Source organism: Seramator thermalis (assembly GCF_004138125.1).
Lineage (GTDB): Bacteria > Bacteroidota > Bacteroidia > Bacteroidales > Dysgonomonadaceae > Seramator > Seramator thermalis.
Genome location: NZ_RXHS01000019.1, coordinates 1 through 42,884, shown reverse-complemented (window position 1 = coordinate 42,884; position 42,884 = coordinate 1). Strand labels below are relative to the sequence as shown.

The following is a 42,884-nucleotide window of genomic DNA, read 5'->3' as shown; positions in this document are numbered from 1 at the left end:
ATATTCAGCTATAAAAATACAAAATATTTTGCAATTACACAAATCGTTTATCCTGTTTTTTCCCTGTTTTTTATGATATTTCCCAACTAAAAAAAGAGACTGTCCTTACTTTTGAGACAGCCCCTTTTTATTTTTAAACCGGAAAACTTATTTTTATTGCAATCCGAGTTTTGTTTTTACAAGTGGAGTTGCATTTTCGGAAGTGTTGTGGATATACACGATCTGTGAAGCCTGAGTCGCTATATCGAAGATGTAAGCATACCCTTTTTCGTCGCCGACAGCTTTGATTGCGTCGGCAATTTTTTTGTTTACTGGAGCAACCAGTTTTTGGTATAATTCCTGTTGTTCCTTGTCACTGTTTTGCAAAAATTGTTGATAACGTTCCTGGATTTGAATCAGTTGTTTTTGCTGGTCCTGTTTCACCGCATCGCTTACAGTAGTGTTGTTAGCAGCCTTGCTAAATTCATCCAGTTTTGTGTTGTACTCTGTTTGGAGAGCTTCAGCATTTTTCTTCACTTGTTCCTGTTTGTCATTCAACTGTTTTTCGATGTCCGGAACTTCGGGCATTGCCATAAAAATTTCCTGTGAATTGATGTAGGCAATTTTACCGCTTTGAGCAAAAATTGCCATAGGGACTAGTGCAGCAATAAAGATAATAAGTTTTTTAAGCATAATGAATTTGTGTTCGTTGTTAAATATTTTGTATTGTCTTTTTAATTGCAAGCAAAGATAAACTATTTATTTTTAATATCCTAACTTAGCTAATACTTGGTCGCTGATATCAATGTCGGGTGATGCAAAAATAATAGGGTTCGCAGAAGCTCTGTCAATGACAATTTTATATCCCGACGAAATCGATATTTCTTTTACGGCGTTATAAATGTTATCTTGAATAGGTTTCATGAATGCTTCGCGTTGTTTAAACAATTCGCCCTCCGGTCCGAAATATTTCGTACGAAGTGTTTGCAATTCTTTCTCCTTAGCTACAATTTCATTTTCTCGTGCGGTTTTTTCAGAAGGGCTTAACTTAGCCAAATCGGCCTGATATTTCTTATACATTGACTCCACTTCGTCGGACAAGGCGTCGATTTCGCTTTGCCATTTTGCAGAAGTTGTTTCCAATTGTTTGTTGGCATTTTCGTATGACGGAATTTTTTTTAGAATATATTCCATGTCGATCAGTGCATACTTTTGTGCAAAAGTATTTTGTAAGCCAAGTACGCAAAAAATTCCTACAAATAAAAGTATCTTTTTCATTGCTGTTGCGGTTGATGTTATTATATCATTCGTTAATTATGACATTGGCAATTGAGTTTTGTTTATTAGCCCATTGTATAAATATTGTTAAACAACTCTCAGATCTCAGATCAGAATTCTTGTCCGATAATGAAATGGAACTGACTTCCACCATAGGATCGCGAGCCGTTTATAGGATCAAATCCATATGCCCAGTCGATGCCCATCAAGCCAATCATGGGCAGAAAAATGCGTGCACCTACACCGGCCGATCTTTTCAAATCGAACGGATTGAATTCGTTCAGCGTTTTCCATCCATTTCCTGCTTCAACAAAAGCTACGCCGTAGATAGTAGAATTGGGTTCGAGGATGAACGGATAGCGAAATTCCATGCCAAATCGAGTGTAAGCTCGACCTTCCATAACGATTGAATTGTTTTCGTATCCTCTCAGGGCAATATTCTCCGTCGCAAAAGAGCTTGAGTATCCGGACATACCGTCACCTCCAACGTCAAAGGTTTCGAAAGGCGTTATTTTATGCTTGTTATAATGCCCCACGAGTCCCAATTCTACACGCGTGGCAATGACGGGTGTTCGTTTTACCGTAAGCGATGTGAGAGGCGTGAATGTGCGTATTTTGAGTTTCCACTTATGATATTCATTCCACGTATATTTCGAAGGATCTTCATATCCCATTGCATCTGTTTTCATGTTAGCATAATCTTTCCCGTCCCATAACGAAAATGGGGGCGTCAGGTTTGCCGAAAGTGTAAATTGCGAACCGGTACGTGTATAAATTGGATTATCAATCGAATTTCGGGATAAGGTCAGATTGAGTGAAATACTGTTGCTCACGCCGGTCAGGAAAGGAAACGAGTTATATCCGTACCAGTTTTTGAGGCTATATCGCTGATAAGCCAGTTCTCCCTGAAGCATGAAGTAATCATCCGGCCATTCAAGTCTTTTCCCGTAGCCTGCCGAAACACCGAAAATGCTGAATACTTTATCAGGGTCGGCTGCATATTGAGCCATATCTTCATACCCATAGCCTCCGTATCCGTATCCATAACCTCCATACCCGTAGGGATTATACATGCCATAATTGGCCATGCTGCTGGAATAATAGTTGGAATTCATGCCGGTGTAGCGTGAATAGTAGACCCCGACAGAGAAGTTGTTTGGACGTTTTCCTCCAAACCATGGTTCGATGAATGAAAATTGGTATGATTGATAATATTGACCGTTAGTTTGTGCACTCAGGATGAGCGTTTGTCCATCGCCCTGTGGGATGAATCCTTTGTATGAACCCGGATTGAGAAGGTTTCTTACGGAAAAGTTGTTCAGTTTTAAACTTAGTTTGCCAACCAATCCGGTAACACCCCATCCGGCAGAAAATTCGATTTGATCGTTTCCTTTCGAAGTAAGAGGATAGCCAATATCCACAGTGCCGTCGTCGAAATTGGGATTGATGTCCGGTTGAAGATTTTCGGGATCGAAATGTCCGGTTTGAGCCAGCTCGCGGATTGATCTGATTACGTCTTCCTGACTGTACACCGCTCCGGGTTTTGTCCTTAATTCTCTACGAATTACGTCTTCGTAAAGGCGATCGTTTCCGGAAATAATCACACGTTTAATAGTGGCTTTCGGCCCTTCTACAACACGAAGTTCAAGATCTACAGAATCGGTTTCGATATTTACTTCTACCGGTTCGATGTTCGAGAAAAGATATCCGTTGTTTTTGTAGAGATTTACCACAGCATCATCGTCACGAATCAAGCGTTCTTGAAGTTTCTTTTGATTGTAGATATCCCCTTCGGACATATTAAGCATTCGACTCAAGTCATACGAGTTGTAGATGGTATTTCCAACCCAGTTGATCGAACGCACGTGGTAAAGTGGACCTTCTTCAACCTTGATATCGATGTTGACGGTTTTTTCGTCATGTTTATATACCGAATCCCAAACTATTTCGGCGTCTCGGTAGCCAAGTTCGTGATATTTTTCGATGAGGTTTTTCTTGTCGTTTTTATACTCTTCTTCGACGAATTTTTTCGTTTTGAACAGATTTTTGAGTTTCCCTTTTTCGTTGGTTTTTTTCATCGCCCCTTTCAGTTTATTGTCCGAGACGGCTGTATTTCCAATTATGTTTATCCTGTGAACGCCGATTTTTTCCTTTTTATCGACGATAATTTCGAGGATGACTTGATTTTTTCCTGATCCATCGGGTTTTTGGTTGATGGTGACAACTGCGTCTTTAAATCCTTTTTCGTCAAAATATTGTTTGATGATGAGTTTTGCTCTGTCGATTTGATTGGGGGTAATCTGATTCCCTTTCACCATCCCTATCTTTTTATCGATATCTTCACGTTCACCTTTTTTCATTCCCGAATACTGTATGTCTGAAATTCGTGGCCGATCCGTGAGTCTTATCTCGAGCCAAACACTATCTCCTTCAATTTTATCGGCCAAAATTTTAATATCAGAAAATAAACCTTGTTTCCAGAATCTTTCAAGGGCATTTGTTATTTCCGGACCCGGAATATTTATTTTGCTTCCTTTTGAGAGCCCCGAAAACCCTATCAGTACGAAACTTTGATCCTGATACATGGTGTTTTCGATGCCGGTTACCTTGATGTCGGCAATAGTATATTGCTTAGGTGTGGCCGTGTAATTGATAACGGGCTTAGCCTCGTCCGATCCGGGCTTGAATTGGTTTGTCTGATCATCAACACCGATATTTACACTGTCTTTGATTTGTTTATCGGTGTTTTGCCGTAAAGTGTCTTGAGCAAACGTAACTGCCTGAAAAGAGATAATAAAAAATATGATAGTTGTGTAAAGCGTTTTCTTCAACATTGCCTTAATGATTACGTTGAACGTAAAAATGATCTTGAATTATGATTTTTTTTCTGATTCTATTTGTTCGCTTGTCTTTCCGAATCGTCGTTCTCTTCTTTGATAATCAACTATAGCTTCGTAGAAGTTTTCTTCGCGAAAATCGGGCCAAAAAGTATCGGTAAAGTAAAACTCGGTGTAAGCTGCCTGCCAAAGCAAGAAGTTGCTCATACGTAATTCTCCTCCCGTTCGAATCATTAGGTCCGGGTCAGGAATATCTTTGGTGGTGAGATATTGTGAAAATAAAGTTTCATTGATATCGTCTTCCGATATTTTTCCGTTTCGAACGTCTCTTATCAATTGTTTTGTTGCATGCACGATTTCCCATTTCGAAGAATAGCTGAGCGCTAGTACAAGCATTAATTTGTTTCCTTTCGAAGTAACTTCTTCACACTCCTCGAGCGCAAGACGGGTTTTTTCGGGCAGACGGTTTGTGTCGCCAATACTCTTTACTCTGACATTGTTTTTTATCAAATTATCTTCTTCCTGTCGAATAGCAAATACCATCAGATCCATCAGAGCGTTTATTTCTTCATCGGGACGGCACCAATTTTCTGTGGAAAAAGCGTAAATCGTAACGAATTTTACATTTGCATTCGATGCCGCTTCCACCACACTTTTTACCGAATTGATACCCTCTCGATGTCCATCTGCCCTTTCGAGACCATGAACTTTAGCCCATCTGCCATTGCCGTCCATGATAATGGCAACGTGCTCGGGCGACTTAGATTTGTCTATCTTGTCTAAAAACGACATTTGTTTTGATTCCTCTATTGTTGTTAATTTACATTCCGTGACAAGGATCTTTTTTCAACCCGAATTCCCATGTAAGGGAAACAAGTGTAAGAGAATACCAGTCCTGATTTTTCATAATACTGCTCTCAATTTTGTAAGGTGCGTCAAGATCGAAATTCTGTTTTTGTTCTGTAACGTCCAAATTGTCTGCAAACAGTTTTCTCATCGAGAATTCGATTCCCACATTGATACCCGTTCGAATTTTATACTTAAATCCTAATCCTAATGGGACATTCGCATTAAAAAACATGCGATCGCCCGATGCAAATGTTGCTCCTACTCCAAGCAACAAATAAGGAGTGTAAGGTTTTGTCCTCAAATAGCCATATTTGTCGCTGTAAGGAAAAAAGTTAAATTCAATTTGTGAGCCCAGTTCTACAAAAGTCCTATCGAATGAGGCGTTCATATTTGAAGGAAAGACATTTTGTGCATCTGCCGTGTTCCCGGATAGAAATCCTGCTATCAAATTGCCCTTAATTGCCCAATGAAAGTTGACATTATATCGATAAATACCTCCTATCGTTGCACCGGGATTCAAAAATAATTTTGTTTTGTTCGCATCGCCCATGTATGATGACATTCCCCCGATGATTCCCAATTCGTGAGCATATTCTTGAGAGAATAAATTTTTGGGCAGCAGGATCGCGTGCATACATACTAAAACAGAGAACACCATTTTTCGATTCATTTTATGAATTGTTTTTTGTGTTCTTAATTAAACGCGAAAATTCGTCGAAAATTATTTTTTCGCTGCAGTAATAAAAAATCCGTCAATTCACGGCCAATCTGTTGAGTCGCCCTCGCCAGACTTCGGTAAACTGAGTATTTGTATTGGATATTCCGCCGAATATCCAAATGCTATTATTCGTATCCACTACAATTGAAGCTTCTTGACGATAAGAGAAATTGTCGGGAAGTGCCTGATTGCTTTCGGCCACATGCCAAGTGTTTCCGATATCCTCTGAAATCATTAGCTTGACTTCTTCATCGTTTCCTGTTGTAAGTAAATATATCTTGTCGTCATATTCAAACAGTGTGCTACCTTGGGTTTGAAATGCAGGTTGAACCCACGTCGATGAAATTTTGTTGTCGTCTTCCTGCAGGATCCATATTTTGTCGTTTAATGATCCACTTGCAGTTTTTCCTCCCGAAACGATGTAAGATTTCGATGAATGTACATTCGACTTTGAAAAAGATAAACAGGAAAATTCTGTCGTTGGGAAATTGGCAAAATCGATGTTTGAATTTTTAATGCTGAATATCGTGAAATCATCGTATCTGGTTTTGGCAAATTTCAATTCCCCGTTCATATCAAGGATTGTCAAAACCGAATCGGGAGTATTCGGCGAGACTGCATAGAGGGCTTTTACCGTGCGAGGTGATATAATTTTCTCCCACGAAATTCCGTTGTTTGAGCTATATATATTATTTTCGGTATCGAGGGCATAGGCCGTGTATATGTCTCCGTTCGTAAGATTCGGAGAATATCCGCATAGGATGGAGGAGACGATCGTGTTGTTCGGCAACGATGAGATAGATAAAGTTTGCCACGCAACAGATCCCGGTGAGGTGGTTTGAGCCAATTGAATGCCTGCCGAAGTTTTGTAAAAAGTAAGGAAAGTATCGTCCATTAAAATGGTTTTTTGTTCGACGAAAGGCGACTCGATATAACTTCCCTGTAATTTCGTCCAGGTCAGAATATCCGGATCCTGCTGATGAATATTTAATTTGAAATCATACCGTTTAATAGTGGTCTGATCCTGAGCGATTACCTCAATTGTTTTCAATCGATCAATAGCAACAGAATCGGTCGAATTCCAAAAATAAATACTGTCCGGATCGCTGAGATATAATTTTATGGCAGAGGCGTAAGCTGTAGTAATGGATAACTGTGCATTTTTAGGTTTGAATCCGAATTCAAGCGAGTCGCGATTAAAAATCTGAGAGTTAAGTTGATCGATCGCAAATTTTGCGTTTGCCAATGTGCCGGTAGAATCATAAGCAGCCGAAGCCGAAAATGAGTAAATTTGAGCATCGTGCAATGCGTCTAACGAAACTTGCTCCGAATTTAAGCAGGAAGAAAAGAGAGCTATTCCGAAAAATAAAATGCCCCAGAAGATATATTTATAACTCATTTGTTTTAAAAGCGATAATCTCTTAAATATTTAAGTAATGCAAAAGTATGAAGTTTTTTCGCTTCCACCACACTTAAAACGATATTTAAAGAAATTTTCGAGTTATTTTGTTCTTTAAGTGCAGTTGAATCGAACTCAAGTATTTATTGATTTCTATTTCATCACCACAAATTTTTGGCGAAAGAACCCCATTTCCTAATTTCTTTGAGGATATTTCCACAAATGCTTCATCCCACAAATGGCTGTTAATAAACGAATTGAGCAGTCGTTCGCCACCTTCAATCAAAACAGAGCAAATACCCTCGGCGTATAGTGCGTTCATTATCTGCTCGTTTACATCGTTTGTGAAATCGATGTAAATGGGTTTCACATTTTCTTTTTTCACGGGATAATCAGCGCTTTCGGTGAAGACAATGGTTGGCGATTCATCGTCGAAGATGAACGATGACGTCGGTATTTTTCGTTTTCGGTCAATCACAATGCGAGTCGGATTATTTCCAAACCAATGACGCGCAGTCAATCGTGGGTTGTCCATAATCACCGTATTGGTCCCCACCATAATTCCTTGAACGCGAGTGCGAAATTTGTGTACAATGGTGTGTGTAAGCTCATTTGAAATTTTAGCGGGAGCATTTTCGAGCAGAGATGCGCGTTGGTGATCGATGAATCCGTCTTTTGATTGGGCCCATTTCAAGATGATATAAGGTCGATTACATAGTTGATTTGTGAAAAAAACGCGATTTTGCTCTTTTGCTTCTTTTTCCATCATGCCGACCGTTACGTCGATTCCGGCTTGTTTCATTTTCAAAATGCCGTTGCCCGAAACAAGTGGATTTGGATCGGGAGTGGCAATCACCACACGAGGAATTTTTTTTTGAATGATCAGATCGGCGCAAGGCGGCGTTTTCCCATAATGAGAACATGGTTCGAGTGAAACATACATGGTCGATTCGGTCAAAAGAGATTCATCTTTCACCGATAGGATAGCGTTGACTTCGGCATGCGGGGCCCCATAGTGCCGATGATAACCTTCTCCAATAATTCGATCGTTGTGCACGATGACTGCTCCTACCATAGGATTGGGAGATGTGAATCCTTCGCCTTTTTGTGCCAATTGAAGACATCGATTCATATATGTCGCGGGTACATTCATTTTTTCTTATCTTTGTTTGTTCAACTTTTTTGTCATGCAAGATCCGTCAATCTACATATTCAGCCAATTATCGGGAATTTATCCGAAAAGCGAAATCAATTACCTGATACGAATTATTTTGCATGAAGTTTGCGGACTTTCAACCACAGATATTGCATTGCGCAAATTTAACGATTTATCGGATACCCAACTCGCCAACATTATAGAAATTACGTCGCGATTGCGTAATCACGAGCCGATTCAGTATATTTTAGGCAAAGCGGAATTTTATGATATTCTGTTGCATGTAAACCCATCGGTACTCATCCCCAGACCTGAAACTGAAGAGCTGATCGATTGGATTTTGTCCGAAAAAAAATCTTTTCGCCATATTCTTGACATTGGAACAGGCAGCGGATGTATTGCCATTGCTTTGGCCAAAAATATTTCCAAGTCCGAAATCGATGCGTGGGATATATCGCCCGAGGCGTTGGAAATGGCGAATGCAAATGCGAAAAATAACAATGTCCGAATAAATTTCAGTAAAGTTGATGTTTTGCACGACGAAATTGAATATAAAACGTATGATTTAATCGTCAGCAATCCACCTTATGTTGCAGAAAGCGAAAAACAGGCAATGGATTCAAATGTGCTCGATTTTGAGCCTCATTTGGCACTTTTTGTTCCCGATAGCGATCCTTTGCTTTTTTATCGAAAGATTGCCGATATAGCCATAAAGCTACTCATTTCCGGCGGAGAACTTTTTTTCGAAATAAATCGTGCAAAGGGAAGCGATATCGTTTCGCTGTTCACGCAAAAAGGTTTTGCAGATGTGCAATTGCGAAAAGATTTGTCGGGAAACGAGCGAATGATTAAAGCCGTAAAAAGATGATTGCGCCTAAAATACAATTGTCTGAAGAAAAAATATTTGTCAAAATGGCAACCCTATGTGCCAAGCGTGAAAGTTGCGAATCGGAGATCCGGAAGAAACTTGATCGATATGATTTGCAAGAAGATGCGGTGAAGCGTATGATAACAAGATTGGAAAAAGAAAATTACCTCAACGAAAGGCGTTATTGTCGCAGCTTCATTCATGACAAGCATCAGTTCAACAAATGGGGACGCACTAAAATAGAATTTGCTTTGCGGCAAAAACAAATTCCTTCGGAAGTAATAGCTTCAGCTTTTTCCGAATTTCCTGGTTCGTGGTTTGGCGAACCGCTTTTGGAATTGTTGCAGCGAAAATCGAAAACGATGAAAGCAAAAAACGATTTCGAAAAACGTACCAAGTTGATCCGATATGCTTTAGGGAAAGGCTACACTATGGACGAAACGCTGCGTTGTCTGGATCGTTTGTTTGAAAAAAATCAACTTTGAAAGATGAAGTTAGCATCGATATTTGAAGAATTTCTCGGACTTTTTTTCCCTGAGAGCTGTGTCGTTTGCGGTGAACCATTGTTGCAGGCTGAGGAAAATATCTGTTTGTCGTGTTTGCTCAAATTGCCGCGAACCAATAATTTTTTGGAGACGGACAATGCTGCCGAAAAGTTGCTTGCAGGCCGTTTCCCTTTCGAACGCATCGCAACTTTCTGTTATTTCACAAAGGGTGGTATTTTGCAACCCATCATTCACCAGGTCAAATACAACGGAAAGGCTCATCTCGGCGAAACTTTAGGATTGTTGTTCGGACGTGATTTGGTCGGGAGCGATTTTCTGTCTCCCATTCAACTTATTATTCCTGTGCCGCTCCATCCAAAAAAACAAAAACAGCGTGGCTACAATCAGGCCGAAATGATAGCGCGCGGAATTTCGAAAGGCACAAACATCCCGGTTTCGACAAACAATCTGGTGCGAATAGTTCATAATCCTACACAAACTAAAAGGAATAAAATGCAGCGTTGGGAGAATGTGAAAGATATTTTTACTGTAAATCACCCCGAAGAGTTTGAAAATAAGCATATCTTGCTGGTGGATGACATCATTACTACCGGATCGACGATCGAAGCTTGTGCTCATGCGCTTTTGGCATCGCGTGGCATAAAAATAAGTATTGCCACCATTGGCGAGGCCATTTGATGAGAAAAATTCATCACACTACAATTTCGGTTAACTTGCAAAATATTTGACCAAAATAATTACTTTTGTGAATAAATTTTCGTTTAAATAGATAAAGAAATAAATGAACACAATTCATCAGTTGACAGCCGAAAAACTGTTAAAGATAAAGGCCGTAAAGCTTCAGCCTTCCAATCCGTTTACTTGGGCTTCGGGTTGGAAATCGCCCATTTATTGCGACAATCGCAAATTGATGTCATATCCATCGATTCGTAATTTCATCAAAATACAGTTCGCACGCATTATTCTCGAAAAATATCCGCAAGTGGATGCCATAGCGGGTGTTGCTACCGGTGCTATCGCCCCGGGTGCTCTGGTTGCCGATTTGCTGGGACTTCCGTTCGTATATATTCGTTCTACGCCAAAAGATCACGGACTGGAAAATCTTATCGAAGGCGATTTAAAACCCAATCAGAAAGTAGTTGTAGTCGAAGACTTAGTTTCAACCGGTGGAAGCAGTCTAAAGGCGGTTGAAGCTATTCGCCGTGACGGATCGGATGTGTTGGGAATGGTCGCGATTTTTACGTATGGATTTCCAATTGCTCAAAAAAGCATGAAGGAAGCTCGGGTAGAGCTTACGACATTGTGCGATTATGACGCGATTCTCGACGAAGCGCTTCGGACAGACTATATCGATCAGGCTGAATTGAAAATTCTTCAAGACTGGCGAAAGGAACCCGAAAAATGGGGTAACGACAAAAAATCGAAATGATGGCAGAGTTTGTGAGTGATACCAAAACCATACCATACAGCGACAAAACTGTTTTCGCTGCATTATCCGACTTAAGTAAACTGGAACAAATTAAAGGCAAAATACCTGACGATAAAATCAAAGATTTCACGTTCGATAGCGACAGCTGTTCCTTTCGGATTGATCTGGTAGGGCAGGTAAGGTTTGCAGTCGTCGAACGTCAACCTAATAAGTTGGTAAAGTTTAAATCCGAAAACTTGCCTTTCGACGTTTTTTTGTGGTTGCAATTGGTTGCCAAGCAGGAAAATGATACGAAAATGCGTCTGACGGTTAAGGCTGATTTGAATCCGATTATGGAATCTATGGTTTCAAAGCCGTTGAAACAGGCAGTTGATCAAGTAGCAGACTTACTTTCGCGATTGCCTTACGATAAAATCTAAAAAACCGAATTTGCATTCGGTTTTTTAGATTAATGTTTTCTTATTCTGAAAGCCGTCTTTCGGAGTGATTTAATGTGAAGTGATTTTTTGAAGAACTGCGCCTCTCAATAGAGGAAGATGCCCACTCAAATAAAATATTTGAATCAAAAACAAGAGATCTTCAGGCATTTCATCGTAAGGGTCAAAGCTCGACATTATGCTTGAGAAACCTTCTAAATTTTTCTCATAAATAAAGTAGTAGAAACGGAGTAATGCGAGTTCAAAAAACTCCCTATATGAAATTGTTTGACGGAAAGGAAAAAGATTGGAAAACTCGAGCCATGTTTCATCCGGTACAATCATTTTATTTTGAAACTGTTCCATAAGAAATTCAGCCTTCAAAAGAGGGAAATCAGGATATTTATCGGAATATTCTTTAATCTTTTTTAATCGTTTGTCTCCGTTTTCTTCAAGCATAATTTCGTGATAGACTACTAAAGGGATTTTGCCCCATTTCTTGCGCATGTACTTCAATCTTTTTTCTTCGTCGGCATTTGTCAGATAATTCAAATCCTTGTCTGTAAATGGTTGGTCAGGAGTTAATCCGAGTGTTTCACGACTGATTAAATCGGTAACCTGAATTTTTTGCGATTCTTCTTGCCATTTTTTTACCCATTTATTCACTAAATCTTCGTCAATGAGGTCTTCTTCTAAAATATCGATGAGAGGGATCATTTTTGCGCTATCCGGTATAAAATTGTCATCGTTCGACAGTTCATCTTCATCTAAAAAATTAGTTAACTCTATAAAAAGTTTAGCATTTTCTTCAAACGAATTAGATAAATATTTGGAATAATTATCTTCAAAATCCTCATCGCCAAGTTCTTCATCGTCGATATCTTCATCATCAAAATCCTCATCGATTTCATCTAATTCCGGTGCCAGTAGATAATAGTAATTGTTCGGTCCGACTTCTTTATCGAGATGGTTCAAAATTTGCCTTGCCTTAGCATCCGAATCCAATTCTCCCTGCACATAATAAGTTTTGCCCTTTTTACCCCCGCAAGCAATATCGATAAGAGGAATTTTTTCATCGTCTTCTTCGAGCATGTATTGCGTGATTGACACAAAATCTTTATGAGGTATAAATCCTATTTCTTCCGCAAATTCTAAAGCAGCAAATATAATGTTATGTACAAGATTGTATTCAACCACTGACATAGGCATGTTTTCAGTATATTTTTTGATCATTTCGTCATATTCCCATTTCGAAATATTAAATCTGAAAAATGTGTCTTTTACGCCTAAACAAAGTAAATCAACCAAATAAAAACATACCGTGATGTTACCATTAATATGCTCTCGTGAGACAATGATATTGGCTATTCCGTTGTCGTTCCATCCGTCGTTGATCAAGCATTGGAATAACGGCAGGTTTCGAGCACGCTGACGGATATAGTTTTCGGGAGATAAAATTTTGGGAGAAGATGTTTTTTTTTGCCATTGAATTGCCAGTTTGGTTGATTTGTTGCAAAGGTACACGATAAATTTTAATCGACATAAAAATGGATAAAAAAAAATAATTTCAAATGGCGCAATTTTATAGTTTTCAATGAGTTAATCCGGTAGAGCATAGCTCAATTAATCAATTAATCAATTAATCAGTCACGTTCCTTTTTTTTCGCTGCTTTTTTTAATTTTGCGTAGTATTTTTGCTCGCAACCCGATACTCAATCATATAACCCAAAAGTCGAACAAACTATTGATTTGTTTGGAAATATAAAAATTCTTATCTTTAAGCGATTGAAATTTCAAAAAAATTCATGAGTCATTTTGGCTGTGTTGTCTAGTGTACGAAATACGAAACAAAAAATGGTTCCTCACGGAAAATACGAAATTGACTTTTTCCTGCAATGATCCAAAAAAAGAAAAACATGAAAAAATTAACCGTTCTAATTATCGTATTTACTATCGGATTTTTTTCTTCCCTTTCAGGGCAAAATAAATTCGAAATAAAAAGAAAAGAGATGGTGAACAAACAAATTCAGGCACGCGGAATTGCCGACAAAAACACCTTAAAGGCTCTGGAAGTCGTTCCCAGACATTTATTTGTTCCCGAAGAATATCTGGATCAGGCTTACGACGACGGCCCTCTACCTATCGGTTACGGACAAACCATTTCCCAGCCGTATATTGTGGCCTACATGACGGAATTACTAAATGTAGGACCCGATGATGTGGTATTGGAAATAGGAACAGGTTCAGGTTATCAGGCTGCCATTTTATCGCGGATCGTAAAAAAAGTATATACTGTTGAAATTGTTGAAGAGCTTGGCCTTGCCGCAAAAGAGCGGTTAAAAGCGCTGAATTACGATAACGTGGAAGTAAAAATAGGCGATGGTTACTATGGATGGGAAGAACATGCGCCCTACAGCGGCATCATTGTTACCTCAGCGTCGGAATATATTCCACCGCCATTGATTAAGCAATTGAAAGATAAAGGGCGTATGATTATTCCGGTGGGCTCTCCTTTCAGCGTTCAAAACCTTATGTTGGTTGAGAAATCAGGAGACAAAATCAGGACTAAAAGTCTGATTCCTGTAAGATTTGTACCTTTAACCCGACAAAGTGCACCCTAACCGCAGCAACCGATTAAGGAAAAATCGTTGAAAACAGGCAAATAAAAAATGGAATCGAACAGCCAACTATCCCTGATTCGCATCAATGTCGCAATCGGATTGATTTCAGCGGCCATCGTTGCTTTTCAATTGATATTGATGCAGATTTTGTCGTACGTTCAATGGTATCACTTTGCCTACATGATCATATCGATAGCCATGCTCGGGTTTGGTGCTGCTGGAACGTTGCTGACAATTTTCCGAAAAAAACTGGAACAAAATTATGAGGCGATTTTCCCTTTTTTATTAATTATTACTGCGATTCTTATCCCAGCTGTGGTTGGGATGGCTAATTCTAATGCTATTCGTTTCGATTCCTTACTCATCTTTCAGGATTCTCGCCACATTGGCCGATTAATCCTTACCTATTTTATCTTTTTTCTGCCTTTTCTGACAGGCGCATTGGCCATTGGACTAAGTTTTTCGAAGTTTGCCGACCGGATTGGGAAAATCTATTTTTCCAATCTCATTGGATCGGGTATCGGGGGAATCATTGCCTTAGTTTTCATGCAATGGGTAATTCCCGAACAACAACCTTTTTTCGTAGCTTTGCCGGCCTTTTTAGCCGGAATGGTCGCAATTCCAAAAAATGCAAAGCCATTTCTTCGGATTACTCTGCCTTTTTCGGCAATCATATTGTTGATTCTATTCTTTTATCCGCCCAAACTTATCCCGTCCGAATATAAAGATATCAGCAAAACCATGCTGTTGCCCGAGTCCACGGTCGATTACAAGAAGTCCTCTCCTCACGGACTTGTAGAGATCGTTTCATCGCCGGTACTGCGTTTTGCCCCCGGGGTAAGTCTTACTTATCAGGAGCCTTTCCCTGTACGAAAAACCGTTTTTAATAACGGAAACTGGGCTGGGAGTCTTCTACCGCACCCCTTAATGCAAAACCAAACCAGTATCCTTGACTATACCTCGCAAGCCTTGCCTTATCATATCGGAAAAATTAAAAACGCTTTGATCCTTGATGCCGGAACAGGGGAAAATGTGTTGCTGGCATCATCGCATCAGGTGACCCATATTACCGCTAACGAAGCCAATGCAGAAATCTTTCGATTGCTCCAAAACTCTTTCGAAGACTTTTCGCAAGTTCAGCTCCATCAAACCATGTCGCGAACTTTACTTATTTCCGACACGATGAGGTACGATTTGATAGAACTTCCGGTTATCGGTTCGTTTTTCGGCAATTCGGGTCTGAATGCTGTTGAGCCCCGATACGAATTAACCATAGAATCTTTACAAGAAATGTGGCACAAGCTTTCGGAAAAAGGAATGATCTCATTGAGCTGCTGGATGGATTATCCGGTGAGAAACGCTTATCGGCTTTTATCCACGATTAGTCTTCTTCTCGAAAAAAATGAAATCGAGAATCACCGGCAACATGTTGTTGGTATTCGAAGTTGGGGTGCGGTTACTTTTCTGGTAAAAAAATCGCCATTTAGCACGGAAGAGATAATTAACGTTCATCGGTTTTGCGAAAACAGGATGTTTGATCCGCTGATCTTGCCCGAAACTCAAGCGATCGATCGTGATAAATTTAACATGCTTCAGGATACGACTTTTTTTACCAACGTTGACCAACTGCTATCTCCCAATAAAAATACATTTATCCGACAATATCCTTATCGGATATACCCGACCACCGACGATCGGCCGTTTTTCTTTCAGTTTATCCGTTTTAAGCAAATTCCGGCGCTGATTTCTTCCATTCAAGAAAAAAATTTCCCTTTTTTGGATATCGGCTATGTCCTGGTAATTCTTACCTTTATTCAAATTATCATTCTCGCCGCTATTTTTATTCTTTTCCCCCTATCTTTCAGAAAATGGAAAGGTAAAAACAAGAAATGGGTTTTCGTGTATTTCAGCATATTGGGCTTGGCATACATGTTTCTGGAAATGGTTTTTATTCAACAATTTACATTCTATTTTGGCGAGCCTGCCTATGCAACGGCTGCAACGCTCACTATATTGCTATTTACTTCAGGATTAGGTAGTTATTATTCATCTGGTCTGCGAAATACCCCAAAAATACGTATGGCATTACCCATCATAGTTGCTGCAATACTCATTTTATATACGTTTGTCTTATCTCCTATTTTGTCGGCTACCATTGGAGCTGCTTTACCTCTTAAAATACTGATTGCAACGATTTTATTAGGCATCTTGGGTTTCTTCTTAGGAATGCCTTTCCCTATCGGTATTGACTATTTGTCAGAAAAAAGGGACGATGATATTCCTTGGGCGTGGGCTTTTAACGGTTACTTTTCGGTAATCAGTACCGTTTTAGCAACCATTATTTCAGTTGAAGCGGGTTACCTATGGTTAGTATGGATTGCAGCTTTCCTCTATGCTTCGGCAGGCATCTCCAATTTATGGCTCAAGGAATGATTTGATTTTGAAATTTTTAGGCTGTTGCCTCGCGGAAAGCAAGATCATCATTCAGTCGTTAAAAAATTTCCACATTTGATAAGACCGGACAGGCCTTCGAATCGCGAATGGTTACTTTTATTTTCTGTGTCTCGATCGGATCGATTTTCAAGATTTTTTTGTAACCGATGGTTGTTCCCTGTGCGATTTGTTGCCATTGATTATTTTTCCAAGCTTCCACGGCGAACGATTTGACGCGTTGCCCGAGTTTGATATATTCCTGCAAAACGATGTATGTAACTTGTTTCGGATCTTTCAAGTCGATTACGAAACTTGCCGTTTTCGTGTTGTCGTCGGTTGCCCAATAGGTGTTTTTGTCTCCGTCAATAAGATTTTTGGCGGCATAAGTTTTGGATTTTCCACGAACATTATCGGCTTCGATGGCAGCATTTTTCGCTAAGTTATCGGCAAATACCGAATCTCGAAGATGTTTGAATCCGACCAACGATTTTACGTCATTTTCATGAATCAATCCACGTCGATCGGGTGGTACATTCAGCAACAACACCGAACCTCTTCCCACCGAGGTCAGATAGATTTCGAAAAGACGTTCGGGAGATTTCACCAACGAATCTTCCTTTTGATGATAAAACCATCCCGGCCGGATTGAAACGTCGACTTCCGCAGGAATCCATCGTGTCCCGTTTTCAGATCCGGTGCTCAAGAGATTGCCAATATCGGCCTTGCCGGGGTAGAGTGTATCGGGAGTAATCGTATTCCAGTTGGTTTCACCCGCAAGACCCTGTTCGTTGCCAACCCATCGAATGTCAGGCCCGGCATCACTGAAAAAAAGCACTTGTGGTTGTATTTGTCGAACCATTTCGAGTGTTGTAGGCCAATCGTAATAAGTCTTGCGATCAATCTGCCTAACTTCTCTTTTACCCCCATAATAACCGTCGCCTCCGTTGGCACCGTCGAACCACATTTCGAAAATTGGACCATAGCCGGTGAACAATTCTTTGAGCTGATTGCGGTAGTAAGTGATATATTCGGGCTTACCATAATCTTTGTGATTGCGATCCCATGGCGAAAGGTAAACACCAAATTTTAGTCCGTATTTTTTAGTCGATTCGCTCACTTCTTTCACGATATCTCCTTTCCCGTTTTTGTATGGGCTGTTTTTGATCGAATGTTCCGTGTAAGCCGAAGGCCACAGACAAAATCCATCGTGATGTTTACAGGTAAGTATTACGCCTTTCATCCCTGCATTTTTGAGCGTCGAAATCCATTGATCGGTATTCAAGTCAGTGGGATTGAAAATACTCTCTTTTTCGTCGCCATAGCCCCATTCCAGGTCGGTAAAGGTATTTGTCGTGAAATGGATGAAAGCGTTCATCTCCATTTCGTGCCACGCCAGTTGTTCGTCCGTTGGAACCGGTAAAACGGGCGACGGAGGAGCGACTGATTTAGTGGAGTTGCAAGAAGTGTACAAAAATATAATCGGAATCAACAAATTTAATTTGAATTCGGGGAGTTTCATTTTGAGAACGTTGAATTTATAAAGTGATACTTCTTTTGAAAGCCCTATTTCCATACCATGCCACGACCACAAAGCAAATCAATGGGAGTATGAACGAGGCATTGACAGCAGGGAAAGATGTCCCGATCGTTCCCATATCAATGATTCGTGCTTGAAGCGGTGGCAAAACCGAACCTCCTAAAATAGCCATGATCAGGCCTGCTGCACCAAATTTGGCATCTTCGCCCATTCCTCTGAGTGCGATTCCGTAGATGGTTGGGAACATCAGCGACATGCAGGCCGATACTCCTACCAGGCAATATAGCCCTTTGATGTCCCGGAAAAATATGACGCCGAGAGTTAAAATTCCCGCCGCAACGGCAAATGCACGAATCATTTTTCCCGGGCTGAAGAATTTCATCAGATAAGTAGCAATGAAACGACTGGTGCAAAAAATGATCATTGCCGCGATATTGTATTTTTGCGACAGCACTTCTGCGGCTTGCTCTTCCATACCCTGTGTCATGAATACACGCGTACCATATTGGATGATAAATGTCCAGCACATAATTTGAGCTCCCACGTAAAAAAATTGTGCGATGACGCCTTCGCGATAATTTGGAACAGAAAAAATTCGTTTGAGTGCTGCACCTAATTTTAAATTTTTGTCTTTATCGGCATTTTTTGGCATACGTACGAGCAAGATGATAAGAAACATCATCAAAACTATTAATCCTATCACCAGATAAGGCTCAATGAGTATCGACAAATCCGATTGTTTGATTGCCTCGAACTCGATGTTCGAAAGGTTGGCTCGTTCCGCGGTACTCAGCGGGTTGAGCCTTGCCTGAATGAAATTCATGGCCACAAACATTCCCACGAGTGAGCCGACCGGGTTGAAGGATTGCGCCAAATTGAGCCTGCGCGTAGCATTTTCTTCCGGACCCATCGTGAGAATGTAGGGATTGGCACTGGTTTCCAAAAACGACAATCCGCACGTGAGGATGAAATAGGCAAGTAGAAATGGATAGTAGCTGCCTGTCATCTTTGCCGGAAAAAATAGAAATGCGCCAATTGCATAGAGTGTCAAACCCATCAAAATTCCCGATTTGTAAGAAAATTTTTTTATGAATAATGCAGCGGGGAAGGCCATTGCAAAATATCCTCCATAGAAAGCGACCTGTACCAGCGCACCTTGTGTCACATTCATTCTGAAAATCTTCGAAAAGGATTTTACCATCGGGTTGGTAATGTCGTTGGCGAATCCCCAAAGCGCGAAACAGGAAGTGATAAGAATAAACGGCACAATATAATTTACCCCATTATGTTTGAGAAGAGGCTGTTTGTTTGTTTCCATCTCATTAGTCTATTTAACGACTCCTTTTTTGAGGATAATGTTTGCATACAATGCTTCTTCGCCTGAGGCCAATACTGCGAATGCGGTTTTTGCTCTTTCATAAAAAGCAAATCGTTCGAGATATCCGATAGCGAATTTTTCTCCGGATTTTTCAAGAATTTTCGTGTATTGTTTCCAAATTTCCGGATTGTAATTGTCTCCCGGAACCACTTCCATCAAATAAATCTGATGTTCTGCGTACGTATCGAGCGGGAACAGTTGCAGGATGGCTTGCAAAAGTTCGGTACCCGATAATCCGTCGGCCCGAATCACGTTTTTTGAAATCGATTCGCAAGGAAAATTTCCGTCGGCAATCACGATTTCGTCGCCATGTCCCATTTCCATAAGTGTTTTTACTAACTGCGGCGAAAGTATTTTGGGTATATTTTTAAGCATAAGATTAAATTGTTTTTTCGTTTATCGCTATTTGTAAATTGGTCCAAAATTTGCGCAAGCGCGATAGTCGGCTCCTTCTTTTTCCATACCGAAAGCGTTCCATGCAGCCGGACGGAAAATTTTATCCTCGTCGACGTTATGCATGCAAACCGGAATGCGCAGCATCGAAGCAAGCGTAATCAAATCCTGTCCGATATGTCCGTAGCTGATAGCTCCATGATTGGCGCCCCAATTGTTCATCACAGAATATACATCTTTGAAAGCGCCTTTGCCGGTCAGTCGGGGTGCAAACCAGGTTGTAGGCCAGGTTTTGTCGGTACGTTTGTTGATGATTTCGAAAATTTCCGGATCAACGTCCACTGTCCAGCCTTCGGCTAATTGCAAAACCGGCCCTTGTCCGTCCACGATATTTACACGCGACATGGTAACGGGCATTCCGCCTCGAGACAAAAAAGTTGAGGAAAAACCGCCTCCTCTGAAATAATCTCGATCAGCGGGAGACCATCGAGTCGCTGCCAGACATGCCTCCACTTCTTCCTGCATGATGTTCCACGGCTCTTTCATCGCTGGTAGGCCGTCCTGATTTTGACGTCCTGTTCCGTCAAGGGTTGTGGCGCCGGAGTTGATGAGGTGGATAATGCCGTTTGCGGCCAACCCGGTCAACTCCTTTCCGGTAACGCGTTTCACGGATTGTGGGCTCCAATAAGTTCTGACATCCGAAAAGATTTGAGCTTTGTTGGTGAGCAGATGATTGAAAAGCATGGCAACGCCATTCAGCGAATCGTTTTCGGTAGCCAACAGAATAGCTTCTCTGATGCCGTTCCAGTCGAAGGAACTGTTCAGAATAGTTTCCATAAAATCGCCGTTCGGCAAAAAATCGGTCCACTGTCTTTGTCCCTGAAATCCGCCCAAAATGGCATTATGCCCGATGGCTTCTTCCTTGAATCCCATTTCTTTGAGTTTTGGATTGCCTTTGAGCAAATCTTTCACGATAATGGTCATTTTCACCACAAATTCCCAATCTTTATCTTTTTCTTCGCGACTTTTTTGTTTTTCGGGACGATTATAGTCTGTTCCTTCGTTCGGTTTGCAATATTTTTCGACCCAAGTCATCGCTTTTTCGAATTCGGCCGGGTCGTAAATGCCCTCTTTCATGCGGCGAAGGATTTCGGTGGAATCCACCGATTCGTTTCGCATGCCGAGATATTTTTGAAAGAAATCGGGGTTAACAATCGATCCGGCAATACCCATGGCCACACTTCCAATCGACAGATACGATTTTCCGCGCATGGTAGCGGTAGCTTGTGCAGCGCGGGCAAAACGAAGGATCTTTTCCGCAACGTCGTCGGGAATTGAATTGTCGTCGATATCCTGAATTTCGCTTCCATAAATTCCGAAAGCAGGCAATCCTTTTTGAGCATGCGCTGCAAGCACTGCTGCCAGATATACCGCTCCGGGACGTTCCGTGCCGTTGAATCCCCAAACGGCTTTCGGATAGTGTGGATTCATATCCATAGTTTCCGAACCGTAACACCAGCAGGAAGTTACGGTGATGGTTGATCCCACGCCTTCGCGTTCGAATTTTTCGGCGCAAGCGGCGCTTTCGCCAACGCGACCGATGGTGCCATCGGCAATGACGCATTCCACAGGGCTTCCATCGCTGTTTTTCAGATTACTGTTGATGAGATTGGCCACGGCTCCGGCCAGATTCATCGTTTTTTCTTCGAGACTTTCTCTCACTCCGCCCTGTCGTCCGTCGATTGTCGGGCGAATGCCAATTTTTGGATAAGTTTTCATGATGCGTAAAATGAATGATTCGTTATTTTTTTAATTTTGTGTGTTTTAATAAATCTTGATGGTATCGGTTCAAATGGAATTTTGTCGATAAACCCGCGTTGGCAAATATTGCTGAATTTTTTCCCCCGTCAACACAAAATCAGCTGCCAGACTGCCCATCAGGTTGAAATCGATGCTGAATGACGGAATGCCGTCTCCGATAATTTCATAAAAAGGATTTTCGTTGTATGCAATCAATCCGAAATCTGTTCCCATCACAAGATTTTGTTCTTTCCCGCGCTTGATAATTTCTACTACATCCATTTGTTTGATGATAATGTAACAGCATTTTTCGCTTATAGACTCGGGTACTTCGTCCAGGATTTCCGACAGGAATCCGTAATCGTAGCAGAATCGGGAAAAATATTCTTTGCTGCTTTGCGGATGTTTGTGTTGTTTATTGAGAATAAAAATCAGTTTTCGATATTTTGACAATTGGTCTTTCACACTTGCCAAAGCGTTGTAAAATCCTTCGTCGAAATCCTGGCAGATATAGGAATATTCCGATTTTTCGAATTTTCCGAAATCGAGCAGCAGCAGGCGGTCGGGATCGATTTGTTTGAGTAATGGCGAAAGGACATCGTTTTCGTAGTTCATTACCAAATATTTGTTGTATCGACCATAAGCATCTTTTATGATGGAATTAAACAGCGTTTTATTATATTGGTGAAACCACAAATCGACTTTATAGGATAGAGGCATTTTCTTGATCAAGGTATTATAAAGCGATTCCTTGAAAGGCGTGTATTCATCGAGAAGCAGCAGGATGTTGGATGTGTTTTTTGTAACGAAATAGCTTTTGCCGTGAATGGAATCGATGAGGCCTTTCTTTTTGAGAATTTTGAATGCCTTGAAAACCGTATCTCGCGAAACATGAAATTTTTGACTCAGGAAATTAATCGATGGAAGTTCGTCTCCCACTTTTAGCTCATTGGCCGATATCGAATCTTGCAAATAATCCGAAAGTTGTTGTACCTTTGTGTTTTTGCCATTAAAATTTAATTCCATGGAATCGAATGTTTTACTGTTCTGAACTGTGCTGACAAAAATAGAAAATAGAAACGAATAATTATAAAATAATTATATGTTTTTCAACATGTTTTGAAGTTAAATTAATAACATACGGGTTGTCAGAAAAACAAAATAATAACCGGCAGCACTCTTCACAGAGTTTTGCCGGTTTTTTTGGAAAATCAAAAAGTCATATAAGAAATAGAACTAATCAACATTGTTCCGGTTAATAAAATTCGAACGAAGACACAACCAATGTATTTTTTGATTTTGTTGCATTTTCTGTCGAGTTTTCCCCGTATTTGTAAACGATGTCATAAGTGACGTCATCGCCCGTATTCCAATCCAATACTTTGATGGCGAATGTAACTGAATCGGTCGAGTTGTTTTGATAGGGTTTCAAATCGAAACACACAAGTCCGTCATATAGGCGGTTACTGGTGCTACCGTATGCATTGTGCCTAAATTCGAGATGAATTTTTCCATCCTGCGGATCAGGAATAAGTGAATTTTCGACTAGGTTGATGGCATGAGGACGAATTCCACCGTAATTAAACGAGAAATCTACATTCAAATAGTGATTTCCGATCCACATATCGTTTATCTTCACCGGATCATTTCCGATGCTGTCGGCATTTGTAGCAGTAAGTACAATGGTTTTTTTTGTCAGAATGTCCCAAATATAGTTGATCCTGATATAATGATCGAATCCATCTTTTTGATCTGAAAGGATGGAATAGTTTAAGAGAATGCGTTGACCTTTCTCGGGTAAATATTGGATATCTGATGCAGCAGGCCACAATGTACTCCCATCGTCGAGAATAAACCAATAAGCACTCGAATTGTTATCTGTTTCAACGGTAGCTATATCTACCCAAAAATCGCCCAGCGAATAGTCATCACTGTCATCGCATGATTGCAAACCGATTGCAACGAACATGGCCAATGTAATCATTCCTAAAATAAATTTCCTTTTCATGTCTTATCCTTTTTTTGGAATTTCATACAAATAAAAGATGATAAACTCCCAAAAACGTTGCATCAAAAGGACAATTATTTTTCGGATTAATCTTTGTTTATCCTTTGGGGTAAAGTTTTTGAATCAGATCGGATCGATTCATTTTTTTAAGTTCGCGAATGATAGCTTTTTTGTATTGTGGATCGTGCCAAAAAAAGAATTGTCGTTGCGCATTTTTTTCTTCTTTAGTTTTGGCCGTATAAATGGGTTCGAGCGTGTAGGGATGCACGCCGGTATAGTAAATTTCGGTAGCCAGCGTCATGGGTGAGGGCGTGAAATCTTGCACTTGCTCGAGCTTGAAGTTCAGATTTTTGGTAATGACGGCAAGTTCGGCCATATCCTCTTCGGTGCAACCGGGATGCGACGAGATGAAATAGGGAATTAATTGCTGGTTGAGATGATATTTTTTGTTGGTATCGTCAAAAATTTTGTTCAGTCGGAAAAACTGCTCGAACGAAGGTTTACGCATGATGTTGAGTGTCTTGTCCGAAGTATGCTCCGGAGCAACTTTCAACCTTCCCGAAACATGGTTTCGGATGAGTTCGACTGTATATTTTTCGGCGGCTGCATTTGCTTTCTCATCTTTGCCGCGATGGAGCAATAAATCATAGCGAATGCCGCTTCCGATGAAGGATTTTTTAATTTCGGGCATTTCGTCCACTGCATGGTAAATATCGAGCAAATCGGAATGATCGGTGTTGAGGTTTGGGCAGATTCGGGGAAAAATGCACGAGGGCTTTTTACATTTTTCGCACACCGACAAGTCTTTGCCTGCCATTCGATACATATTTGCCGACGGGCCGCCCAAATCGCTTAGGTATCCTTTGAAATCGGGCATTGAAGAAATTTTTTTCACTTCCTCGAGAATCGATTTTTTCGATCGCGAAGCGATGAATTTTCCCTGATGCGCCGAAATCGTACAAAAAGCACAACCACCAAAGCATCCCCGATGCGTATTTACCGAAAATTTAATCATTTCGTAGGCCGGAATGTGCTTGTCTTTGTATTTGGGATGGGGTAGGCGAGTGTAGGGCAAATCAAACGAAGCGTCGATCTCTTTTTCGCTCATAGGCGGGAATGGCGGATTCACCACAATTGTTGCATCATTCACATCCTGCAAGATGCGGGCTGCATGAATGCGGTTGGATTGTTCTTCGACGATGCGAAAGTTTTTTGCCTGTTTGATTTTATCTTTCAAGCATTCTTCATGTGAATAAAGACGTATTTCTTCCTCGAATGGGTTTAGTGGAATGGCATTTTTAGGCCTTGCGATCGCCGTTTGGGGAATATCGGTAATTTCACCGATTTTTTTCCCGGTTTTCAACTCGCTTACAATTTGTCGGAGCGGTAACTCGCCCATGCCATACACCAAAATATCGGCGCCCGTATCCATCAAAATACTTTTGTGCAGTTTGTCGTCCCAATAGTCGTAATGGGTGATGCGACGAAGTGAACCTTCGATTCCCCCCAAAACGATAGGTACTTCGGGAAACAGTTTTTTCAAAATATTGCAATAGACAATGGTTGCCCTGTCAGGGCGCATTCCTGTTTTGCCATCGGCAGTGTAAGCGTCGTTCGATCGCAATCGCTTGTTGGCTGTGTAATGGTTGATCATCGAATCCATCACGCCGGCCGAAACTCCGAAAAACAAGCGTGGTACGCCCAATTTGCGAAAGTCCCGCAAATCGTCGCGCCAATTTGGTTGAGGGACAATTGCCACACGCAAGCCTTCACGTTCGAGCAGTCGTCCGATGACTGCCGCACCAAACGAAGGATGGTCGATGTAGGCATCGCCCGAGAAAATGATGGCGTCCAGATAGTCCCACCCACGAAGTTCCATTTCTTTTTTTGTCGTAGGCAACCAGTCGGTGAGTCGATATGTTGTTTTATTTGAAATCAATTTTCTGTTGAATGTGAATTATTTTTCCGGGCAGAAAGCAAACGTGCTCTTTCGAGAGCCAGATGTATATCGGAACATATATTATCATCTCCGATAATGGATGGAATATTCGATTTGTAAAGACTTGAACGAACCTGATCGTTTACACCCGAAAGAATAACCTGAATTTTTTCTTTTCGTGAATTTTTGCAAAGGTCTTCAAGATTCTTCAATCCGGTTGAATCGATAAACGGTACCTTTCGCATTCTGATTATTCGTATTTGTGGTCTTTCGCCAAGTTCCCTCATCAATTCATCGAACCGGTTTGCTACGCCAAAGAAAAAAGGGCCTTCAATTTCATATATATCCACGTTCTTAGGTAGATATAGGATGTCTTTTTCTGAATGAATTATTTTTGACTCGGTTTCTTTCGAAAGATCAAGCTTATCGGAAATAACAGAAATGCGGGTACTCTCGGAAACTCGCTTGAGAAAAAGAAAAACCGCCAGCAATAAACCTATCTCAATAGCGATCGTCAGGTCGAAAACCACTGTAAGGGTGAAAGTCGTGATTAGTACGGCCAGATTGGATTTTGATTGTTTTGCTTGAGCAACAAAAATTCTCCACTCGCTCATATTGTACGAAACTATTACTAAGATTCCCGCAAGACAAGCCATCGGAATATGTTTTGTGAGATCTCCCAAAAACAAAACAACAAATAAAAGCACAATAGCATGAATGATTCCTGCTACGGGCGTTTTTCCTCCGTTGTTGATGTTGGTCATTGTTCGAGCAATGGCTCCCGTGGCCGGAATTCCTCCAAAAAAAGGCGTAACAATATTGGCTGCTCCCTGGGCTACTAATTCCATATTCGAATTATGTTTTTGACCTGTGGCACCATCAGCTACCGTAGCCGAGAGGAGAGATTCGATAGCACCCAGCATAGCGATTGTGAATGCTGACGGAAAAAGTGTTCTTACGCTCGTCAAATCCAGCCCTATAGGTTTAAATTCGGGCAATCGACTATCGATAGTGAATCTGTCCCCAATGGTTTCAATTCCTTGTATTCCAAAATATTTTTTTAACAGAAATGCTCCTACTGTCATAACAACCAACGCAACGAGCGATCCGGGAATTTTCTTCGATATTTTAGTAGTTCCCTGTATAATAATGATGCTGACTATACCAATCAAGGCTGCCCACAAGTTGATTTGATTAAAATGTTGAAAATAAGAAGTCCACTTTTGAAAAAAATCCGATGGAATTTTTTCTATTCCCAATCCAAACAAGTCGTTGATTTGAGTGGAAAAAATGGTGAGAGCGATGCCCGAAGTAAAACCTACGACTATCGGGTAAGGTATGTACTGGATAACAGATCCGAGTTTGAGAAATCCCATCAAAAGAAGCATGATTCCCGCCAAAACAGTTGCGATGGCCAGTCCTTCTGCTCCATAATTTTCGACGATTCCGTAAACTATAACGATGAAAGCGCCTGTCGGCCCGCCGATCTGAACATTGCTTCCACCAAGGAATGATACGATAAATCCTGCGATGACTGCGGTATAAATTCCTTTCTCGGGAGAAACCCCCGATGCGATACCGAAAGCTATCGCCAAAGGAAGTGCCACTATACCGACGATTACGCCGGCAAGCAGATCTGCAGTAAATTTTTCTCGATTGTAATCCTGCAGAGCAACAAACAATGCAGGTTGATATGCTTTCAATATATCTAATTTCATTCGGGCAATATTCTTTGAAAAAAATTGGATACAAAAATACATGATAATTTTCAATTGAGGCAAAGACTGATGAAATTCGCCTTCATCAATCAACGAGAGAAAAATTCAAGCAGAAAGTTGCAAGTTTTCGAGCAAAGGTTCGAAGATTGTCAGCGCAGAGCAACGAGAAAATGCCGGTAACCATTATCTCGGAAGAATAGAACCCGATAGCGTTTGAATTCAAAGCAGAGATAACAAAAGGTTGGTCAAAATTGTGGCCTATAAAAAAAGAGCGATTGATTAAATCGCTCCCTGTTCCACCAGAACGCATGCGCGTTCCGTAAGTCGATCTTCTCCGAAGGGATCGTATCTTGCTTTCAGACTATTGCCGAATATATTGGCAAATAAGTTATACGACCATGCTTTGAAACTTCCCATGAAAGCATCGATAATGCCGTATGACGATGTATTTGTTTCGCGGTCAACTAATTTGATTAATAATTGCCCTTGCGAACGTGTTAGTTTACTCATCTTTGGTTTGTAAGCATCGTATAGGTATTTCTCCATCGCTTCCAGATGTTTTTGACGAGCCTTGTCGTTGGGAAGTGTTTCCATGTATTCGTACGTTTCGATAATGATGTTTGATATTTCCTTAGCATAAGGCAATGTCTTTTTTACATCGCGAATGAGTTTGTTGTATTGAACTACTTCTTTCTGAGAGCGGAATCGAACCGGCGAATATTTGATGAAATCGAAAAGTTGCATACATGCCACTGTGTCTCCATCTATCAATACGGCCGGATAGACATTCGGCATGAGATAAACTTTGGAGCGAGTTTTTGTATCCCCCTCAGTATTTGATGCATAATAATACTGTGCCATCGACTTTAGAGGCAAAAGCATCACCAAGAGCAATATCAATATGTAACCTTTACTTTTCATAAGCGATACAAAGATATAGTCAAAGATCCGTACGATGAACAGGTTGCAAGTTAAGTGTAGTTAATTAAACTCCGAGTTTAGAGCTTGTTAAGTAAATTATTTGCAAAAGCATGTCGTAATTGCAACTCGTTATATAACGTAAATCTTTATTTTTGATTCTTACATCGAAATATTTTCGCTTTTCCATCCTGATCATAGCTAAAAGTTCAAGATTAATTCTATCTTTGAATTCGTAAACAGTTATTGCAATGGAAATTCATCATTTGGGAGAAATCGTCTTCAAACAAGCATCGAAATATAAAAACCGTACCGAAATTAAATATCAGTCTGAGGAAGGCAAATGGCGAAACATGTCGTGGTCGGAGCTTGCCGACAAAGTTTTGAAAGCTGCACGAGCTATGGCAGAATTAGGTATTCTTCCGGGCGACAACATCGGCATTTATTCGCAGAATATGGAAAAATATCTAATCGCCGATTTTGCCGCATTTGCCAATCGGGCCGTGATGGTGCCGATTTACGCCACTGCTTCGCCATCGCAAGTGGATTATATAACCAATGATGCCGGGATAAAACTTCTTTTCGTGGGTGAACAATTTCAATACAACAATGCTTACAAAGTGCAACGCGACGCCGGGATGATAGAGCGTCTTATTGTTTTCGATCGCGAGGTGGTTTTGCATCCGGAAGATAAAACGTCTGTTTATTTCGACGTTTTCGTGGCGGCAGGCGAAACTTCGGAATCTGAAGCAATGGTGAATGTTCGCCTCAAGCAGCTAAAAAACGCCGATTTGGCCACTATCATTTACACATCAGGCACTACCGGTGAACCTAAAGGTGTAATGCTGACACACGAAAATTACTTACAAGCTTTCAACATTCACGAAATGCGACTCACGGAATATTCCGACAGGGATGTTTCGATGTGTTTTTTGCCCCTCACCCATATTTTCGAAAAAGCATGGACGTATCTGTGCATAGAAAAGGGAATTGCAATCGCAATCAACAAAGATCCTTCAAAGATTCAGGAAAATCTTTGTCAGGTTCGTCCTACACTGATGTGCAGCGTCCCTCGCTTTTGGGAAAAAGTGTACGAAGGCGTGCAAGATCAGATTGAATCTTATCCGGGAATTATGAAATGGTTGCTCAAGGATGCCGTAAAAACCGGACGAAAGCATAACCTCGAATATCGGAACAAAGGGAAAAAAGCTCCGATAGGAAATTCGCTGAAATTTTTCCTGTATAAAAATACTGTTTTCTTCATTATCAAACGAATTGTTGGAATCGATCGCGGGAATTTTTTTCCCGTTGCCGGAGCTCCTTTGTCCGATATGATCAACGAATTTATGCAATCCATCGATGTACATTTGATTTATGGATACGGGCTATCGGAAACTACGGCGACAGTGAGTTGCTTCCCGCATATAGGGTTCACGATCGGTACCGTCGGGAAAGTAATGCCGGAAGTGGACGTGAAAATAGGGGAAAACAACGAAATCCTGGTAAAAGGCAAAACCGTGATGAAAGGTTATTACAACAAACCGGATGAAACCAAGGCCGTTTTCACCGACGACGGTTATTTCAAAACAGGCGATGCCGGTTATCTGACCGAGAACAATGAGATTGTCCTTACCGATCGAATCAAGGATTTGTACAAAACATCCAATGGTAAATACATTGCTCCGCAAATGATCGAAACACGGATAGGCGAGGACAAATATATCGATCAGATAGCCGTCATCGGCAATGAGCGGAAGTTTGTGAGCGCTCTCATCGTTCCCAACTTTGAAGCGCTTCGCGAATATGCCGACAAACAGGGCATTCCTTATACTTCCGACGAAGATCTGGTTGCCAATCCCGACATCGAATCGTTTATCTATGAACGGGTGGAAATGAAACAAGCCGACTTTACGTCGTATGAAAAAATAAAACGCTTTACACTTTTAGCACAACCTTTCACGATAGAATCAGGCGAATTGACCAATACCCTCAAACTGCGACGAAAAGTCATCCTCGAAAACCGAGCCGATATTATCGAAAAAATGTATCAAAACTGAGATTTGCAACATACTTTCAAACTGAATTTTCATCCCTCGTAAAAGCCTGATTTTTACTTCTCGAACTTAAGAAGTTTTACTACCTTTGCAGCTGTTTAAAAAAAAACTGTATAGCAATGGAATACAATTTCGGAGAAATAGAAAAACGATGGCAACAATATTGGATCGAACATCAGACCTATAAAGTAACGGAAGACCCTTCAAAACCAAAATATTATGTGCTCGACATGTTTCCCTACCCTTCCGGAGCGGGTTTGCATGTGGGACATCCACTCGGATATATAGCCTCGGATATTTTTTCACGCTACAAACGCTTACAGGGATTCAACGTGCTTCATCCCATGGGATACGATGCCTTTGGACTTCCTGCCGAACAGTATGCCATCCAGACCGGCCAACATCCGGCCATTACTACACAAAAAAATATTGCCCGCTATCGCGAACAGTTGGACAAAATCGGATTTTCTTTCGATTGGAGTCGCGAGATACAAACCTGCGATCCCAAATACTACAAATGGACACAGTGGGCATTCATCCGAATGTTTCATTCGTATTATGATAATCAACTTAAAAAAGCCCGCCCGATAAGCGAATTGGTGGAACAGTTTTCGCGACAGGGAACATCCGGATTGAACGTAGCTTGCACCGAGCCGCTGGAGTTTACGGCCGAAGAATGGAATTCGAAATCGGAAAAAGAACAACAGCAAATTCTAATGAATTACCGAATAGCTTATCTCGGCGACACGATGGTAAACTGGTGTCCTCAGTTGGGAACGGTGCTTGCCAACGACGAAGTGAGCGAAGGAGTTTCGATACGTGGCGGCTATCCGGTGGAACAAAAGAAAATGCGTCAGTGGTGCTTACGCGTTTCGGCTTATGCACAACGCCTGCTCGACGGACTTGAAACGATCGAATGGACCGATTCGCTGAAAGATACTCAACGCAATTGGATCGGCAGAAGCGAGGGTGCCATCATCCGCTTTAACACTTCGAACGGTTCATCTTTCGATATTTTCACGACACGTGCCGATACCATTTTCGGGGTCACATTCATGGTGCTTGCGCCCGAAAGCGAGCTGGTGGGACAACTTACCACCGATGAGTATCGCGAAGCCGTTCAGGCTTATATCGAGAAAACAAAAAAGAAAACCGAACGCGAACGCATTGCCGACAAGTCGGTGAGTGGAGTTTTTTCGGGTGCCTATGCCATTCACCCCTTTACGGGCGAAAAACTTCCGATTTGGATTTCGGATTACGTACTCGCCGGTTATGGAACAGGCGCCATCATGGCCGTTCCGGCACACGACAGTCGCGACTACGCTTTTGCCAAACATTTCGATTTGCCAATCGTTCCCCTTATCGAAGGATGCGACGTATCGGAAGAGAGTTTTGATGCCAAGGAGGGCATCATGACAAATTCCGGCTTTTTGAACGGACTAACCGTGGAAGAAGCCATTCCGAGAGCGATCGACGAAATACAAAATCGTGGGTTGGGATATCGCAAAGTTAACTATCGCCTGCGCGATGCCATTTTCTCGCGTCAGCGATATTGGGGCGAACCCTTTCCGATATATTACAAGGATGGCATGCCTTACACCCTCGACGAGGGTGAGCTGCCTCTCGAATTGCCTGAAGTGGACAAGTTCCTGCCTACCGAAACGGGCGAACCCCCCCTTGGCCGTGCCAAAAATTGGAAGACCAAAGACGGTTATCCGCTGGAATTGAACACGATGCCGGGATTTGCCGGATCTTCGGCCTACTATCTCCGCTATATGGATCCGCACAACGACGAAGCACTGGTTTCGAAAAACGCCGACGAATATTGGCGCAATGTCGATCTCTACGTAGGAGGCACCGAACATGCTACGGGACATTTGATTTACAGCCGCTTTTGGGACAAATTCCTTTTCGATTTGGGCGTTTCCTGCGAGGAAGAACCATTCAAAAAACTCGTCAATCAGGGAATGATTCAGGGACGAAGCAATTTCGTCTATCGCGTCAAGGGAACCAATACATTTGTTTCGTTCAACCTGAAAGATAAATACGATGTTACTCCCATTCACGTAGATGTGAACATAGTACATAACGATGTACTTGACATTGAAGCTTTTCGCAATTGGAATCCCGAATATAAAACGGCCGAATTTATTCTCGAAGACGGCAAATATATTTGCGGATGGGCGGTAGAAAAAATGTCGAAGTCGATGTTCAATGTGGTCAATCCCGACGATATTGTCGAAAGTTACGGAGCCGACACCTTACGATTATACGAAATGTTTCTCGGGCCATTGGAGCAATCCAAGCCGTGGGATACGAACGGCATCGACGGCGTTTACCGATTCCTTCGCCGGTTCTGGAATCTCTTTTTTGAAGGAAACAAACTCGCTCTGCAGGATTCAGAACCGACACGCGACGAATTAAAATCGATCCATAAACTCATCAAAAAGGTTACATCGGACATCGAAACATTTTCATTCAATACGGCTGTTTCAGCCTTCATGATTTGCGCCAACGAACTTTCGTCGCTCAAATGTCGAAACCGTTCCGTACTAACCGATTTTGTGATTTGCCTCTCACCTTTCGCTCCCCACATTTCGGAGGAATTGTGGCATTTAATGGGCAACGAAACCTCGGTGTGCGATGCTGTTTGGCCTTCGTTTGACGAATCGTATCTGAAGGAGGACGTATTCACTTATTCGATTTCGTTCAATGGGAAATCACGATTCACCCTCGATTTTCAGGCTGACGCCACACGAGAGCAAATCGAAGCGGCTGTTCTTGCTCATCCCAATTCACAGAAATGGCTCGAAGGAAAATCGCCCAAGAAAATTATTATTGTTCCCAAAAAAATTGTAAATGTGGTGATATAAGAATAATTTACAACATTTTGCAATAATGGCCAAAGAAACGAATTACCTTAAATCCTTCTATTGGAAAGATTACGTTACGATTACCGTCGGATTGACTATTTTCGCCGTAGGATTCAACGGGTTTATCATTCCCAATCAGATTGTTGCCGGTGGACTGGGAGGCGTGAGCGTATTGCTGAAAGCCGCTTTCGGGATACCGGTATCCATTACCTATCTGGTAGTGAACACTATTTTAATGATTCTTGCATGGTTCATCTTGGGCAAAAACTATGTAGTTAAATCGCTTTACGGTGTGGCAGGGATCACCGTTTTGATGGGAGTAGCCGAACAACTGATAACAGGGCCTATTATTCATGCCGATCCGCTAATGGCAAGCATTGTTGGAGCTTTTTGTTGTGGCATCGGCCTTGGCCTCGTATACTCGATGAATGCAAGTACCGGCGGAACCGATATCATTGGGGCCATCATAACCAAATATAAATATATCAGCATGGGACGCGGACTGCTGTATATCGATTTTTTTATCGTTTGCAGCTCATTTCTGTTGTTTCACAGCATCGAAAAAATCATTTACGGACTTGTAGTCATTTCCGTCATGTACTATACCGCCGATATGGTGATAAACGGGGCGAGACAATCGGTTCAATTTATCATTTTCTCACAGAAATTCGACGAAATCGCTTCGCACATCAATACAGAGCTTCATCGAGGCTGTACCGTGCTCGACGGGATGGGATGGTATTCGAAACAACCGCAAAAGGTACTTATCGTGCTTGCCCGCAAAACAGAAGCTAATTCAATTTTCCGGCTGGTGAAGCGCATCGACGAAAATGCTTTCATCTCGCAAAGCAATGTAGTCGGCGTTTATGGCAAAGGATTTGACCAGATAAAATAATAATTATCGCTTGTTACATACAAATATTTCGATGTATCTATTTACAGAATCTCATAAAACAGTACCGATGAAAAAATATGCTATTCTTTTCGTTTTATTTCTGTTCCTTTCGTATTCAATTCGCGGACAACAAACCGAAATAATGCTCAACTCGGGTTGGAAAGCCCAAATGGCCTCCAAAGTCCAACCTGACGGAGCAATCCTTACCGATTCCGCCTTCACTCCCGAAGGATGGCTCGAAGCCATAGTGCCCGGGACGATTCTCACGACGTTGCTTCACAACAAATTGATACCCGATCCATTTTTCGGACTGAACAACAAGCAAATCCCGGATGTACATGATGTAGGACGCGACGAATATACCTACTGGTTTTTCAAGGAACTCGAATTGCCCGAAATGCAAAACGACTCGCAAGTGTGGCTCAAATTCAGGGGGCTCAATTATTTCGCCGAAATCTTTTTGAACGGCCATCGCGTCAACACCCAAACGCACGAAGGCATGTATTTGCGTGAAAAATACAATATCACACCTTTTATAAAAAAAGGACACCTTAACAAGCTTGCCATATGGGTTGCGCCACCTGATCCGGTGGGTGACGCCACACGCGGACAAGGTGGAGATGGTACAATTGCCCGAAACGTTACCATGCAGTTTACTGCAGGTTGGGATTGGATTTGCCCAATACCCGATCGGAATACGGGAATTTGGGATCAGGCTTCTGTGGAAATTACCGGACCGGTGGATCTTCAAAATCCGTATATCGAAACCTCTGTCCCGGGCATAAGAGTTCCGGGCGGACAACAGTCGCCTGCTTTTGTGAAAGCTTCTATCGAAGTGAAAAACACATCGAAAGAAATCGTTCGGGGAAAATTAGTTGTCGAATTCGACGGAAAAACTTACGACAGCGACGTAACAATCAATCCGTTGGAAATGCGATTGATAGCTATACCCGAAATAACGGTGAACAATCCTCAACTCTGGTGGCCGAACGGAATGGGCAAACAACCCCTCTATCCTATTTCTTTTTCTTTCGTAACAAACGGTAGAACGAGTGATTCGGAAAACGCCAAAATCGGCATTCGTGAGACCGGCAATTATTTTGATACGAATATTAAGGCACAGGTTTTCACGGTCAACGGTCAGAAAGTATTTATTAAAGGTGGAAACTGGATTGCTTCAGATGCTTTGCTCCGATTGTCGAAAGAACGATATGAAGCCGAGATCCGTCTTCATGCCGGAATGAACATGAATATGATTCGCGTGTGGGGAGGTGGACTGACCGAACGTCCGGAATTCTACGAAGCCTGCGACAAATACGGAATTTTGGTTTGGCAAGACCTTTGGATAACGGGCGATTGTAACGGCGAATGGAAAGATCCTACCAAACGTGATTCACAGGCACGTCGAAAAGCTTATCCGGACAATCATTCCCTATTTCTCGAATCGGTATCGGATCAGGTGAAAATGTTGCGAAACCACCCCAGCCTCTATCTCTGGTGTGGCGGCAACGAAACCTATCCTCCAAAAGATATTCTCGAAGCCTTGCAAAACGACATCTTACCCAAATACGACCCAAAAAGATTTTTTCTCGATAAATCTACTTCGCCTCATCTTTCCACAAACTCGATCGGCGGAGTTGGCGATGGTCCTTACGGAATTCGTGAACCCGAAGAAATTTTCAAAACCCGTTCGTTTCCTTTCAATCCCGAGACAGGATCAATCGGGATTCCAAATTATGAAGGTTTAAAAAAGATTATCCCCGCAAACGAGATGATTCCACCTATCGATTCGGCTCTCACAGCCACTTGGGATTATCATAAATATCTGCCTTTACGCAATTTTCCCGACAGATACGGTAAAGTAAAAAACATTCGGGATTTTTGTTTCAAAACGCAGATAGTTCAATATGAACAGTATAGGGCCTTGCAGGAAGCCTTTAATTACAAAATGTGGAATTGGTATTCGGGGATGCTTGTTTGGAAAAATCAAAACCCATGGACAGCCTTGCGTGGTTCGTTTTACGATTATTATCTCGATTGCAATGGCGGTTACTTCGGTTACAAACATGCTGCTGCACCGATACATATTCAATTGAATCTGAACGATTCGTCGATATGCGTGCTCAATCAAACGGCAATGGATGTGTTCAGAGCAAAGGCAACCGTGGAATTATTCGACCTGCACGGACGATTGCTTTCTCGAGATAAACACACCGTGAACATTACTTCCGGAAAAGTTGACAACATCGATCAGCTGAAACTTCCCATTTCGAAAAATATCTATTTCCTCCGATTGCGATTGGAGAAAGACGGCTCACCTATCGATGAAAATTTCTACTGGTTGACTAATACTCCTCGTTCATACGAAAAACTGAATGAGCTGAAAAATACGCACCTGTCCCTCAAAATCGATCGAAAGGCCAATGAGACTCGACATATCATTGTTTCAAATCCCGGCAGAGAAACGGCTTTCTTTATTCGTCTGAAAGTGTTGGACGAAAATAACGAGTTGTTTCTTCCGGCTTATTTTTCCGAAAATTATTTCACTCTTCTTCCCGGTGAAAAAAGAATGATTGAATTGGATGTGGACAAGTCGAAATCGAAGAATTGTAAATTGGCAGTCGAAGGCTGGAATGTATCGGAACAATCGGTAAAATTGTAGGTGATTCCGTGAACGATTAGTAGCCCAGCATAATAATTATTAAGGTCTGACTTCTTCCCTCAGGAGGATGTATTTTAACCATTCCTCGCCATTACATCCTGCACCACCAATCCCGAAAGGGTGAAGCCGAAAATGGCGGTAATATGAACCAATGTACCGTTGACAGTAGGTTTGTAGAAACTGCCACCTTCTCCAGCATTTTCTTTGACACTGTTTCCCCCACGATTTTCGGCAATCTCGTCACTATACACGCAAAGGATTTTTTTGTGAAGCATTTCTTCGCCTTTTCGTATTTTTTGTCTTAAAGCTGCCGCCAACGGACATCCTTTCACTTTCCAAAACTCGGCAACTCGAATGCGTTGTGGATCGGTTTTCAATGCAGCACCCATCGACGAAAAAACCGTTGCCTCAGTCTTGGAAGCTTTGGTCAAAAGATGCGCCTTATGTTGAAGCGAATCGATGGCATCGACGATATAATCGTATTCGCCGAGATGAAAGGACGAAGACGTTTCGCTGCTATAAATTTGAGGAATAGTAATGATTTCGGCTTCGGGATTGATTTCGAGAAAACGTTCCTTCAGCACGTCCACTTTCAGTTGTCCGATGGTCCGGGTAGTTGCCGGCAATTGTCGATTGATATTTGCCGGTGCAACACGGTCGGAATCGACAAGGGTAAGATGCGAAAATCCACTTCTGATCAATCCTTCGGCGCACCAACTTCCGACACCGCCTACACCAAAAAGAATTACCTTTTTCGATTGCAATGCGCGAAAGCATTCTTCACCCACCAGCAACTCAACGCGTGCAAAAATATCTTCTGTAGTCATTCGCCGTAAATTTAAAAAGCTAAAGATATGAATTTTAGGGAACTAAAAACGCACCTCCTGTTGAGAGATGCGTTTTTGGACAATTTGTCTTCACCGGTTAAAAATAAGTGTCGTTTTTTGGTTGGAAATAGGCTTGCGGATGCAAACATGTCGGGCAAGTTTTCGGAGCGGTTTTGCCCACATAAATATATCCGCAATGACGGCATTGCCACTCGATTTCGGTGTCGCGTGTGAAAACGGTTCCGTTTTTCACGCGATCGAGCAATTTAAGATACCGCTCTTCGTGCGTGCTTTCGGCTTTGGCAATCATACGATACATTGTCGCAATTTCTTTGAATCCTTCCTGTTCGGCTACATCTGCAAAGTGAGGATAAAGTTCCGTCCATTCTTCTTTTTCGCCGGCAGCGGCTTCCGCCAAGTTTTCGAGCGTTGAGCCAATAACGCCGGCAGGATAGGATGCCGTGATTTCAACCATTCCTCCCTCCAGATAACGAAACATTCTTTTTGCGTGCGTCATTTCCTGATCGGCTGTTTCGAGAAAAATTGCTGCAATTTGTTCGTATCCGTCTTTTTGAGCCTGTTTTGCGAAAAATGTGTAGCGCATACGGGCCTGAGATTCTCCTGCAAACGATTTCAAGAGATTCTTTTCTGTTTGTGTTCCTTTAATACTATTCATGTCTTTTGATTATTTAAAGAGTTGATTAGATACTGTGATTGACAAAAATAACGAAAAGAAGTGAAGTTTGACGCAGAGAGAAACAATAAACCGGTTATTTATATGTTTTCTAAATAAACTGAATTACTCAAACTCGCTCAATTCCAACCAACGGGTAGTTTTTTCGTCTATCAAACGAATAAGTTCCGAGATGCGGTTAGAAGCCTGAATCAACAGATCCGACGAAAGTTGGCCTGAAGATAAATCCGAGGTGAGTTGAGCTTTTTCGAGTTCGAGCGACTCAATTTCTTGTTCGAGCTGCTCAAATTCGCGTTTTTCCTTGAAAGTAAGTTTGGTTTTGATGACCGGTGCTTTTCTGTTTTCGCTTTGTTTTTCAGAATTTTCGGACGTTTTGGCCTCCAATTCAGATTTAGACTGAAGGCTCTTCCATGTGCGATATTGGGAATAATTTCCAGGGAAATCCTGAATCTCGGCATTGCCGTGAAAAATGAGCAAATGATCTACCACTTTGTCCATGAAATAACGATCGTGCGAAATCACGATGAGACAACCCTTGAACGAATGCAAATAATCTTCGAGAATGGTTAAGGTTACAATATCCAAATCGTTTGTTGGTTCGTCCAGCACCAGGAAATTGGGATTTTTGATCAGCACTGTGCAGAGATGAAGGCGACGTTTTTCTCCCCCACTCAATTTATAAACATAATTGTGCTGTTTGTCGGGCGTAAACAGAAAATGCTGCAGAAATTGCGATGCGGTCAGTCGGTTGCCATTACCCAAGTCGATGACTTCGGCAATATCCTGCACCACATCGATCACCTTCATCTGTTCGTCGAACTGTAATCCTTCCTGACTGTAGTATCCGAAATTAACAGTTTCCCCGATGTCGAAACTTCCACTATCGGGCTTTTCCAACCCAAGAAGCATCTTCACAAAAGTACTTTTACCGGTGCCGTTGTTACCCACGATTCCCATCTTTTCGTATCGCGAAAAAATGTAATTAAAATCGTGTGTGATGGCAACATCACCAAAGTCCTTCGTAACATGTTTTGCTTCGAAAATTTTGTTGCCGATATACGAACCTTTCGTTGCAAGGCGGATAGATTCATCTTTTCGACGATTTTGAGCCTTTTCCTCCAATTCGTGGAAAGCATCGATGCGGTATTTGGCTTTGGTGCCGCGCGCCTGCGGCTGGCGTCTGATCCAGTCGAGCTCCTTACGCATCAAATTGTTGGCCCGATCTGCTTCGGCAGTTTGTGCTGACAATCGTTCATCGCGTTTTTCCAGATAATAGGCATAATTGCCTTTGTAAGAAAATATTTGTTGTTGATCGATTTCCAATATCTGCGAGCATACCCGATCGAGAAAATACCGATCGTGGGTAACCATCAACAAACTAAGTGAACTGCGTGAGAGATAATCCTCAAGCCATTCCACCATTTCAAGGTCGAGATGATTGGTAGGCTCGTCGAGAATGATGAGATCTGGTTCCGAAATCAGCACATTTGCCAATGCAACCCGTTTGATTTGTCCTCCCGACAATTCTCCCACCTTTTGATCCACACGCGTTATTTTCAACTGCGAGAGCACCTGTTTGATTCGCTGCTCATGATCCCAGGCCTTCAACAAATCCATTTGCGCGAGCACCTCATCGAGCTGTTCGTGATTGTCTGAAGCAATAATTTGTTCGTAGCGTGCGATAATCAGAGCCGTTTCGTTGCCGCTTGCAAAGCAGGCTTGCAAAACCGTGAGTTGAGGATCGAAGCCTGGCGACTGTTCGAGATACGCTACCCTGACGTCATTTTTAAAAGTTACACTACCGCTGTCGAAAGGCTCTCTTCCCGCAATGATGTTGAGGAGCGTTGTTTTTCCGGCACCATTAGGAGCAATCAAGCCGATTTTGTCGCCTTCGGCTATACCGAAGGTAATGTCGCGAAACAACACTCTTTCTCCGAAACTTTTACTGAGGCTGTCGATTTGCAGAATGGAAGTTGGCATGAACGAATCTCTATTTTCGACAAAATTACACAAAAAATTGCGAAGCTGAAGATGTTGTCTTCAATTTGGGAGTTAGGAAATCGGAAGAAAAGTAGGGAGAGTTCGATTTCAAAATTGCCATTTCAGATAAGTAAAAATATCGGTGCGATGATTTCCGTCGATTTGTTCCGTACTCGAGCCAATCACATCGCGATCGAAATATCGGGAATATCCCGCCTTGATGGCGAGTGTCAGATTAGCTATCAGCCGATATTTAGCCGACAGCGCCAATCGGATTCCGTTGCCATAGAACGATGGCATGTAAAACGTGTTTAACAGATTTCGTTCGTAGGAATAAACGCGCGAATTGTAACTGTCGGTATCGAAGTATCCGGCATAAAAATCGCTTTGCCACCTCTTTGAACTCTTATATCCGACATTTTGAGAAATCATCCATCCTCTCTCACGCGGGAAATATTGCACCTGATACATCACACCATCGACATTGGTTCGGAAATTCCAGCCGTCGTTGAGTGTCAGGGAATATCGCATCCTCAGTTTGTGGGTTACATAAGGCAAAACCCAAGTCGAATTTTCATCGGGATAGGTTGTATTTTTTTCGTTTTGTTTGAGTTTATAGCGGAGCTCGAATTGCGAATTACGTGAAAACGAATACTCGGCATCCGCATACAAATCGATAGCACGTGAAGGTTCATCCACATTGTATCGGAGATAAGGATAACGAATGAAATCGATGTAGGTTTGAACGTTTAGTTTTGATATCGGATAAATCGTGGCGCCCAAATAAAGTCCCTGTTCGTTTTGAATGCTGCTTTCGGAAAATGCCTGTCCGTAAAGCGCCTGATAGGATTTGGAATAGTTGCGATACGAAAGCGAAACAGTTCCCAATCGGGGTGAATTTGGCAGATACTGCAACGAATTGAGCGTTGCGACAGCGCCATTTTGCGAAAAAGCGGTTTCGCCTCCAAAAACGAATCGAGAAAACCGGTAGGAATAATCGATACTGAAGTTACTGTTTTCACGTCCACGAAAATAATACTGATTGTAATCGCGAGGTGTGGGATTGTAATTTCGATTGAATCGATAATAAATGCCACTTGCTCCTACCTGAAAATGCTCTGTCCGATAATTCACGTTGGCTCCCATCACCTCTTCGTGTGTATTGTTGCGCTTGGCGGTATCCAACGGAACGCGATGATATCCGTCGGTTTTCGGCGAAGTTATCTCTCCATCAGAAGAGATGTTGGCTTCGATATATTGATTTGAATAGAAAGTGGTAATCGTCGTGTTTCGGATTTCGACGGCTGTAGCTGCTCCGCGAAAATATCCGCTTTCGGCAGTCGAAAAATGCCGCTTTGGTTCCATCGTTCGTGCGATAAGGTTGCCCGACGTCCACGATTTGGGTGTAGAAAAATTGTTGTTCAAAATAAGCCCTTGTCCGAAACTCATCCGATAGTCGCCGAGAGCGAGTGTTTTAACAATAACCATATCTCGCAACACAAAGTGAAATCCATAGTGATCGTATCCTTTTCTGTTATCGGCTTTGAAAAATGGTTCGCCGGCATCTTTTTCGGCAACAAGGCCGGTTTGAATCTTATCGCGATAGGAAAACGAATATTTGAGCGAAGTGTAGAAATCCTCGCCCAGATACTTTCGGTTTGGATACCTGGCGAGAATACTATCCGAGAAATCTCCGTAACCGGCTCGTTCTTCGAGCGTTTTATCGAACCGAAACTGAACTTCGGTTTTACCGTTTTTTATCATTTTGTCTATCGACGGCGACTTTTGTGCCAAAGTTTCGCCTACATAGAAAAACGGCAATATAAGTTGAATGGTGTTGTAATCGAGACGAGGAACATTTCGCAATTCGTAAACAGAATATAATGGGCGATTCTTTTCAAGGAAATCGGCCAATGAAGTTGCCTGTTCGAATGATAAAAGCGGAAATCGTTCGAGTTGCTCTCGCGATACTGTATTCAGGTTAATCGGATTGTTCTCGAGAGTTGAAAGCTCCTCATACATATTGTCTATAGCTGATTCGTCCAACTCTTCATCTTCCGCAAGCTGAGCCAATTTCTCCCTCCAGGTGTCTTGCTGGGCATATATAGATGGCAAGTTCAATAAAAAAGTAGCTATGAGCGACAAAGTTATTGCTATTAAATGAATCCTATTTTTTATGGATGAATTACTTAGATTGATCTCACGTGTATCGGGTAAATTTTTTTCTGCAAATGTGGGGAACATTTTTTGCTATTGAAATAATTTAAAAAAACATTGTGTGATAATTGTGTGAGAAAATAAAAAAGCACCTATCAAAAATATATTGATAACTGCCTTAAAATAAATGTGATCCGGTTGGGATTCGAACCCAAGACCCACAGCTTAGAAGGCTGTTGCTCTATCCAGCTGAGCTACCGGACCATCCTTAATGTTTGAAGTTGCAAAATTAAGGCAATTCTCAGAATAAAAAAAATTTGTCGTCGTCTATTTAACGAAAAAAGCGGCGTTGGATAGCCGCTTTTTTTGATTTATTCTAATTATTCAATAGTTCGGTAAATATTCAATTAACTAATTAATATTCAATGTTTTATGTAACAAAGTTTAACATAGAAAATAAGGTTAAGTAGCTGATTATCAGTATCTTTATAGTAATTCCAAACACTGTAAAGATGGACAAAACCAGCATACTTAACCAATATAGGGATATCTGTAGTGACGT

At 41.7% G+C, this 42,884-nt stretch carries 32 protein-coding genes and 1 tRNA gene; 11 read left to right on the top strand and 22 right to left on the bottom strand.

Translation table 11 applies throughout. From position 1 onward, the window contains the following. Positions 1–153: 153 nt before the first annotated feature. The 7 genes from EJN84_RS11350 to ribD all read right to left on the bottom strand — a co-directional run bounded on the left by EJN84_RS11350 (position 154) and on the right by ribD (position 8,213). On the bottom strand, positions 154–672 hold the full coding sequence (locus EJN84_RS11350) for an OmpH family outer membrane protein (RefSeq protein ID WP_129595531.1): 519 nt from the start codon (positions 670–672) through the stop codon (positions 154–156). A gap of 72 nt (positions 673–744) precedes the next feature. Beyond that, on the bottom strand, positions 745–1,257 hold the full coding sequence (locus EJN84_RS11345; RefSeq protein ID WP_129595530.1) for an OmpH family outer membrane protein: 513 nt from the start codon (positions 1,255–1,257) through the stop codon (positions 745–747). A 110-nt stretch (positions 1,258–1,367) separates the two neighbouring features. After that, a complete protein-coding gene (locus EJN84_RS11340; protein WP_129595529.1) occupies positions 1,368–4,091 on the bottom strand; it encodes a BamA/OMP85 family outer membrane protein in 2,724 nt (907 codons plus the stop codon). A gap of 39 nt (positions 4,092–4,130) precedes the next feature. Further along, complete coding sequence (locus EJN84_RS11335; RefSeq protein ID WP_262707361.1) at positions 4,131–4,904, bottom strand: isoprenyl transferase; 774 nt, start codon at positions 4,902–4,904, stop codon at positions 4,131–4,133. A 10-nt stretch (positions 4,905–4,914) separates the two neighbouring features. Further along, positions 4,915–5,613: a type IX secretion system protein PorG gene (gene porG, locus EJN84_RS11330; RefSeq protein WP_129595527.1), complete on the bottom strand. Its 699-nt coding sequence runs from the start codon at positions 5,611–5,613 to the stop codon at positions 4,915–4,917. Positions 5,614–5,695: 82 nt separating this feature from the next. Beyond that, positions 5,696–7,060: a DUF6242 domain-containing protein gene (locus EJN84_RS11325; RefSeq protein WP_129595526.1), complete on the bottom strand. Its 1,365-nt coding sequence runs from the start codon at positions 7,058–7,060 to the stop codon at positions 5,696–5,698. A gap of 85 nt (positions 7,061–7,145) precedes the next feature. Further along, positions 7,146–8,213 carry a bifunctional diaminohydroxyphosphoribosylaminopyrimidine deaminase/5-amino-6-(5-phosphoribosylamino)uracil reductase RibD gene (gene ribD / locus EJN84_RS11320; protein ID WP_129595525.1) on the bottom strand — a complete coding sequence of 356 codons (1,068 nt, stop codon included), beginning with the start codon at positions 8,211–8,213 and terminating at the stop codon, positions 7,146–7,148. Positions 8,214–8,247: 34 nt separating this feature from the next. Between ribD and prmC the strand changes: the two genes are divergently transcribed. The 5 genes from prmC to EJN84_RS11295 all read left to right on the top strand — a co-directional run bounded on the left by prmC (position 8,248) and on the right by EJN84_RS11295 (position 11,438). Then, the gene (prmC, locus tag EJN84_RS11315; RefSeq protein WP_129595524.1) at positions 8,248–9,084 is read left to right on the top strand and encodes a peptide chain release factor N(5)-glutamine methyltransferase; all 837 of its coding nucleotides are present in this window, start codon (positions 8,248–8,250) and stop codon (positions 9,082–9,084) included. Between the two features lie 44 nt (positions 9,085–9,128). After that, positions 9,129–9,569, top strand: coding sequence for a regulatory protein RecX (locus tag EJN84_RS11310; RefSeq protein ID WP_165004303.1), 441 nt, complete (start codon positions 9,129–9,131; stop codon positions 9,567–9,569). 3 nt (positions 9,570–9,572) lie between these two features. Next, on the top strand, positions 9,573–10,268 hold the full coding sequence (locus EJN84_RS11305; protein WP_129595522.1) for a ComF family protein: 696 nt from the start codon (positions 9,573–9,575) through the stop codon (positions 10,266–10,268). Positions 10,269–10,371: 103 nt separating this feature from the next. Then, a complete protein-coding gene (pyrE, locus tag EJN84_RS11300; RefSeq protein WP_101487247.1) occupies positions 10,372–11,019 on the top strand; it encodes an orotate phosphoribosyltransferase in 648 nt (215 codons plus the stop codon). Beyond that, the gene (locus tag EJN84_RS11295) at positions 11,019–11,438 is read left to right on the top strand and encodes an SRPBCC family protein (RefSeq protein WP_129595533.1); all 420 of its coding nucleotides are present in this window, start codon (positions 11,019–11,021) and stop codon (positions 11,436–11,438) included. Before pyrE ends, EJN84_RS11295 begins: the two co-directional genes overlap by 1 nt. Before the next feature lie 69 nt (positions 11,439–11,507). On the opposite strand, the gene EJN84_RS11290 is transcribed toward EJN84_RS11295, so the two are convergent. Next, a complete protein-coding gene (locus EJN84_RS11290; protein ID WP_129595521.1) occupies positions 11,508–12,959 on the bottom strand; it encodes a hypothetical protein in 1,452 nt (483 codons plus the stop codon). Between the two features lie 392 nt (positions 12,960–13,351). Here EJN84_RS11290 and EJN84_RS11285 point away from each other — a divergent pair, with 392 nt between their 5' ends. Together EJN84_RS11285 and EJN84_RS11280 are read left to right on the top strand one after the other, a co-directional pair. Beyond that, entirely contained in the window at positions 13,352–14,056 is a 705-nt protein-coding gene (locus tag EJN84_RS11285) for a protein-L-isoaspartate(D-aspartate) O-methyltransferase (protein WP_129595520.1), read from the top strand. A 48-nt stretch (positions 14,057–14,104) separates the two neighbouring features. Continuing rightward, a complete protein-coding gene (locus tag EJN84_RS11280) occupies positions 14,105–16,489 on the top strand; it encodes a hypothetical protein (RefSeq protein WP_129595519.1) in 2,385 nt (794 codons plus the stop codon). 58 nt (positions 16,490–16,547) lie between these two features. On the opposite strand, the gene EJN84_RS11275 is transcribed toward EJN84_RS11280, so the two are convergent. The 9 genes from EJN84_RS11275 to EJN84_RS11235 form a co-directional block, all read right to left on the bottom strand. After that, positions 16,548–18,008: an alpha-L-fucosidase gene (locus EJN84_RS11275; RefSeq protein ID WP_129595518.1), complete on the bottom strand. Its 1,461-nt coding sequence runs from the start codon at positions 18,006–18,008 to the stop codon at positions 16,548–16,550. A 16-nt stretch (positions 18,009–18,024) separates the two neighbouring features. Then, entirely contained in the window at positions 18,025–19,344 is a 1,320-nt protein-coding gene (fucP, locus tag EJN84_RS11270; RefSeq protein ID WP_129595517.1) for an L-fucose:H+ symporter permease, read from the bottom strand. 9 nt (positions 19,345–19,353) lie between these two features. Next, positions 19,354–19,779, bottom strand: coding sequence for an L-fucose mutarotase (fucU, locus tag EJN84_RS11265; RefSeq protein WP_129595516.1), 426 nt, complete (start codon positions 19,777–19,779; stop codon positions 19,354–19,356). Between the two features lie 27 nt (positions 19,780–19,806). Beyond that, on the bottom strand, positions 19,807–21,576 hold the full coding sequence (fucI, locus tag EJN84_RS11260) for an L-fucose isomerase (protein ID WP_129595515.1): 1,770 nt from the start codon (positions 21,574–21,576) through the stop codon (positions 19,807–19,809). 69 nt (positions 21,577–21,645) lie between these two features. Further along, the gene (locus tag EJN84_RS11255) at positions 21,646–22,623 is read right to left on the bottom strand and encodes a GntR family transcriptional regulator (protein WP_129595514.1); all 978 of its coding nucleotides are present in this window, start codon (positions 22,621–22,623) and stop codon (positions 21,646–21,648) included. Positions 22,624–22,852: 229 nt separating this feature from the next. After that, complete coding sequence (locus EJN84_RS11250; protein WP_129595513.1) at positions 22,853–23,605, bottom strand: NigD1/NigD2 family lipoprotein; 753 nt, start codon at positions 23,603–23,605, stop codon at positions 22,853–22,855. Between the two features lie 97 nt (positions 23,606–23,702). Continuing rightward, complete coding sequence (locus EJN84_RS11245; protein ID WP_262707360.1) at positions 23,703–25,544, bottom strand: YgiQ family radical SAM protein; 1,842 nt, start codon at positions 25,542–25,544, stop codon at positions 23,703–23,705. Further along, positions 25,541–27,262 carry a SulP family inorganic anion transporter gene (locus tag EJN84_RS11240; protein WP_129595512.1) on the bottom strand — a complete coding sequence of 574 codons (1,722 nt, stop codon included), beginning with the start codon at positions 27,260–27,262 and terminating at the stop codon, positions 25,541–25,543. Before EJN84_RS11240 ends, EJN84_RS11245 begins: the two co-directional genes overlap by 4 nt. 279 nt (positions 27,263–27,541) lie before the next feature. Continuing rightward, positions 27,542–28,183 carry a DUF4294 domain-containing protein gene (locus EJN84_RS11235; protein WP_101487926.1) on the bottom strand — a complete coding sequence of 214 codons (642 nt, stop codon included), beginning with the start codon at positions 28,181–28,183 and terminating at the stop codon, positions 27,542–27,544. A 248-nt stretch (positions 28,184–28,431) separates the two neighbouring features. Here EJN84_RS11235 and EJN84_RS11230 point away from each other — a divergent pair, with 248 nt between their 5' ends. The 4 genes from EJN84_RS11230 to EJN84_RS11215 all read left to right on the top strand — a co-directional run bounded on the left by EJN84_RS11230 (position 28,432) and on the right by EJN84_RS11215 (position 36,664). Next, positions 28,432–30,237: an AMP-dependent synthetase/ligase gene (locus tag EJN84_RS11230; RefSeq protein WP_129595511.1), complete on the top strand. Its 1,806-nt coding sequence runs from the start codon at positions 28,432–28,434 to the stop codon at positions 30,235–30,237. A 116-nt stretch (positions 30,238–30,353) separates the two neighbouring features. Beyond that, positions 30,354–33,107, top strand: coding sequence for a leucine--tRNA ligase (gene leuS, locus EJN84_RS11225; RefSeq protein ID WP_129595510.1), 2,754 nt, complete (start codon positions 30,354–30,356; stop codon positions 33,105–33,107). A 25-nt stretch (positions 33,108–33,132) separates the two neighbouring features. Beyond that, positions 33,133–34,002: a YitT family protein gene (locus EJN84_RS11220; RefSeq protein ID WP_129595509.1), complete on the top strand. Its 870-nt coding sequence runs from the start codon at positions 33,133–33,135 to the stop codon at positions 34,000–34,002. Positions 34,003–34,069: 67 nt separating this feature from the next. Next, a complete protein-coding gene (locus EJN84_RS11215; RefSeq protein WP_165004299.1) occupies positions 34,070–36,664 on the top strand; it encodes a glycosyl hydrolase 2 galactose-binding domain-containing protein in 2,595 nt (864 codons plus the stop codon). Positions 36,665–36,738: 74 nt separating this feature from the next. Here EJN84_RS11215 and EJN84_RS11210 read toward each other — a convergent pair whose 3' ends face one another. The 5 genes from EJN84_RS11210 to EJN84_RS11190 form a co-directional block, all read right to left on the bottom strand. Continuing rightward, on the bottom strand, positions 36,739–37,491 hold the full coding sequence (locus tag EJN84_RS11210; RefSeq protein WP_129595507.1) for a tRNA threonylcarbamoyladenosine dehydratase: 753 nt from the start codon (positions 37,489–37,491) through the stop codon (positions 36,739–36,741). A gap of 97 nt (positions 37,492–37,588) precedes the next feature. After that, complete coding sequence (gene rbr / locus EJN84_RS11205; protein ID WP_129595506.1) at positions 37,589–38,167, bottom strand: rubrerythrin; 579 nt, start codon at positions 38,165–38,167, stop codon at positions 37,589–37,591. Between the two features lie 123 nt (positions 38,168–38,290). Beyond that, positions 38,291–40,165 carry an ABC-F family ATP-binding cassette domain-containing protein gene (locus EJN84_RS11200; RefSeq protein WP_129595505.1) on the bottom strand — a complete coding sequence of 625 codons (1,875 nt, stop codon included), beginning with the start codon at positions 40,163–40,165 and terminating at the stop codon, positions 38,291–38,293. A gap of 108 nt (positions 40,166–40,273) precedes the next feature. Next, the gene (locus EJN84_RS11195; RefSeq protein ID WP_129595504.1) at positions 40,274–42,409 is read right to left on the bottom strand and encodes a helix-hairpin-helix domain-containing protein; all 2,136 of its coding nucleotides are present in this window, start codon (positions 42,407–42,409) and stop codon (positions 40,274–40,276) included. A 103-nt stretch (positions 42,410–42,512) separates the two neighbouring features. Continuing rightward, positions 42,513–42,586: transfer RNA gene (locus tag EJN84_RS11190), tRNA-Arg, on the bottom strand. Between the last annotated feature and the right edge of the window lie 298 nt (positions 42,587–42,884).

Bases quoted from the DNA above. Each gene is read 5' to 3' on its own strand.
- EJN84_RS11215 (WP_165004299.1), top strand. From the start codon at position 34,070: ATGAAAAAATATGCTATTCTTTTCGTTTTATTTCTGTTCCTTTCGTAT.
- EJN84_RS11195 (WP_129595504.1), bottom strand. From the start codon at position 42,409: ATGTTCCCCACATTTGCAGAAAAAAATTTACCCGATACACGTGAGATC.
- porG (WP_129595527.1), bottom strand. From the start codon at position 5,613: ATGAATCGAAAAATGGTGTTCTCTGTTTTAGTATGTATGCACGCGATC.
- EJN84_RS11275 (WP_129595518.1), bottom strand. From the start codon at position 18,008: ATGAAACTCCCCGAATTCAAATTAAATTTGTTGATTCCGATTATATTT.
- EJN84_RS11240 (WP_129595512.1), bottom strand. From the start codon at position 27,262: ATGAAATTAGATATATTGAAAGCATATCAACCTGCATTGTTTGTTGCT.
- EJN84_RS11285 (WP_129595520.1), top strand. From the start codon at position 13,352: ATGAAAAAATTAACCGTTCTAATTATCGTATTTACTATCGGATTTTTT.
- EJN84_RS11345 (WP_129595530.1), bottom strand. From the start codon at position 1,257: ATGAAAAAGATACTTTTATTTGTAGGAATTTTTTGCGTACTTGGCTTA.
- EJN84_RS11325 (WP_129595526.1), bottom strand. From the start codon at position 7,060: ATGAGTTATAAATATATCTTCTGGGGCATTTTATTTTTCGGAATAGCT.
- leuS (WP_129595510.1), top strand. From the start codon at position 30,354: ATGGAATACAATTTCGGAGAAATAGAAAAACGATGGCAACAATATTGG.
- fucP (WP_129595517.1), bottom strand. From the start codon at position 19,344: ATGGAAACAAACAAACAGCCTCTTCTCAAACATAATGGGGTAAATTAT.
- EJN84_RS11250 (WP_129595513.1), bottom strand. From the start codon at position 23,605: ATGAAAAGGAAATTTATTTTAGGAATGATTACATTGGCCATGTTCGTT.
- prmC (WP_129595524.1), top strand. From the start codon at position 8,248: ATGCAAGATCCGTCAATCTACATATTCAGCCAATTATCGGGAATTTAT.
- EJN84_RS11255 (WP_129595514.1), bottom strand. From the start codon at position 22,623: ATGGAATTAAATTTTAATGGCAAAAACACAAAGGTACAACAACTTTCG.
- ribD (WP_129595525.1), bottom strand. From the start codon at position 8,213: ATGAATGTACCCGCGACATATATGAATCGATGTCTTCAATTGGCACAA.
- EJN84_RS11295 (WP_129595533.1), top strand. From the start codon at position 11,019: ATGGCAGAGTTTGTGAGTGATACCAAAACCATACCATACAGCGACAAA.
- rbr (WP_129595506.1), bottom strand. From the start codon at position 38,167: ATGAATAGTATTAAAGGAACACAAACAGAAAAGAATCTCTTGAAATCG.
- EJN84_RS11305 (WP_129595522.1), top strand. From the start codon at position 9,573: ATGAAGTTAGCATCGATATTTGAAGAATTTCTCGGACTTTTTTTCCCT.
- fucU (WP_129595516.1), bottom strand. From the start codon at position 19,779: ATGCTTAAAAATATACCCAAAATACTTTCGCCGCAGTTAGTAAAAACA.
- EJN84_RS11310 (WP_165004303.1), top strand. From the start codon at position 9,129: ATGGCAACCCTATGTGCCAAGCGTGAAAGTTGCGAATCGGAGATCCGG.
- EJN84_RS11235 (WP_101487926.1), bottom strand. From the start codon at position 28,183: ATGAAAAGTAAAGGTTACATATTGATATTGCTCTTGGTGATGCTTTTG.
- EJN84_RS11210 (WP_129595507.1), bottom strand. From the start codon at position 37,491: ATGACTACAGAAGATATTTTTGCACGCGTTGAGTTGCTGGTGGGTGAA.
- EJN84_RS11200 (WP_129595505.1), bottom strand. From the start codon at position 40,165: ATGCCAACTTCCATTCTGCAAATCGACAGCCTCAGTAAAAGTTTCGGA.
- fucI (WP_129595515.1), bottom strand. From the start codon at position 21,576: ATGAAAACTTATCCAAAAATTGGCATTCGCCCGACAATCGACGGACGA.
- EJN84_RS11350 (WP_129595531.1), bottom strand. From the start codon at position 672: ATGCTTAAAAAACTTATTATCTTTATTGCTGCACTAGTCCCTATGGCA.
- EJN84_RS11220 (WP_129595509.1), top strand. From the start codon at position 33,133: ATGGCCAAAGAAACGAATTACCTTAAATCCTTCTATTGGAAAGATTAC.
- EJN84_RS11230 (WP_129595511.1), top strand. From the start codon at position 28,432: ATGGAAATTCATCATTTGGGAGAAATCGTCTTCAAACAAGCATCGAAA.
- EJN84_RS11280 (WP_129595519.1), top strand. From the start codon at position 14,105: ATGGAATCGAACAGCCAACTATCCCTGATTCGCATCAATGTCGCAATC.
- EJN84_RS11340 (WP_129595529.1), bottom strand. From the start codon at position 4,091: ATGTTGAAGAAAACGCTTTACACAACTATCATATTTTTTATTATCTCT.
- pyrE (WP_101487247.1), top strand. From the start codon at position 10,372: ATGAACACAATTCATCAGTTGACAGCCGAAAAACTGTTAAAGATAAAG.